Annotated in this window: 30 protein-coding genes and 1 pseudogene; 22 read left to right on the top strand and 9 right to left on the bottom strand. The window is 72.5% G+C overall.

From position 1 onward, the window contains the following. Positions 1 to 258 precede the first annotated feature (258 nt). Together Q4C85_RS05270 and Q4C85_RS05265 are read left to right on the top strand one after the other, a co-directional pair. A complete protein-coding gene (locus tag Q4C85_RS05270) occupies positions 259 to 1,953 on the top strand; it encodes an alpha,alpha-phosphotrehalase (protein ID WP_303140362.1) in 1,695 nt (564 codons plus the stop codon). A 15-nt stretch (positions 1,954 to 1,968) separates the two neighbouring features. After that, on the top strand, positions 1,969 to 4,029 hold the full coding sequence (locus Q4C85_RS05265; RefSeq protein WP_303140359.1) for a glucose PTS transporter subunit IIA: 2,061 nt from the start codon (positions 1,969 to 1,971) through the stop codon (positions 4,027 to 4,029). Positions 4,030 to 4,098: 69 nt separating this feature from the next. On the opposite strand, the gene Q4C85_RS05260 is transcribed toward Q4C85_RS05265, so the two are convergent. Beyond that, complete coding sequence (locus Q4C85_RS05260) at positions 4,099 to 4,830, bottom strand: UTRA domain-containing protein (RefSeq protein ID WP_303140358.1); 732 nt, start codon at positions 4,828 to 4,830, stop codon at positions 4,099 to 4,101. 475 nt (positions 4,831 to 5,305) lie between these two features. Here Q4C85_RS05260 and ileS point away from each other — a divergent pair, with 475 nt between their 5' ends. The 4 genes from ileS to ndk all read left to right on the top strand — a co-directional run bounded on the left by ileS (position 5,306) and on the right by ndk (position 13,801). Next, complete coding sequence (gene ileS, locus Q4C85_RS05255; protein WP_303140357.1) at positions 5,306 to 8,650, top strand: isoleucine--tRNA ligase; 3,345 nt, start codon at positions 5,306 to 5,308, stop codon at positions 8,648 to 8,650. A gap of 1,882 nt (positions 8,651 to 10,532) precedes the next feature. Next, positions 10,533 to 12,398, top strand: a complete 1,866-nt coding sequence (locus tag Q4C85_RS05250; protein WP_303140356.1) for a folylpolyglutamate synthase/dihydrofolate synthase family protein — start codon at positions 10,533 to 10,535, stop codon at positions 12,396 to 12,398. Between the two features lie 178 nt (positions 12,399 to 12,576). Beyond that, a complete protein-coding gene (dhaL, locus tag Q4C85_RS05245; protein WP_303140355.1) occupies positions 12,577 to 13,233 on the top strand; it encodes a dihydroxyacetone kinase subunit DhaL in 657 nt (218 codons plus the stop codon). 130 nt (positions 13,234 to 13,363) lie between these two features. Beyond that, on the top strand, positions 13,364 to 13,801 hold the full coding sequence (ndk, locus tag Q4C85_RS05240; protein ID WP_303140353.1) for a nucleoside-diphosphate kinase: 438 nt from the start codon (positions 13,364 to 13,366) through the stop codon (positions 13,799 to 13,801). A gap of 61 nt (positions 13,802 to 13,862) precedes the next feature. Here ndk and Q4C85_RS05235 read toward each other — a convergent pair whose 3' ends face one another. Together Q4C85_RS05235 and Q4C85_RS05230 are read right to left on the bottom strand one after the other, a co-directional pair. Beyond that, positions 13,863 to 15,128, bottom strand: coding sequence for an ABC transporter permease (locus tag Q4C85_RS05235; RefSeq protein WP_303140352.1), 1,266 nt, complete (start codon positions 15,126 to 15,128; stop codon positions 13,863 to 13,865). Further along, positions 15,125 to 16,057 carry an ABC transporter ATP-binding protein gene (locus Q4C85_RS05230; protein ID WP_303140350.1) on the bottom strand — a complete coding sequence of 311 codons (933 nt, stop codon included), beginning with the start codon at positions 16,055 to 16,057 and terminating at the stop codon, positions 15,125 to 15,127. Before Q4C85_RS05230 ends, Q4C85_RS05235 begins: the two co-directional genes overlap by 4 nt. Positions 16,058 to 16,286: 229 nt before the next feature. Between Q4C85_RS05230 and Q4C85_RS05225 the strand changes: the two genes are divergently transcribed. The 13 genes from Q4C85_RS05225 to Q4C85_RS05165 all read left to right on the top strand — a co-directional run bounded on the left by Q4C85_RS05225 (position 16,287) and on the right by Q4C85_RS05165 (position 33,791). Then, positions 16,287 to 17,561: an alpha/beta hydrolase gene (locus tag Q4C85_RS05225; RefSeq protein WP_303140349.1), complete on the top strand. Its 1,275-nt coding sequence runs from the start codon at positions 16,287 to 16,289 to the stop codon at positions 17,559 to 17,561. 108 nt (positions 17,562 to 17,669) lie between these two features. Further along, positions 17,670 to 21,392 (top strand): chromosome segregation protein SMC, encoded by a 3,723-nt coding sequence (gene smc / locus Q4C85_RS05220; RefSeq protein ID WP_303140348.1) that lies wholly within the window; start codon positions 17,670 to 17,672, stop codon positions 21,390 to 21,392. Positions 21,393 to 21,539: 147 nt separating this feature from the next. Beyond that, entirely contained in the window at positions 21,540 to 21,953 is a 414-nt protein-coding gene (locus Q4C85_RS05215) for a hypothetical protein (RefSeq protein WP_303140347.1), read from the top strand. Between the two features lie 136 nt (positions 21,954 to 22,089). Next, the gene (gene ftsY / locus Q4C85_RS05210; RefSeq protein WP_303140346.1) at positions 22,090 to 23,265 is read left to right on the top strand and encodes a signal recognition particle-docking protein FtsY; all 1,176 of its coding nucleotides are present in this window, start codon (positions 22,090 to 22,092) and stop codon (positions 23,263 to 23,265) included. A 173-nt stretch (positions 23,266 to 23,438) separates the two neighbouring features. Further along, positions 23,439 to 24,761, top strand: a complete 1,323-nt coding sequence (locus Q4C85_RS05205; protein ID WP_303140345.1) for an ammonium transporter — start codon at positions 23,439 to 23,441, stop codon at positions 24,759 to 24,761. 3 nt (positions 24,762 to 24,764) lie between these two features. Continuing rightward, positions 24,765 to 25,103 carry a P-II family nitrogen regulator gene (locus tag Q4C85_RS05200; RefSeq protein WP_303140344.1) on the top strand — a complete coding sequence of 113 codons (339 nt, stop codon included), beginning with the start codon at positions 24,765 to 24,767 and terminating at the stop codon, positions 25,101 to 25,103. Beyond that, on the top strand, positions 25,100 to 26,149 hold the full coding sequence (locus Q4C85_RS05195; RefSeq protein WP_303140343.1) for a hypothetical protein: 1,050 nt from the start codon (positions 25,100 to 25,102) through the stop codon (positions 26,147 to 26,149). Before Q4C85_RS05200 ends, Q4C85_RS05195 begins: the two co-directional genes overlap by 4 nt. After that, positions 26,112 to 27,053, top strand: a complete 942-nt coding sequence (locus Q4C85_RS05190) for an HD domain-containing protein (protein WP_303140342.1) — start codon at positions 26,112 to 26,114, stop codon at positions 27,051 to 27,053. The genes Q4C85_RS05195 and Q4C85_RS05190 overlap by 38 nt, the downstream gene beginning before the upstream one ends. A gap of 212 nt (positions 27,054 to 27,265) precedes the next feature. After that, a complete protein-coding gene (gene ffh, locus Q4C85_RS05185) occupies positions 27,266 to 28,921 on the top strand; it encodes a signal recognition particle protein (RefSeq protein ID WP_303140341.1) in 1,656 nt (551 codons plus the stop codon). 315 nt (positions 28,922 to 29,236) lie between these two features. Continuing rightward, positions 29,237 to 30,457: a sensor histidine kinase gene (locus Q4C85_RS05180; protein WP_303140434.1), complete on the top strand. Its 1,221-nt coding sequence runs from the start codon at positions 29,237 to 29,239 to the stop codon at positions 30,455 to 30,457. Further along, entirely contained in the window at positions 30,454 to 31,302 is an 849-nt protein-coding gene (locus tag Q4C85_RS05175; RefSeq protein ID WP_303140340.1) for a response regulator transcription factor, read from the top strand. Before Q4C85_RS05180 ends, Q4C85_RS05175 begins: the two co-directional genes overlap by 4 nt. A 96-nt stretch (positions 31,303 to 31,398) precedes the next feature. Next, complete coding sequence (locus Q4C85_RS05170) at positions 31,399 to 32,142, top strand: ABC transporter ATP-binding protein (RefSeq protein WP_303140339.1); 744 nt, start codon at positions 31,399 to 31,401, stop codon at positions 32,140 to 32,142. Then, a complete protein-coding gene (locus Q4C85_RS05165; RefSeq protein ID WP_303140338.1) occupies positions 32,139 to 33,791 on the top strand; it encodes a hypothetical protein in 1,653 nt (550 codons plus the stop codon). The genes Q4C85_RS05170 and Q4C85_RS05165 overlap by 4 nt, the downstream gene beginning before the upstream one ends. Before the next feature lie 154 nt (positions 33,792 to 33,945). On the opposite strand, the gene Q4C85_RS05160 is transcribed toward Q4C85_RS05165, so the two are convergent. The 4 genes from Q4C85_RS05160 to Q4C85_RS05145 all read right to left on the bottom strand — a co-directional run bounded on the left by Q4C85_RS05160 (position 33,946) and on the right by Q4C85_RS05145 (position 37,747). Beyond that, the gene (locus Q4C85_RS05160) at positions 33,946 to 34,644 is read right to left on the bottom strand and encodes a response regulator transcription factor (protein WP_303140337.1); all 699 of its coding nucleotides are present in this window, start codon (positions 34,642 to 34,644) and stop codon (positions 33,946 to 33,948) included. Then, positions 34,641 to 35,696 carry a sensor histidine kinase gene (locus tag Q4C85_RS05155; protein ID WP_303140336.1) on the bottom strand — a complete coding sequence of 352 codons (1,056 nt, stop codon included), beginning with the start codon at positions 35,694 to 35,696 and terminating at the stop codon, positions 34,641 to 34,643. Before Q4C85_RS05155 ends, Q4C85_RS05160 begins: the two co-directional genes overlap by 4 nt. Positions 35,697 to 35,857: 161 nt before the next feature. Next, entirely contained in the window at positions 35,858 to 36,703 is an 846-nt protein-coding gene (locus Q4C85_RS05150) for an ABC transporter (protein WP_303140334.1), read from the bottom strand. Between the two features lie 72 nt (positions 36,704 to 36,775). Beyond that, positions 36,776 to 37,747 (bottom strand): ABC transporter ATP-binding protein, encoded by a 972-nt coding sequence (locus Q4C85_RS05145; RefSeq protein WP_303140331.1) that lies wholly within the window; start codon positions 37,745 to 37,747, stop codon positions 36,776 to 36,778. Between the two features lie 180 nt (positions 37,748 to 37,927). Here Q4C85_RS05145 and Q4C85_RS05140 point away from each other — a divergent pair, with 180 nt between their 5' ends. Next, positions 37,928 to 39,400: an alanine/glycine:cation symporter family protein gene (locus tag Q4C85_RS05140; protein WP_303140327.1), complete on the top strand. Its 1,473-nt coding sequence runs from the start codon at positions 37,928 to 37,930 to the stop codon at positions 39,398 to 39,400. A gap of 98 nt (positions 39,401 to 39,498) precedes the next feature. Here the strand turns inward: Q4C85_RS05140 and Q4C85_RS05135 are convergent, their stop codons facing one another. Continuing rightward, the gene (locus Q4C85_RS05135; RefSeq protein WP_303140433.1) at positions 39,499 to 39,690 is read right to left on the bottom strand and encodes an ATP-binding cassette domain-containing protein; all 192 of its coding nucleotides are present in this window, start codon (positions 39,688 to 39,690) and stop codon (positions 39,499 to 39,501) included. Positions 39,691 to 39,911: 221 nt separating this feature from the next. Further along, positions 39,912 to 40,115 (bottom strand): annotated as a pseudogene (locus tag Q4C85_RS05130) (GntR family transcriptional regulator); the annotation flags it as partial. Between the two features lie 233 nt (positions 40,116 to 40,348). Between Q4C85_RS05130 and rpsP the strand changes: the two are divergent. Together rpsP and Q4C85_RS05120 are read left to right on the top strand one after the other, a co-directional pair. After that, the gene (gene rpsP / locus Q4C85_RS05125; RefSeq protein ID WP_303140325.1) at positions 40,349 to 40,813 is read left to right on the top strand and encodes a 30S ribosomal protein S16; all 465 of its coding nucleotides are present in this window, start codon (positions 40,349 to 40,351) and stop codon (positions 40,811 to 40,813) included. Positions 40,814 to 40,815: 2 nt separating this feature from the next. Then, positions 40,816 to 41,052, top strand: coding sequence for an RNA-binding protein (locus Q4C85_RS05120; protein ID WP_126381956.1), 237 nt, complete (start codon positions 40,816 to 40,818; stop codon positions 41,050 to 41,052). The last annotated feature ends 144 nt before the right edge of the window (positions 41,053 to 41,196 follow it).

The following is a 41,196-nucleotide window of genomic DNA, read 5'->3' as shown; positions in this document are numbered from 1 at the left end:
GGCGCCCGAGCCCCCCCCCCCCCCGCGCGCGGGGGGCCCCGCCCACCCGGGGCGGGCCCACCGGCTCGCTTCTTGCCTGTGACGACCGATCCGGTCGGAGTCTGGGGCGCCCCGGCGACGGTGCGCCTCGACGGCGCGCGCCCCGGCGTCCGGGGTGTTTGACGGGACGCCGACCCCGTGCTCTACTTGTGTAGACAAGTCGCCCGCCGGAGGAGCCGCGGGCACGCCCCTTGAGTCCCTTCACCCCGGAGCCGCGCCATGAGCTTCCACGACGCCGTCGTCTACCAGATCTACCCCAAGTCGTTCCGGGACTCGACAGGCTCGGGCACCGGCGACCTGCGAGGCATCATCGACAAGGTGCCCTATATCGCGTCCCTGGGCGTCGACTATGTGTGGCTCAACCCCTTCTTCCCCTCGCCGGGCAGGGACAACGGCTATGACATCTCCGACTACTGCGCCGTCGACCCGGCCATGGGCACGATGGAGGACGTCGACGAGCTGATCGCCGCCCTGGCCGAGCACGGGATCGGCCTCATGCTCGACATGGTGCTCAACCACGTGTCCACCGAGCACGAGTGGTTCACCCGCGCCCTGGCCGGTGAGCAGCGCTACCGCGACTACTTCTACCTGCGGCCAGCCCGGGCGGACGGCTCCCTGCCCACCAACTGGGCCTCGAAGTTCGGAGGCCCCGCCTGGGCGCCCTTCGGGCCGGTCGACGCCGAGGGGCGCCCCGTGGGCGGGGAGTACTACATGCACCTGTATGACCCCGGTCAGGCCGACCTCGACTGGCACAACCCCGAGGTGCGGGCCCGGGCCGCCGAGGTCGTCAACTTCTGGCGCGACCGTGGCGTGCGCGCCTTCCGCTTCGATGTCATCAACGTCATCGGCAAGACCGAGCCCCTGGCCGACGCCCCGCCCGGCGGCGACGACCGGGCTGTCTACACCGACGGGCCGCTGGTCCACACCTACCTGCGCGAGCTGGCCCAGGCCAGCTACGGCGCGGACCCCGAGTCGGTGACGGTGGGGGAGATGTCCTCGACAAGCATCGCCGCCTGCGTCGAGTACACCCGGCCCGACAACCGCGAGCTGTCGATGGTCTTCAACTTCCACCACCTCAAGGTCGACTATGCCCAGGGGCGCAAGTGGACGCTCATGGAGCCCGACATCACCGCCCTCAAGCACCTCCTTAATGACTGGACCCTGGGCCTGCAGGACGGCGGCGGATGGAACGCCCTGTTCTGGAACAACCACGACCAGCCCCGGGCCCTCGACCGCTTCGCAGACCCCCGCCACCACCGCGACAAGAGCGCCACCATGCTCGCCACGGCGATCCACCTGCTGCGCGGCACGCCCTACATCTACATGGGTGAGGAGATCGGCATGTCCGACCCCGCCTACACCAGCATCGAGGACTATGTCGACGTCGAGGCGCGCAACGCCTACGCCGAGCTGCTGGCCGCGGGCACCGCCCCGCAGGAGGCCTTCGCCGTCGTCCACGCCAAGGCCAGGGACAACGCCCGCACCCCCATGCAGTGGGACGCCGGCCCGGCCGCCGGCTTCACCACCGGAACCCCCTGGCTGCGACCCACCAACCACGACGAGGTCTCCGTGGCGGCCCAGGAGGCCGACGGCGTCATCCTCGACTACTACCGGCGCCTCGTGGCCCTGCGCAAGGCAGAGCCCGTCATCGCCCACGGCCTCTACGCCCCCTGGGCGCTGGAGGACCCCGACGTGCTGGCCTACACCCGCACCCTTGAGGAGCCGCAGGCCACGACGCGCCTGCTCGTCCTGACCAGCTTCCGTGGCCACCCCACCACCATGGAGATCCCCGAGGAGTTCGTCGCGGGCGACGTGCTCATCGGGAACTATCCCGAGCGCCCGATGACACCGACCGTCGCCCTCGGCCCCTACGAGGCGCTCGCGGTCATCCTCCGCACCCCGACCCTGCTCTGAGAGGAGCGCCCCACCATGTCCTCATCCCCCCAACCGCCCGAGGCGGTCCTCCTGGCCCCGGTCGCCGGCGAGGTCATCGCCCTGGACGCCGTCCCCGACCCGGTCTTCTCCTCGGGGGCGCTCGGCCAGGGCTACGGAGTCAACCCCACCGACGGGCGTGTCGTCGCCCCCGTGGCCGGCACGATCACCCTCGTGGCCGCCACCGGCCACGCCCTGGGATTCCAGACCGACGACGGCCTGGAGGTCCTCCTCCACCTGGGCATCGACACCGTCGAGCTCGCGGGGGCTCCCTTCTCCCTGGGCGTCGAGGTCGGTCAGCGGGTCAGCGCAGGTCAGGACCTGGGCTCGATGGACCTCGAGGCCATCGTCGCGGCGGGCAAGGGCACCACGGCCATCGTGGCGGTGACCAACACGGCGACGGCGCTGTCCGGCCTGAGCCTGGCCGCGCCCGCCGGCCAGACCGTGCCCGCCGGGGACCCGGCCGCGACCGCCACTCTCGCCGACCCCTCGTCCGAGCCCGCCTTGGAGCCGGCGTCCGGGGCGGTGTCCGGGCCCGCCTCCGCCCAGGCCGCCGGGCTGACCGGCTTCGACGCCACCGCCCACGACATCATCGCCAACATCGGCGGCGCCGAGAACGTGCGCAGCGTCATCCACTGCATCACCCGCGTGCGCTTCTACCTCAAGGACGACAAGATCCCCGACGACGCCGCGGTCGCCGACATCGAGGGCGTCATCGACGTGGCCCGTGCCGGCGGCCAGTACCAGGTGGTCATCGGGGCGACGGTTGAGGACGTCTACGACGCCGTCCTCAAGCAGCTGCCGCACCTGGGCGAGGACTCCCAGGCCGATGACGTCCCCGCGGCGCCGCGCCCCACCACCGTGCGCGGTTGGATCGGATACGGCTTCTCCTCCCTCATCGGGGTCATCACCGGTTCGATGATCCCGGTCATCGGCGTCCTGGCCGCCTCCGGCATCCTCCAGGGCCTGCTCGCCCTGCTCACACAGTTCGAGGTCGTCAGCTCGGGCACGCCGACCTACACCTTCATCTCGGCCATGGCCGGCTCGATGTTCTACTTCCTGCCGATCATCATCGGCTTCACCTCGGCGCGCCGCCTGGGCGCCGACCCGATCATCGTGGCGATCATCGGCGGCGTCCTGGTCCACCCCGGGGTCGTGGAGATGGCCAACCCTGAGGCCGACGGCTACCACGCCTTCGCCACGATCGGCCGCACCGTGTTCAACACGGAGTTCTTCGGCATCCCGGTCTCTCTGCCCGAGGGCAACGCCTACGCCTACTCGATCTTCCCGATCATCGTGGCCGCCTGGCTCGCCTCGAAGATCGAGCCCTGGCTCAAGAGCTGGATCCCGCCGGTGGTCCGCTCGATCTTCGTGCCGCTGCTGGAGATCTTCATCGTCTCGGTGCTCGTCCTGGTCGTCTTCGGGCCGATCGTCATGACGATCTCGGGCGCCATCGCCTCGGTCATCACCTGGATCCTGGGCCTGTCCTACCCGCTGGCCGGTCTGGTCATCGGAGGCTTCTACCAGTGCCTGGTCATCTTCGGCCTGCACTGGGCGGTCATCCCGATCATCTCCCAGCAGATCGCCGACCCCGGCTCCTCCCCGCTCAACGCCATCGTCTCGGCCACGATGATCGCCCAGGGCGGTGGCGCCCTGGCCGTGTGGGTCAAGACCAGGAACGCGCGCATCAAGCGCATGGCCGGCCCGGCGACCATCTCGGCCCTGTGCGGCGTGACCGAGCCGGCCATGTACGGCCTCAACCTCAAGTACGGCCGTGTCTTCATCACTGCCTCCCTGGGCGGTGCCGTGGGCGGGCTGCTGACCGGTCTGTTCGACGTCAACATGTGGGGGTTCACCGGGGCCATCGTCGGTTTCCCGTCATTCGTCAACCCCGAGGGCATGGACTCCTCCTTCACGGGCTACTGGATCGCCTCGGTGGCCGCGCTCGTCGTGTCCTTCACCTGCACCTACTTCTTCGGCTTCAAGGAGAGCGACCTGGAGGCCGAGCGCACGGTGGAGAAGGTGCGCCTGGGCAACCGCGAGCCCGCGGGCACCTGACCGGCTCGACCTGCGTGACCCCGGTGACCCGGGCGCTGCGCCACCGGTACCGTCCCGGTGGCGCAGCGCTCAGCGCCGGGCCGGGAGCCGCTGCGCCGTCGAGGTGAACCCGAAGGTGGCCGGGACGTGGTGGGAGCGGGTGTACTCGAAGGGCACTCCGGCGGCGTCGAAGCCCAGGGACTCGACCACCCCCACGCAGTTGAGGCCGCCCAGGTCGAGGTGCTCGCGGTCCATCGCGGTGGCCGCCTCGATGGTCACCATGCGCGAGGAGGTCGCGATATGCACCCCGAGCTCGTGCTCGAGGTAGGCGTAGATCGAGGACTCCGCCGCCCGGACCGGGATCTCGGGGACAACCGAGCGCAGGAAGCGGTTGTGGTCGATGATGGCCGGCCGCCCGTCCAGCAGGCGCAGGCGCACGAGGTGGACCACCTGCTCGCCGGCGTCCAGGCCGCTGGAGGCCGCCAGCGCCGGGTCGACGACCTCGGTGAATGAGGACAGCAGGACAGTGCGCACGGTCGTGTCGATGCGCCCGGCGGCCTCCTCGAGGGACTCGATCCCCGACAGCAGGAACCGGGACATGTCCCGTGGACGGTGGATGACCTGGATCCCCTTGCCCTGGATCGACTGGACGTAGCCGTGGGAGCCGAGGTACTGCAGTGCCCTGCGGACCGTGGGTCGGGTCGTGCCGAACTCGGCGCTCAACCGGTTCTCGCTGGGCAGGAAGGAGCGGAACGGGAAGGTGCCGTCCTCGATCCGCTCACGCAGGTGCTCGTAGATCTCCTCGTATTTCGGTACGGGCACGGTGGATGTCCTTGAGGCTCGGCGGCTGTGCCCGCCCACTCTATCTCGTCGGCCCGCGGCGCCCTCCGGTCCGGGATCCCCGCCGTCCCGGCAGGCCCCGGGCCGGTGTGTCAAGGATGACGTCGCCGCCGCGCCCTGGGAACTGGCCCGGTGGAGGGCCGGCCTCATAGACTCCGGGCATCCAGGCGATGACCCGGCCGGGGCGGACACACCGCACCGGGGATCACCGGTGAGCCTCCCGGAAGAACAGGTGCTGCGGCGCCCTACTAGAACCGGGCGGGAGGGGCCCGTACAGCCCCGCACGAGCGGTCGCGCACCGCAGGCCGTGCCGGCACACCGCCGTCACGTCCGGGGCGCGGCAAGCGAGGTGGTACCGCGGTGCGGCGCCGACCCCGCCGGGCACAGTCCCGGGTCCCGGGGGAGGAGGCGTGTCGTCCTCGTCGGACACGCAGGCACGAGACACGAGGCGGACCCCATGGCCGACCAGACCACCACCGGGCGCACCGGTGCCTCCTTCTACCCCCTCCACCGCCAGGGACGGGGCGTGGACCCCTCACCGTCCTTCCCGGCCATCGAGGAGGAGGTCCTCGACTACTGGAGGTCCGACGGGACCTTCCGGGCCTCGATCGACGCCCGGCCCGCCGTCGACGCCGAGGGCCAGCCCAATGAGTTCGTCTTCTACGACGGGCCCCCCTTCGCCAATGGCCTGCCCCACTACGGCCACCTCCTGACCGGCTACGTCAAGGACGCCGTGGGCCGCTACCAGACGCAGAAGGGCCGCCGGGTCGAGCGCCGCTTCGGCTGGGACACCCACGGCCTGCCCGCCGAGCTCGAGGCGCAGCGCCTCCTGGGCATTGACGACGTCTCAGAGATCACGGGCCCCGGCGGCATCGGTATCGAGGCCTTCAACGCCGAGTGCCGCTCCTCGGTGCTGCGCTACACCAAGGAGTGGGAGGACTACGTCACCCGCCAGGCGCGCTGGGTCGACTTCGAGGGCGACTACAAGACCCTCGACCCCGACTACATGGAGTCGGTCATCTGGGCCTTTAAGACCCTCTACGACAAGGGCCTGGCCTACGAGGGCCACCGGGTGCTGCCCTACTGCTGGAACGACCGCACCCCCCTGAGCAACCACGAGCTCAAGATGGACGACGACGTCTACCAGGACCGCCAGGACAACACCGTCGTGGTCGGCCTGCGCCTGACCGAGCCGGTCCTGGCCGGCGCCCCCCGCCCCGAGCTGGCCCTCATCTGGACGACGACGCCCTGGACCCTGCCGTCGAACTCCGCGGTCGCGGTGGGACCCGGCATCGAGTACGCGGTCGTGCGCGTCGCCGAGGACCTCGACTCCCCGGTGGCGGGGCAGGACGTCGTCGTGGCCGCCGAGCTCGTGGGCACCTTGAGCCGTGAGCTGGGCGAGGACCCCCACATCCTCGGGCGCCTGCCCGGCTCGGAGCTGGTCGGGCGCCGCTACCACCCGATCTTCGACTACTTCGCCGACGAGGCCCACCGGGCCCAGGGCGCCGCCCCCGGGCCGCAGGCCTTCCAGATCATCGCCGCGGACTATGTGACGACCACCGACGGCACGGGCCTGGTCCACCAGGCGCCGGCCTTCGGTGAGGACGACATGCTCACCTGCCAGGAGTACGGCATCGGTACGGTCATCCCGGTCGACGACGGCGGGCGCTTCACCACCGAGGTACCCGACTACGAGGGCCTGCAGGTCTTCGAGGCCAACAAGCCGGTCGTCACCGACCTGCGCGACTCCTCCGGCCCCCTGGCCCGGGTGGCTCCCGAGCACCGGGCGGTGCTCGTGTCCCAGAAGAGCTACGTGCACAGCTACCCGCACTGCTGGCGCTGCCGCAAGCCGCTCATCTACAAGGCCGTGTCCTCCTGGTTCATCAAGGTCACCGCCATCCGGGACCGCATGGTCGAGCTCAACCAGGAGATCACCTGGGTGCCCGCCCACATCAAGGACGGGATCTTCGGCAACTGGCTGGCCGGGGCGCGGGACTGGTCGATCTCCCGCAACCGGTTCTGGGGCGCGCCCATCCCCGTGTGGGTCAGCGACGACCCGGCCTACCCCCGCACCGATGTCTACGGCTCCTTCGCCGAGCTGGAGGCCGACTTCGGCGTCGAGGTCACCGACCTGCACCGCCCCTTCATCGACAGCCTGACCCGCCCCAACCCCGATGACCCGACCGGCCGGTCGACGATGCGGCGCATCCCCGACATCTTCGACGTCTGGTTCGACTCCGGCTCGATGCCCTTCGCCCAGGTGCACTACCCCTTCGAGAACGTCGAGTGGTTCGAGTCCCACAACCCGGCCGACTTCATCGTCGAGTACATCGGGCAGACCCGCGGCTGGTTCTACACCCTCCACGTGCTGGCCACCGCCCTGTTCGACCGGCCCGCCTTCACCACCTGCGTGTCCCACGGCATCCTCCTGGGCGACGACGGCGCCAAGATGAGCAAGTCGCTGCGCAACTACCCCGACGTCACGACGGTGTTCAACCGCGACGGGGCCGACGCCATGCGCTGGACCCTCCTGGCCAGCCCGGTCGTGCGCGGCGGCAACCTCGTCGTCACCGAGCAGGCGGTGCGCGACACCGTCCGTCAGGTCCTCCTGCCGCTGTGGAACACCTGGTACTTCTTCGCCCTCTACGCCGGGCGGGCCGGGCAGGGGCGGGGCTACGTCACCGAGGGCGTCGACCTGTCCGACCGCTCCCTGTTCGGCCCCAAGGGGTCCCTGCACGTCATGGACCGCTACATCCTGGCCAGGACCAAGGACTTGGCGGCCACCGTCGGGGCGCAGATGGACGCCTACGACATCACCGGTGCCACCGCCACGATCCGCGAGTTCCTCGACGTGCTGACCAACTGGTACCTGCGCACCTCCCGCTCGCGCTTCACCGACGGCGACCGGGCCGCCTTCGACACCCTGGCCACCGTCCTGACCGTCCTCACCGAGGTGATGGCGCCCCTGGCCCCGCTCGTCTCCGAGGAGATCCACCGGGGTCTGACGGGGCGGCGCTCGGTCCACCTGACCGACTGGCCCGGCCTGCCGGCCTATGTCGCCGACGGGGCGCTCGTGGCCTCCATGGACGCCGCCCGCGGCGCGGTCTCGGCGGCGCTGGGCCTGCGCAAGGCCGACAAGCTGCGGGTGCGCCAGCCCCTGCGCTCCCTGACTGTCGCCACGACCGACCCCGCCGGCCTGGCCCCCTTCCGCGCCCTCATCGCCGAGGAGGTCAACGTCAAGCAGGTGCGGCTGGTCGACGCCGCCGACGCCGGCTACGAGGTGACCGAGCAGCTGTCCCTCAACCCGCGGGCCTTCAGCCCCTCGGTGCGCAAGCTGACCTCGAAGCTCTTCGCGGCCGTCAAGGCCGGGCAGTGGACGCTCACCGAGGACGGCGACGTCCGCTTCGATGACGTGCTGCTCGACGGGGTCCCGGTGGTGCTCGAGGCCGAGGACTCCGCCTTCGAGCTGACCAGCCGGATCGAGGTCGACGACGAGGCGCTGTCGGCCACGATGATCGGCGCGGGGGCCTTCGTCGTCCTCGACACCGCCCTGGACGAGGAGCTCGAGGCTGAGGGCTGGGCGCGCGACCTCGTGCGCCTCATTCAGGACGAGCGCAAGGCGGCCGCCCTGGAGGTCGGGGAGCCGATGAGGCTGACCCTGAGGGTCCCGGCGGACAAGGACGCCTGGACCGGTGCCCACCTCGACCTCATCAAGTCCGAGACCGCCTGCGCGGAGGCGACGATCATTGCCGACCCGGGCGCGGCCACGCCGATGGCCGAGGTCGTCGGGCTGGGGGCCTGAGCTCCTCGGCCCCGTCGGAGCGCCCGCCGCGGGCGCTCCGCCGGGGCTCTCGGGCGGGCCCGCGCCCGGGGCCCGCAGGCCGAGGCCCGCGGCCTCGTGTAGACCGGCCTGCCGCTGTCGGTCGACTCGCTCGCCTTGACCTCACCGGAGACCTTCTGCCCGGTCACCGTCAGCGTGCCGTCCTTGTAGCTGTAGCTGCCGGCGGGCAGGGGGATCGTGTACTCCCCGGTGCTGGGGTCGGCCAGGATCGTCAGGCCCGAGATCGTCACCGACCCACCGCCGGCCGAGGCCAGGTCGGTGACGGTGCGGACGAAGACGGTCTTGCCCTTGTAGGCGTAGGAGCCCTCGTGGCTGAGGTTGATCGAGGCCTCCCCCTGCGTGCGCAGGTAGGCCGTCGTCGTGTCCGCCTCGGCCTGGTCGATGAGGGCGATCTCGTCCTTGACGCTCTCGTTGTGCTCGGTGATGAGCGTCGTCAGCCGCTCGCGCAGCACGGCATCCTCCTGGTCCTCGACGGCAGTCACCGACTCGAGGAGGGTCTCGACCAGCGTCTTACCGGAGGCGTAGAAGGAGTCCTTCCAGCCGGGGAGGGTCTCATCGAGCAGCAGGCCCGAGACGAAGCCCAGCGAGTAGGACTCCCCGTCCACGCTCGTGTCGTACTGGTACTCCAGGCCGGCGGTCTGGGCCGAGACGAGCTCGTCACCGCTCTGCGCCGGGTCGACGTAGTCGCCTGCCCTCTCCAGGTAGCGGGCCACGCCCTCGCGGATGTCATAGGTGCGGATCGCCTCGGCATCCTGGGCGTAGGCGGTCACCCACTTGTCCTGCCAGAACTTCGCCCGCCCCAGGTGGTCCTGCCGGTTGGCGGCGTCGGCGAAGGCGCGGTTGAGCCGGTAGTGGAGCATGTTGCGCACGATCCGCGGCTCGACATCGACCGGGTAGGGGGTGTCCCGGTTGCCCTCGGCGGACTGGAGGGCCTCGTCCTGGTAGTAGAAGTGCACCAGTTCGTGTGTCGTCAGCTGGTACATGAAGCCGGCCCCGGCGTGGGGGTCCGGCGCCACCTCCGGATGTGCGAAGGAGTCCTCGGCGCTGGGCGGGGTCGCCAACGGGTTGTTGAGGTCGAGGACCACGGAGATCGAGGGGCGTCCCTCGAACTCGGTGGACAGGAAGTACGGCGGGACGGGCACCGAGGCATACTCCTCGGCCGTCAGCTCGCGGTGCTCGGTGGTGTTGATGAGCCATGCCCGGGTGGCCTCGCCCTGGTCATCGACCGCGAACATGATGACGTCGTGCGTCGTGTAGTCCACACCGGGCCACAGGGTGGACATGTGCGGCCAGTGGGCCGCCACCCGCTCGGCGATGACCGCGATCGCCTCGTCCTGGGCCATGCCGAAGGTGGTCGAGGCGCTCGCGGTGCTGGTGGCCGTGGCGCTGGGGGAGTCCTCCACCGAGGTCGAGCAGGCCGCCAGTGGCGCCAGGAGCACCGCGGAGAACACGCCGAGCGCGGCCCGGCGGCCGAGCCCGCCCGGCCCTCCGTTTGCCCCGGCGGCGGGGGTCATGTGTCCTGCGTTCCAGTGCGTCGTCGTCATGCGGACTGCCTCGGTTCTTGAAAATGAGTAGTGGTGAACGAAATGGTCGGTGCCTGAGCAACATGGGTCTATGCCTCGGCACGAGGTCATTGTGTCGACGTACGCGGCGGGCGTCCTCGCCCTGCCTGAGGATGTGGCCGAACCGCCACATCCTCACCGTGGCGGGGAGGGTTCGGCCGGGAGACCGGCCCGGTGCCGGCCCCACCGCCCTGTGCGGGGCGCCCGCCGCGGCGCGACTCTCCGTCCCCGGAAGGTCGTTAGGCTGACCCCCGGTTCACGACTCGACCAGGGAGCAGCACATGAGCAGCGAGCACGGCCACGCCCCGGCCAACAAGCAGCCCGGCCGCGACCGGGGTGCGGCCTTCGGCATCCCACAGGGCGCCACCGGGGAGGAGGTCGTCGACGCGGTCTTCGACGCCGGGGGTGTGCAGGACGCCACCGGGGGGATCGACCCCGAGCTCGCCGCCTACCTGGAGGCCGCCGACGCTCCCGCGGGCACCTCCCTGGCCGAGGCCCACGAGGCCGAGCTGGCCGCCGCCCGGGACCAGGAGGCCCGTGAGGCCGAGGACCGGCAGGCGCTGCGCGAGCTCCTCGCCCAGGGGCTGCTGCCCGGCGGGGACCCGGACCAGCTCGACGCCCTCCTGGCCGGGGCCGAGCAGGACGACGATGAGGACTGGGAGGGCTGGGAGCCGGTCCTGCCCGACCGCCCCGGCCCGGCCGGGAGCGACCGCGCCGAGCCGGGCGACGACGCGGCGAGGCACCGGGCCGACCTCGAGGCGGCGGCCCGGGGCGTCGAGGTCGCCACGCGCATGCGCGCCGTCGAGGCCGAGATCCTCGCCCGAGCCCCGGAGCACCGGGTCCAGCCCTCCCTGGAACGGGTCGAGGCCGCCCTCGACATCCTGGGCAACCCGGAGAGGACCTACCGGGTCGTCCACGTCACGGGCACCAACGGCAAGACCTCGACGGCGCGGATGATCGAGCGCCTCCTGGCGGCCACGGGCATGCGAACCGGCCGGTTCACCTCCCCGCACCTGGCCTCGATCCGCGAGCGCATCAGCCTCGACGGCGAGCCGGTGTCGCCTGAGCAGTTCATCGCCGCCTGGGACGACGTCGCCCCCTACGTCGAGATGGTCGATGCCCAGTCCCTCAAGCGCGGGGGTCCGAGGATGAGCTTCTTCGAGGTGCTCACCGTCATGGCCCTGGCCGCCTTCGCCGACCACCCGGTGGATGTGGCCGTCATCGAGGTCGGCCTGGGGGGCACGTGGGACTCCACGAACGTCGTCGACTCCGAGGTCGAGGTCATCACCCCCATCGGGCGGGACCACGGGAAGTGGCTGGGGGAGGGCTTGGAGGAGATCGCCGCCAACAAGGCGGGCATCATCAAGGACGGTGCCACCCTCGTCACCGCCGTCCAGCAGCCCGTGGTCCAGGAGGTCATCGCCGAGGCCGCCGCCGAGCACGGGGTCGTGTGGCGCCGCGAGCTCGACCCGCAGGAGGACCCCGGGGCACCCGGGGCCGGAGTGCTGCGGGTGGTCGACCGCACCCAGGCAGTCGGTGGGCAGATGGTCACTCTGGCCACCGCCGCCGCCGTCTACGAGGACGTCTTCGTGCCCCTGCACGGGCACTTCCAAGCGCACAACGCCCTGCTGGCCCTCGCCGCCGCCGAGGCGGTCTTCGGGGGCAGGGCCCTGCCCCCGCTGGTGGTGGAGAACGGGTTCGCATCGGTGACCAGCCCGGGGAGGCTGGAGGTGCTGCGCTCCTCGCCCACCGTGCTGCTCGACGCCGCCCACAACCCCCACGGCATGGAGGCCCTCGTGCCGGCGGTCGAGGAGACCTTCGGCCTGCGTCACCTCGTGGCGGTCGTCGGCGTCATGGCGGACAAGGACGTCGAGGGGATCCTGTCCGTGCTCGAGCCCGCCTGCGAGGCGGTCGTGTGCGTGCCCATCGACTCCCCACGCGCGATGGATCCGGAGGACCTGGCCGCCCAGGCGCGGGAGGTCTTCGGCGAGGACCGCGTCGTCCTCGCCCAGAGCCTGGTCGAGGGGGTGGACCGGGCGGTGTCCCTGGTCGAGGGCTTCGACGCGCCGATGCCGGCCTCGGGGGTGCTCATCGTCGGCTCGGTCCTCCTGGCCGCCGAGGCCCGCGTCCTGTTCATGCGTTCCTGAGCGCGGGGCCTCCCGTGGATCACGCCGGTGAGGACCTGCGCCACGACCCGGCAGACCCGCCCTTCCCTGCGCACGGGGACATGGCGTGAGACAATGGGGCCGGATGGCCCGTCGGGCCGCACCCCTCCTCGGGCAGGCGTAAGACGCCCGCCGTCCCAACTCGCTGTGAAGGACTGCCGTGACCGCTGACAAGCTCCTGGACACTGCCTGGGTCGTGGACTGGACGCGTCGCTCTGCCGCAGCCGTGACCGACAACCGCGAGGAGCTCAATGCGCTGGACGCCGCGATCGGGGACGGTGACCACGGCACGAACCTGTGCCGGGGGCTCGAGGCGGCCCTGGCCAAGCTCGACGCCGCCGCGCAGGCGGGCGCCGCGCCGCAGACCCCGGGGAGCGCGCTCAAGGCGGTGGCGACCTCCCTGTTGGCCACAGTCGGGGGTGCCTCGGGCCCGCTGCTCGGCACTGCCTACCTGAGGGCCTCGCGCAGTGGTGCGCTCGAGGAGCTCGACGCCGCCGCGGTCGCCGGGCTGATTGAGGCGGCCTGCGCGGGTGTCGAGGTGCGCGGACGGGCCGAGCCGGGGGACAAGACGATGCTCGACGCCTGGCGGCCGGCCGCGCTGGCGGCCCGGGCCGCTGCGGACGCCGGTGCCGGCCCCGCCGAGGTGCTGGCCGAGGCCGCCCGGGCGGCGGCGCAGGGGGCGCGGAGCACCGAGCCGATGGCGGCCCGCAAGGGCCGCGCCTCTTACCACGGTGCGCGTTCCCGGGGCCACCGTGACCCGGGGGCTCAGTCGACGGCCCTTCTCCTGGAGGCCGCCAGCCGCGCGGCCGGGGCCTAGCCGGCCGGCGCGCTTGCGCCCGGCGGCGGCGTCCGCCACTGTTCATCCCGGAGCCCGCCGTGAGCGCGGCGGCGACAACCGCGCGGTCCCCGACAGTCCCGCGCCAGCCCGAGTGAAAGGACCCCATCCCATGCCCTCAGCGCCCCGCGACCGCATCCTGGTCCTGGTCAAGCCCGACGCCGTGGAGCGTCGCCTCACCGGTGAGATCCTGCGCCGCATCGAGGCCAAGGGCTACGACCTCGTGGCCCTCAAGGTCGTTGCCCCCACGCCCGAGCTGCTCGAGGCGCACTACGCCGAGCACGTCTCCAAGCCCTTCTATCCCTCGGTCGTCGACTACATGACGCGCGGCCCCCTGGTCGCCGCCGTCGTCGAGGGCCACCGCGTGGTCGAGGGGGTCCGCTCCCTCATGGGCTCCACCGAGCCGACTCTCTCCGCCCCGGGGACGATCCGAGGCGACCTGGGTCGTGACTGGGGTGCCGAGGCCATGGAGAACCTCGTCCACGGCTCGGACTCACCCGAGTCGGCCGAGCGCGAGATCGCCATCTGGTTCCCCGAGCTCGGGGCCTGAGCCCACCCTCCTGGCCTGAGCCCACCCTCCTGCCCGACCGGCCCCGTCTCCGGTCGGGGCGCTAGGCCGCGGGGCGGCGCAGCACCTCCTTGAGGGGGACGCGCGCGCCCATGCGCGTGACGGCCCGGGTGTAGATGCCCGCGGCCACGCGCACGAGCAGCGGCAGGAAGGCCAGGGCGATGGCCAGGGCCTGCTCGATCCAGCCGGAGACCCCGAAGATGAGGCGGGCGGGCATGAGGAAGGCCGACAGCGGTGGCACGAAGGCCAGCACCTGCCACACCATGGCGCTGGGGTCGCCCAGGATCATGACCATGGCGAGTATGAAGGGCACGACGCACAGCATGATGAGCGGCATCGTCGCGCTGCCGACGTCCTCCTGACGGCTGACCAGTGCTCCTGCGGCTCCGAAGGCGATCGCGAAGATAGAGAAGCCGACGACCATCCACACGAGCATCGCCACGAAGACCGCGTCGAGGTTGATGACCGCCTCGGGCAGGATACCGACGATCTTCGCCGTGACCACGCCCGCCAGCGCCAAGACGGCGGTCGAGACGATGGAGGCCACGCCGATGCCCAGGACCTTGCCGGCCAGCAGGGAGGTGGGTCGCACGCAGGCCAGCAGGATCTCGACGATGCGGCTGGACTTCTCCTCGACCACGCCCTGGGCGATCAGCTGTCCGCCCCCGAGCATGACGAAGTACATGATCATGTTGACGATCATGAACACGGTGTAGCGGGGTCCGAAGTCCTCCTGATCCTGCCGGGGCGGATCGAGGACGACGACCTCCGGTGCCGCCGTGGCCAGTGTCGAGGCCACCGACGCCGGGTCCCCTCCCAGGGCCGTGATCTGGTCTGACAACGCGGCCTGCTGCATGATGCCGGTGACTCCCGCCGCCACCGCCTCATCGGCCTCCTCCTGGACGAGGAGCCGCGGCTCGCCCGAGAGGTCGAGGACCATGTCGACGGGGTTGTCGTCCTCGGACAGGGCTGCCTGCCCGTCGGTGCCGGTGAGGTCGACGACCTCGACCGCCTCGCCGTTGGACCCGGTGATCGCCGTCAGGGAGGGGATGAGGGCTGCCGCCTGCTGCTTGGTGCCGGCCACACCCAGCCGGTAGGGCTGGGGCTCGCCACCGCTCAGCCGGCCGGCGACGATGATGCCGACGACGATGAGGAGGACCATGATGGCCGTCGACACCAGGGTCGCCTTCTTGAACAGCTGGGTGCGCAGCTCGCGCCCGGCGACCAGCGCGATCTCCTGGCGCCTGGACATGGCGTGGCTCCCCGAGCCGGTCGTCCCGGTGCTCGCTGTGGTCTCGGCGCTGCTCATGGCCGGGCCTCCTCGTGCTCGTCGGAGGCCGGCGCGGCCAGCGTCTCCCTGAAGATCTCGGTCAATGGACGGTGGACGGGGCCGATCTCGCGCAGCATCCCCAGAGCCTGGGCCGCCCGCAGCAGGGGCTGCTCGTCAGTCCCTTCGCAGCCAATGCTCAGGCGGCCGGACTCCGCACGCCCCCAGGCCGCCGCGGGCAGGTCCTCGACCGCGGCGCCGACCTCTTCGTCGGTGGCCCCGGTCTCGACCACGGCCCGCCAGCGGGCCGTGGCACCGGCACGCAGCTCGGTGACCGTGCCGTCGGCCACGAGTCGGCCCGCGCGGATGATGACAACACGGTCGCACAGGCGCTCGACGACGTCGAGCTGGTGGGAGGAGAAGAGGGTGGGCACCCCCGCCTCGGCGCGCTCGCGCAGCACCTGGCTCATCACCTCCACGGCCACGGGGTCCAGGCCCGAGAAGGGCTCATCAAGGATGAGCAGCTCGGGACCGGACACGAGCGCGGCCGCCAGCTGGACGCGCTGCTGGTTGCCCAGGGAGAGCTTCTGCACCTCGTCGGCGCGCCGCTCGGCCAGGCCCAGGCGCTCGGTCCACTCCTCGGTCGCCCGTCGGGCCGCCGAGGCCTCCACGCCGTGGAGCCGGGCCAGGTAGGTCAGCTGCTCGGCGACCCTCATCTTGGGGTAGAGGCCGCGCTCCTCGGGCATGTAACCGATCCGGCGGCGCAGCGCGGCGTCCACCGGCGAGCCGTTCCAGCTGACGGCACCCTCGTCGGTGTCGAGCACACCCATGATGATGCGCATCGTCGTGGACTTGCCGGCACCGTTGGCGCCGACGAACCCGACGAGCTCGCCGTCGCCCAGGTGGGTGGAGAAGTCGTCGAGAGCCTGGAGCCTCCCGAATCGTTTGGACAGGTGGCTGATCTCAAGCATGGGCACTCCCGGGGTGTCCCCGGCGGCCAGTTCCGCCGGGGGGGACGCCGGCCCTCGTGGTGCCGGGTCGACCGGCCTCAGGAGGCAAGGTGGCGTGCGTCCCAGGGAAATGCTACGTCGGTGACGGCGGTGATCCTCCTGCCTGGGGAGGAGGACCGCATCGTCCCGGTCCTCCCCGGGGACCATGCCCCATGGGCGCCCCCGGTGCCAGCGCTTGTATCGTGACGCCGTGCCGACCCGCCTGCTCAGACGAGAATCCCTCGACGACAACCCGCCGCGCACGAGGCGGCGCCGCTCGTCCTGGTTCTCCGCGCTGCTGTTCGGCGGGGCGCTGCTGTGCGCCGCCTGCGCCCTGGCGATGTTCGTGCCCGTGCCGGGCCTGTCCTACTCCCTCATGCTCGGCACGTGGGGTCTCGACGCCCTGGCGCTGCTGGCGGTGGCGACGGTCCTGGCCGCCGTGGCCCTGCGCCGCCGGCCCGGCCGGGCGCGCGCCGCCGCCGTCGTCCTCCTGGCCCTGAGCCTGCTCGCCGTGGGCGGTGTGGGGGCGGTCCAGATCCACTTCGCCTCGGCCCGCGGCGTCAGTCTGGACGCCCTGGCCCTGACGGGGATCGGCCAGGTGGGCTCGGCCCCCGACGTCGTCGAGACCTTCTTAGACGACAGCGCCACCGACCAGAGCCTCGAGGCCGGCATCTGGCTGCCGCGGGACCCCGGCACCGGCGAGCCGCGCGCGACCTCCGCGGGAGCCCCGGTCGTCGTCCTCCTGCACGGAGGAGGCTGGATGACCGGCGACCACCTCAACCCGATGACGCGCGGTCAGGCCGACTGGTTCGCCGAGCAGGGCTACCTGGCCATCGCACTGGACTACCCCCTGTCGACCCCGTCCCTCCAGACCTGGGAGCTGGCCGAGACCAGGGTGGGCTGCGGCCTGGCCTGGGTGGGTGCCCATGCCGTGCAGTACGGCGGTGACGTCAATCGCCTGGCCCTCGTGGGGGACTCCGCCGGCGGGCACCTGGCCCTGGAGACCGCCGCGCGCCAGGTGCTGGGGACGGTGCGCTCGAGCTGCGGGGGCGAGGTCCCACCGGTCGACGCCGTCTCGCTGACCTACCCGATCGCTGACCCCGTCGTCTTCCACGACAACCCCGACCTCGTCATCGCCCCCTACGTGCGGCTGCGCGCCCAGCGCTACACCGGCGGCACCCCGGCCGAGCTCCCCGAGCGCTACGCCGAGATCAACCCGGTGGCCAAGATCGAGCAGATCGGCCGCATGGGCCTGGGGCGGCGGATGCCGCCGGTGCTCGTCGTGCACGGCGAGCAGGACCACGTCGTCCCGGTGGTCGGCTCCCGCGAGCTCGACGCCGCCCTGGAGGCCGCCGGGGTCGAGCACGAGACGGTCGTCGTGCCCTTCGCCGACCACGTCCTGGACCTCAACGCCGGATCGGTGTCCTCCCAGCTGTGGCGCCGCCTCACCCTCGAGATCTTCGCTCGCACCGGCCTGGAGGCCTGAGCGCACCGGCCCGGGCCGGGCCCGGGCCGGTGCGCTGGGCACGGTGGCGCGCCGAGCCCGGAACGGGACCTCCCCGGGTGTCCCGGCGTGCACCGGTATCGTGCAGGCGTGCACCTCAAGACGTTGACGATCAAGGGATTCAAGTCCTTCGCCTCGTCGACGACCCTCCGCCTCGAGCCGGGGATCACCGCGGTGGTGGGCCCCAACGGCTCGGGGAAGTCCAACGTGGTCGATGCCCTGACCTGGGTCATGGGGGAGCAGGGAGCCAAGAACCTGCGCGGCGGCTCGATGGCCGACGTCATCTTCGCCGGGGCCGGATCCCGCCCCGCCCTGGGAAGGGCGGAGGTCTCGCTGACCATCGACAACGCCGACGGCGCCCTGCCCATCGACTACACGGAGGTGACGATCAGCCGCACCCTGTTCCGCGGCGGCGGCTCCGAGTACCGGATCAACGGCTCGCCCTGCCGGCTGCTCGACGTCCAGGAGCTCCTCAGCGACACCGGGCTGGGCCGCCAGATGCACGTCGTCGTGGGGCAGGGCCGTCTCGACGAGGTCCTGACCGCCACCCCCGAGGAGCGTCGGGGCTTCATCGAAGAGGCCGCCGGGGTCCTCAAGCACCGGCGCCGCAAGGAGCGGGCCCTGCGCAAGCTCGACTCCATGGCCGCCGACCTGGCCCGCCTGACCGATCTGACCACCGAGCTGCGCCGCCAGCTCGGACCCCTGGCCCGCCAGGCGGCCGTGGCGCGGCGCGCCCGCACCATCCAGATCGAGGTGCGCGACGCCACCGCCCGTATCCTGGCCGACGACGTCGTCCAGACCCTGTCGCTGCTCGAGGCCGGCGACGAGGACAAGGCCGCCCTGGCCAGGCGGCGCGCCGAGCTCGAGGAGGCCGAGCGCCTCGCCCGGGCGCGCCTGGCCGAGCTCGCCACCGCGCAGACGACCAGCGCCCAGCGCCTGGCCACCGCCACTGGCACCTGGGAGGAGCTGACCGCGGCGGCACAGTCACTGGCGGCGCTGGCCGAGGTCGCCGCCGAGCGGGTCCGGGGCCTGACCTCAGCCCCGGCTGCGAGCCAGGGCACTGACCCTGAGGAGCTGGAGCGGCGCGCCGCGGCCGCCGCGGCCCAGGAGGCCGAGCTGGCCGAGGCCATTGAGCAGGCCCGCAGCGCCCTGGGGGACGCCGGGCGCCGCCGCGCCCGGGCCGAGGAGACCGAGGCGGCCGCCGAGGCCGCCGTCGCCGCCCTGCTTCGGCGCCAGGCCGAGCACCGCGAGACCCTCGCCCGCGTCGGTGGGCGCCTGGCCTCGGCCCGATCGCGCCACGAGGCGGCACAGGCGGCCATCGACCAGGCGCGCGCCAACCTCGCCGCGGCCCAGGAGCGCGCCGACCGGGCCCGCAGCGCCCTGGAGGAGGACGGCCCGCCCGCTGAGGACCCCGAACGCACCGAGCATCCCAGCAGTCACGACAGCCCCGACCGCTCCGGCGGGCCGGAGCTTGCCGCGGCCGCGCACGAGGCGGCCACGGTCGCACTGGCCCGCGCCCGCCAGGAGGTCTCGGCCGCCACCGATGCCCGGCGCGAGGCCGCCTCCGACCGCGCCACCTGGGCGGCCCGCCGGGACACCCTCGCCCTGTCCCTGGCCGCCCAGGATGCCACCGCCGAGCTGCTCGGCGCGGGCCTGCCCGGGGTGCGTCGCCCCGTGGCCGAGTCGGTCACCATCGAACGGGGCTGGGAGAACGCCGTGGCCGCGCTCCTGGGCGAGCTGGCCGCCGCGGTGGTCGTCGAGGACGCCGCCGCGGCGGCGGCAGCCCTCGAGCACGTGCGCGCTCAAGACGCGGGCGCCCTGCGCATGGTGGTCGCCGATGCACGGCACCTGCCCGGGGCAGGGGCGGAGCCCGAGGAGCCTCCCGCCGCCGCACAGGCCGCCGCCTGCCTCGTCTCGGCCGAGGACCCGGGACTTGGTGCGGTGCTGGCCTCCTTGCTCGCCGGCTCCTGGGTCGTTCCCGACCTGGAGACGGCCCGGGCGGTCCGCCAGGAGTACCCCAGTGCCGTGGTCGCCACCCGGCAGGGCGATGTCCTGGCCCCCGCCTGGGCCGCGGGGGCAGGTCGGACAGGCTCCTCGGTGCTCGAACTGGCGGCCGCCCATGAGGAGGCCGCCGTCCAGGCCGAGGCCGCCGCTCGCGCCGAGACGGCCGCCGACCAGGCCCTGGAGCGGGCGCGCGCGGAGGAGGACGAGGCCCGCCAGGCCTTGTCGCAGGCACTGGCGGCTCTGCGCGCCGCCGACGCCGAGGCCGCCAAGGTCGCCGAGGCCAGGGCGCGCCTGACCTCGGCGGCCCACGCGGCCCAGGAGGAGCTGGGCCGGGCCCGCCATGTCCTGGAGCGGGCCGCCTCCGAGCTGTCCCAGCGCACCGCCGAGCTGGCCGCCGCCTCGACCGCCCTTGCCGAGGTCGAGCAGGCCGAGGAGGGCGGGCCCGGTCTGGAGGAGGGGCTGGAGACCGCCAGAGGCGAGCGGGAGGCCGCTGTCGAGGCCGCCCGCCAGGAGCGTGCCGCCGAGACCGAGGCGCGCCTGACCCTGCGCACCGCCGAGGAGCGGGAGCGCTCGGCCAGGGGGCGGTCGAGCTCCCTGTACGCCGCCGCGCGCCGTGAGCGCGAGCAGCGGGCCGAGGCCGAGCGGGCCCAGCGCCGCCGCCAGGCCCAGCTCGAGGCGGCCGTCCACGTGCGCGACCAGGCCCGGCAGGCGGCACAGACCGCCAGGTCGTGGGTCGACCAGGCCCAGGCCGAGCGGGCCCGGATCGAGGCCGAGCGGGCCGAGGCGATGACCGAGACCCAGCGGTCCAGGGACGCCCTCGACGAGGTCGTGGCCGACCTGGCCCAGCTGACCGACGCCGCCCACCGCGAGGAGATCGCCCGCGCCGAGCAGCGCATGCGCCTGGCGGCCCTGGCCGACCGCGCGATGAGCGAGCTCGGCCTGGAGATCGAGCCCCTCGTCGAGGAGTTCGGGCCGCATATGCCGGTGCCGGAGGTGGGCGCTGTGGAGGAGGACGACGCCGAGGACGACGGCGACCCCGACGCCCCCGGGGAGGCGCCCGCTCCGGGGCGGGCAGGCGCGGGGCGCCCCTTCGTGCGCGCCGAGCAGGACAAGCGCCTGGCGCGGGCCACCCGCGATCTGGCCCGCCTGGGCAAGGTCAACCCCCTAGCCCTCGAGGAGCACGCCGCCCTCGAGCAGCGTCACCAGTTCCTGGCCGAGCAGCTCAACGACCTCAAGGCCTCCCGGGCCGACCTCATGCGGATCGTCGCTGAGATCGACCAGCGGGTCCAGGAGGTGTTCACCAGCGCCTTCGCCGACACCGCCGCACAGTTCGAACAGGTCTTCGACCGGCTCTTCCCCGGCGGGGAGGGCAGGCTCGTGCTGACCGACCCGTCCTCGATGCTCACCACGGGCATCGAGATCGAGGCCCGGCCCGCGGGCAAGAGGGTCAAGCGCCTGTCCCTGCTGTCAGGGGGCGAGCGGTCCCTGGCCGCCGTCGCCCTGCTCGTGGCGATCTTCAAGGCCCGGCCCTCTCCCTTCTACGTCATGGACGAGGTCGAGGCGGCCCTGGACGACACGAACCTGGGACGTCTCCTGGAGATCTTCACCGAGCTGCGCGGCTCGAGCCAGATCATCATCATCACCCACCAGAAGCGCACGATGGAGGTGGCCGACGCCCTCTACGGGATCACCATGCGCGACGGCGTCACCCAGGCGGTGAGCCAGCGCCTGGCCCGCGGACGTGACTCAGTCCACTCCGGGTCACCGCCGGACCCCGGTACTCACGACGGTGACCCCGGGGCCCCGTGATTCGGCGGCTCCGGGCCCCGGACCGATTGAGCGAAGGTGAACGGTACGTGACGTTTTTGCAAAAATATGCTCACATATGTGCAACACGACGTTCCGAGGCCTCGTTTACAAGCCACATGAGGGGCACAATCTCATGCCATGGGTGCCATGCTTCTGCCTCTTGCCGTTGTGGTCCTCCTTGCCCTCGCCCTGCTGGCTGTGCTTGTCGCAAGGCGCTATCCGGTGTCCACGTGGCGCTCGGGCCTGCGCGGCTTGTCGGAGGCCGCCCGCGACAGTGCGGCCGACCAGCCCGTCGAGGTCGTGTCCCAGGACGCGAGCCTTGAGGAGCTGATGACCCGGGACGGGTCTGAGGTGTACACCGGCACCGACTCCTTCTCCGGCCTGGTCGATGTCGTGGAGAAGGCCATGGACAAGGCCGTCGACACCGCCGGGACGACGGCCGCAGCCGTGCGCCGCAGCCGCGCGGCCAAGGCGCAGGCCGTCGCCGGCCCGGTGGCGCCGGCGAACAGGCCCGCAGGTGGCGAGCCGGCACCGAGCGCGCCGGGCGCCGCCTACTCCTGACCGGCGCCGGGGCCCGGCCGGCCCCGCGCCGCGTGCACCTGGCGCCCCCAGTGCGCCACCGCCATGGCTGCCGTGTGGGCAGCCCCTGCCCGCCGACCCGGGGGACTGTGCCGGGTGGATCGGGCATGATGGCGTCATGGAGCCCTTCCTCATTGTCCTTGCCGTCCTCGTCGTCCTGGCCGTCATCGGCGGGATCTGGTTCCTCGCCGGCCGGCGCCGGGGAGGCGAGCTGCCCTCCGACCTCACCGCCCACGAGCCGACAGAGCCCCAGGACGTGGTGCCCCCGGCCGAGGAGCCGCAGGAGGCTCCGCTGGACGCGGCTGCCGAGCCCACCGCCGTCGCCACCCTGGAACGGCCCGAGTCCATCCCCGGGCGCATGCAGCGCCTGCGCGCCCGCCTGGCGGGCTCGGGCGGCTTCGGCAAGGCCGTTCTGTCGGTCCTCTCTCGCGGCGACCTCTCCGAGGCCGACTGGGAGGAGATCGAGGACACCCTGCTCACCTCGGACCTGGGGCTGGAAATCACCACCGGTCTCATGGACGAGCTGCGCACGCAGGCCAAGGTCCTCGACACCTCCGACCCCGCCGCCGTGCGCGCCGTCCTGCGCTCCGAGCTGCTGACCCTGGTCGACCCCTCGATGGACCGCTCCCTCGTCCTGGAGCGGCCAGAGCCCTCCTCCGGCTGGGACGCCCAGGCCGACGGAGCCCCTGCCGCCGCCGTACTCATGGTCGGCGTCAACGGCACCGGCAAGACGACCACCTGCGGCAAGCTCGCCCGGGTCCTGGTCGCCCAGGACCGCACCGTCGTCATGGGCGCGGCCGACACCTTCCGAGCTGCCGCCGCCGAGCAGCTGACCACCTGGGGCGAGCGCGTGGGCGTGGAGGTCGTGCGCTCGGACAAGGAGGGGGCCGACCCCGCCTCCGTGGCCTACGACGCCGCCAAGGCGGCCGCCGCCGGGGGACAGGACGTCGTCCTGGTCGACACCGCCGGTCGCCTGCAGAACAAGGCCGGCCTCATGGACGAGCTGGGCAAGATCAAGCGGGTCATGGAGAAGATCGCCCCGGTCGGGGAGGTCCTCCTCGTCCTGGATGCCACCACCGGCCAGAACGGCATGCGTCAGGCCCAGGTCTTCTCCCAGGCCGTGGGCATCACCGGTGTCGTGCTGACCAAGATGGACGGCACGGCCAAGGGCGGGATCGTCGTGACCGTCCAGAAGGAACTGGGCGTGCCCGTCAAGCTCGTCGGCCTGGGCGAAGGGGCCGACGACCTGGCCCCCTTCGACCCCGAGGCATTCGTCGACGCCCTGCTCACCTGAGTCCGCCCCACCAGGTCGTGGGCCGGGGCATGGCTCGACCCATGGGAAACACGGCTGACACGTCAGGACCGGAGGCGTCACCTGCGCGTGACACGCCTGTCGTCGGGGGCCAACACGTGGGTCGTTGACTGAGCGCCGTCCGCGTCCCAGTCACCACAATGAAGGGAGACCCCATGGCCCTCGACACCGGCGCAACCGCCTGGATGCTCATCAGCGCATCGCTGGTGCTCCTCATGACAATCCCCGCGCTCGCCCTGTTCTACGGCGGGATGAGCCGCTCGAAGTCCGTGCTCAACATGATGATGATGTCCTTCGGCTCGACAGCCGCCGTCGGCGTCGTCTACGTCCTGTGGGGGTGGTCGATGTCCTACGGAGGCACCGACATCGCCGGCATCCTGGGCAACCCCTTGAGCCAGTTCGGCCTCCACGGGGCCTTCCAGGACTCCGCCGGAGGCTTCACCCTCGACGACTACGGCGTGCCCACCATTGTGGGGATCGCCTTCCAGATGACCTTCGCCATCATCACCGTCGCCCTCATCTCCGGGGCCATCGCCGACCGCACCCGCTTCGGGGCGTGGATGGCCTTCGTGCCGCTGTGGGCGACGCTGTCCTACTTCCCCATGGCCCACATGGTGTGGGGCGGCGGGGCGCTGTCGGCCGACGGGTGGTTCGGGTCGATCGCCGAGCCCATCGACTTCGCCGGCGGCACCGTGGTCCACATCAACGCGGGCGTCGCAGGGTTCTTTCTGGCGGTGGCCATCGGCCGGCGCGCCGGCTTCGGCACCGAGCCCATGCGCCCCCACAACCTGCCCCTGACCATGATCGGCGCCGGTCTGCTGTGGTTCGGCTGGTTCGGCTTCAACGCCGGCTCGGCCTTCACCGCCGACGGCAACGCCGGGCTGGCCTGGGTCAACACGACGGCGGCCACCTGCGCCGCGGTGCTCGGCTGGCTCGCGGTCGAGCGGGTGCGTGACGGCCACGCCACGAGCCTGGGGGCGGCCTCGGGCATCGTGGCGGGACTGGTCGGCATCACCCCGGCGGCCGGCAGCCTGACCCCCGTGGGCTCCCTCCTGCTCGGCGCGGTCTGCGGCGCCCTGTGCGCCATGGCCGTGGGGCTGAAGTACCGCTTCGGCTACGACGACTCCCTCGATGTCGTCGGCGTCCACCTCGTGGGCGGGCTGGCCGGCACCGTCCTGGTCGGCCTGCTGTCGCGGGACACCGGACTGCTCTACGGCCACGGCCCCGCCCAGCTCGTCGTCCAGGTGCTCGTGGCGCTGGTCGCCATCGCCTTCAGCCTGGCCATGACCGCCGTGTGCTGGGCGGTGGTCCGTGCGCTCCTGGGCTGGCGGCTGTCGGCCGAGGCCGAGCACATGGGCGCCGACAAGGCCGAGCACTCCGAGTCCGCCTACGAGTCCCTCACCAGCGGCCGACTGGCCACCGTCCTGCCTCGCCGGGACCACGCCCCGGCCCTCGCATCCACGACCAAGGAGGCCTGAGCCATGAAGCTGCTGACCGCCATTATCCAGCCCTACCAGCTCGATGAGGTGACCACCGCCCTGGACGCCGCCGGCCTGCACGGCGTGACCGTCTCGGAGGCCCAGGGCGCCGGCCGCCAAAAGGGGCACACCGAGGTCTACCGGGGCGCGGAGTACCGGGTCGACTACGTCCCCAAGCTGCGCGTCGAGGTGCTGACCACTGACGCCGACATCGAGGAGGCGGTGGCCGCGGTCGCCCGGGCTGCGCGCACCGGGCGCATCGGCGACGGGAAGATCTGGGTGACCGCTGTCGAGGAGGTCGTCCGCGTGCGCACCGGTGAACGGGGCGACGCCGCCCTATGAGCGCCCACGCGCCGTCCCCGCTCTCGCCCCGGGGTGCCGCCGACCGCCACCCCCGCCCCCGGCCCTGGACGCCCCAGTCCGGCCGGGGGTGGCGGCAGGCGCTGAGCGCCGACCTGGAGGCCTCCCTGCGCGGGCTGTGGGCCAGGGCGCTGTCCGAGGTCGGTCTGCTCGACGACGGCGCCCCCGGCCCCGCCGTCGTTCCCGGGCTGGCGCTGGCCGCCGTCGGCTCCCTGGCGCGCCGTGAGGCCGGGCCCGCCTCCGACCTCGACCTCGTCCTGCTCCACGACCGGGCCGACACCCCCGCCCGCCGCCTCGACCCGGCGACGGTGGCAGCCCTGGCCGAGAACCTGTGGTACCCCCTGTGGGACGCGGGCGTGGTCCTGGACCACTCGGTGCGCACCATCGAGGAGGTCCGCGGCGTCGCCGGGAGCGACCTGCCGGCCGCCGTCGGCGTGCTCGACCTGCGCCACATCGCCGGGGACGCCTCCCTGACCGGGCGGTGCGCCAGCGTCCTGCTGGCCGACTGGCGGCGGGCCACCCGCAAGCGCCTGCCCGAGCTCGCCCAGGACGCCGCCGACCGCGCCCTGCGGGCCGGGGACCTGGCCACCCTCCTCGAGCCCGACCTCAAGGAGGCCCACGGCGGCCTGCGCGACGCCGTCATCGTGCGCGCCCTGGCGGCCTCCGGCCTGGCCGACCGGCCCCACGGGGGCTTCGACCGCGCCGTCGACTCCGTGCTCGACGTGCGCGACGCCCTGGCACTGGCCACCGGCAGGCCGACCAACCGCCTCCTCGCCGCGGCCCAGGACGAGGTGGCCGTCCCCCTGGGGGTGGTCGACGACGGTGGGGGCGGGCCCGAGGAGCCGCGGGACGCCCTCCTGCGCGGGCTCTACGTGGCCGGACGCGAGATCGCCTCCGCCCTGGAGGGGACAATGCGCAGCGCGCTGCGCGCCGCCCGCCCCGCGCGGCGGCCCCTGACCCTCGTGCGTTTTCGGCCGCCGCGGTGCCCCGGTGCTGCCACGGCCCGACGCCGGTGTCGCCCTGCTTGACGGCGAGGTCGTCCTGTCCGACGACGCCGACCCCGGTGCCGACCCCACCCTGCCGCTGCGCGTCGCGCTCGTGGCGGCCGACCGGCACCTGCCTGTGGCGGCTGTCACCCGGGTGAGCCTGGCGCGCTGCCCCGCCCCCCAGGGGCCCTGGTCGGCCGTGCCCTCCCGACTCGCCCGTGCCCCCGGCCGCGCCGGCCCTGACGCGGGTGCAGCCGACCGGGCCAGCGCCCTGGACCTGCTCGTCGAGCTGCTGGGCACCGGCGAGGAGCTGGTGCGCCTGTGGGAGGACCTCGACCTGGCCGGACTGCCCGAGCGCTGGTGGCCCGGATGGCGGGAGGTGCGCAACCGCCCCCAGCACAACCCGCTCCACACCTACACGGTTGACCGGCACATGGTGCGCACCGCCGCCCTGGCGGCCGAGCTCCTCGGCTCCCAGGAGGCCGCGGCCGGGCTGGGCTCGCTGGGCCTGCCCGTTCCGGGGCCGCCGGAGCGCCGCGCCCTCCTGCTCGCCGCCCTCGTGCACGACCTGGGCAAGGTGCCCGGTGTCATGGGTGAGGACCATGCCCGGGTCGGGGCGCAGCGCGCCCGGGAGGTCCTTGCCGTTCTCGGCCCGGCTCCGGCCGAGGCCGAGGAGGTCGAGCTCCTCGTGCGCCACCACCTCCTCCTGCCCGAGCTCGCCGGGCACCGCCCCGGCGCCCCCGAGGCGCTGGCAGCGGCCACCCAGGCGCTGGGGGCCGGCGAGCCGGCGCGTCGGCGCCTGGCGGCGCTCTGGCTGCTCACTCAGGCCGACGCCCGCGCCGCCGGGCCGCGGGCCTGGACCGGTGTGCGTGCCGAGGTCCTGGCGCGCGCCACCGCCGGGCTCGCTCATGGTCTGGTCCTCGGCACGCCGAACGTCCGCCAGTAGGACCCGGGGCCGCAGGCCGCCGGGGGCTCCGGCGGGGGAGCGGGCCTGCGAGGCGCGGTCGGCGGGTGCCCCGGCGGGCGCGTGAGGGCCGGCACGCCCCGCGGGCCTGGGCGCGCAGCCCGGCACCGGTATCCTGAGCGGCAGCACTGCCCACGGCGGCTCGGGCCGCCGTCGACCACCAGGCGCCACTGGGCGCCCAGGAAGGACCACGCGTGTTCGGCAACCTCTCCGACCGGCTCACCGCCTCCTTCAGCTCGCTGCGCGGCAAGGGCCGCCTGACCGAGGCCGACATCGACACCACCGTCTCCGAGATCCGCCGTGCGCTGCTCGAGGCCGACGTCGCCCTGCCGGTCGTGCGCTCCTTCACCGCCGCCGTGCGTGACAAGGCCAAGGACGCCGCACGTTCCCAGGCCCTCAACCCCGCCCAGCAGGTCATCAAGATCGTCAACGACGAGCTCATCGAGGTCCTGGGCGGGCAGTCGCGCGAGATCAACTGGGCCGACCGCGGCCCGACGGTCATCATGCTCGCCGGCCTCCAGGGCGCGGGCAAGACGACGCTGGCGGGCAAGCTCGGCCGCTGGCTGCGCGACCAGGGCAAGCGGGTCCTCCTCGTGGCCTCCGACCTCCAGCGGCCCAACGCAGTCACCCAGCTGAGCGTCATGGCCGAGCGCGCCGGGGTGCACGTGTGGGCGCCCGAGCCGGGCAACGGGGTGGGCGACCCCGTGGCCGTGGCCCGCTCCGGCGTCGAGCAGGGGCGCAGCCACGGCTACGACGTCGTCGTGGTCGACACCGCGGGCCGCCTCGGTGTCGACGCCGAGATGATGGACCAGGCCATCCGCATCCGCGACGCGGTCGCCCCCCACGAGATCCTCTTCGTCCTGGATGCCATGGTCGGTCAGGACGCCGTCAACACCTCGGTGGCCTTCCGCGACGGGGTGGGCTTCACCGGCGTCGTCCTGTCCAAGCTCGACGGCGACGCCCGCGGCGGTGCGGCCCTGTCGGTGCGGGGGGTGACCGGGGCCCCGGTCCTGTTCTCCTCCACCGGTGAGGGCCTGACCGACTTCGAGCGCTTCCACGCCGACCGCATGGCCTCACGCATCCTCGACATGGGCGACCTGCTCACCCTCATCGAGCAGGCCCAGCGCGCCTTCGACGAGAAGGAGGCCGAGGACACCGCCGCCAAGCTCGCCTCCGGGGAGTTCACCCTCGCGGACTTCCTGTCCCAGCTGCGCCAGCTGCGCAAGATGGGCTCGATGAAGAAGATGCTCGGGATGCTGCCGGGCATGGGCCAGATGCGCGAGGCCCTCGAGGCCTTCGACGAGCGCGAGGTCGACCGCATCGAGGCCATCGTGTGCTCGATGACGCCAGCGGAGCGGCGCGACCTGTCCATCCTCAACGGCTCGCGCCGCTCGCGCATCGCCAAGGGCTCGGGCACCTCGGTCCAGGCGGTCAACGAGCTCGTCACCCGCTTCGAGGGGGCCAAGAAGATGATGGAGGCCATGGCCGCCGGTGGCCTCGACGGCGGGGGCATGCCGGGCATGGGCTCGCTGCCCTCGACCGGCAAGCGGGCCAAGGCCCGCCAGGCGCCCAAGGCCAAGCAGCGCAAGGGCGGCAAGAAGGGCCGCAGCGGCAACCCGGCCAAGGCCGCCCGCCAGGCCCGGGAGGCCCAGCGCCGGGCCGCCGAGCCCTCCGCACCGGCCCCGGAGCCCGGCGCCTCCTTCGGCCTGGGCTCCTCCCAGGGCTCCTCGGCCGCCTCCTACGGCATCATGCCCGAGCAGAGCGTCGCGCCGGCCCCGGCGGTCGACGAGGTCGCCGAGGCGATGGACGCCCTGCCCGAGGACCTGCGCCGCCGCCTCGGCCTGGGCTGACCCACCCCCTGAGAGCGGACCCGTGGCACGGTGCGACCGGAACGTACCGGGATCAGGGGCGGCAGGTCATCAACGGGAGCCGACCATGGGCGCACCCGGTTGGGAGGTCCGGGTGCCTGACCTAAGGTGATCGCCATGGGCCTTGACCACGCCGAGGAGCGGTCCCGCCGAGCCGGTCGCGACCGCTGGAGCCCGGAGCCGCCGGACACGACGCGACTCACGCCGCGGACTGCCCTGGACTGGCGCGGCCGTAGCCGTTGCGTCCGGCTCGGCCCCAGGCTGGCCCTCCCGTTGGGCGATGTCGTTCTCACGGTGATGGGACTGCTCTGCCTGGCCGTCGACATTCATGTCGTTCTTCGCTGGGGGACATACCCCGCCTACCTCGCCGAGACGGCACTCACGGCCGTCATCGTCATCGTCCAGCCGCTGCGGCACCTGCGGGTCCGCGTCTCCTTCCTCCTCACCTACGCCGCCCTGGCCGGCATGGCCGCGCTGATATGGCTCTCCCCGGTCAATCTGGGCCTCTCCCCGATTCTCGTGATGGCCCCCACCTCTTTGTATGCCGTCACGCGATGGGCGCCCGACCAGCGCTGGGGTGTGGGCGGGTTGCTCCTGGCCCTGTGTGGATCGGTGCTCAACCCCGTCCTGCTCAGGGCGCTGCGATCCCAGACCGACCTTGTCACCGGCGGAGGCCCGTTGCTGTTCTCCACCACCTGCGCCCTCGTGGTCACCTGGGCCCACCTTGCCGCCTCCTCGGCGCGACGCCGCGCCGAGGAGCAGGACCGTGCGGTCGAGGCGGCCGCGCAGCAGGCGGCGGCCAAGGCGGCAGCCACGGAACGTGTCACCATCGCCCGAGAGCTGCACGACCTGGTCGGCCACACCCTGACTGTCGTCAAGGTCCAGGCCAGCACCGGCCTGACACTGGGCGGCCATGAGCAGATGAGACAAGCCCTTGCGGCGATACGCGAGGCATCGAGCGCCTCCCTGGAGTCCGTGCGCGACTACGTCAGCCTCCTGCGCGACCCGAGCGCCGGTACCCAGGCGACCCCGCCCGCCGACCTGGGCGCCCTGTCCCAGATGGTGGACCGGGCGCGCACGGCGGGCCTGCGGATCGAGGCCCGGCTGCCGGCCGACGAGGAGCTGCGCGCCTGGAACGAGACCTGGACCGCCGTCGAGCGCCTGACTCTCAGCCGCGTCCTGGCGGAGGGCCTGACCAATGCGGTGCGCCATGGTGGCGGACAGGCCCGCCTGAGCGTGACCGCGACACCGGACCGCTGTGCCCTGGAGTTGAGCAACACCCTGGGCGACGGGGACACGCACATTCCGGTGCGCCACGGTGCGGGACTGGCGGGACTCACCGAGCGGCTCCGCCTGGCCTCCGGGATCTTGGAGGCGGGCACCGAGTGGGTCGACGGCGAGGAGAGGTTCGTCCTGCGGGCGGTCTTCCCGGTCCGCGGTACCGGAGCGCCTCCCATGACTGCCGCGACTGCCGCACCGGCGCAGACCCTTGGACCCGACGGCGGTCGGCGGCCATGACCGAGACCTCGCGTACCCTGCGGGTCGCCGTCGTTGACGACCAGCCGCTGCTGGTGTCGGCCTTCAGCGCCCTCATCGGCTCCCGGCCGGACATGGAGGTCGTCCTGACCGCCGCTGACGGCGCCCAGGCACTGGACGGGCTACGGGAGGCCTCCCTGCGCGGCCGCGGCGCCGACGTCGTACTCATGGACATCCGGATGCCTGTGCTCGACGGTGTCGCCGCCACCCGGGCGCTGTGCGCCTCGAACCTGGAGGGGCGCAACACGGGCAACCCGGTCGTGGGGACCAGCCCGGTTCCCCGGGTGCTCATCCTGACCACCTTTGAGGACGAGGACCTCGTGCTGGCCTCGCTGCGCGCGGGAGCTTGCGGCTTCCTCCTCAAGGACGCCGAGCCCGACACACTGTTCGCCGCGGTGCGCACCGTCGGCGGGGGCGGTGCCTGGCTCGACCCGGCCGTCACCCCGCATGTGCTGCGGGCGCTCGGGCCGGAGCAAGACGACCTTGTGGGGGCGCGCGGCGGGCCGCCCAAGGATCGCGTCGCGGTACCAGCCGATCCGCCCAGCAGGCTGGTGCCCCAGGATTTCCTCCTGACCGGTGAGAGGCTGACCCAGCGCGAGCACGCGGTCCTGCTCCTTGTATGCCAGGGGCAGACCAACGCGCAGATTGCCGCCCGCCTGCACGTCGCGGAGTCCACTGTCAAGAGCCACCTCAAGGCGGTGCTGGGACGAACCGGGTGCCGCAACCGCGTCGAGCTCATCATCCGTGCGTACTCCACAGGACTTGTGCGGCCCAGCGACGTCGAGGGGCTCGAGGGGCGCAGCGCACCGTGCTCGTCGCAGCAGTGAGGCACAAGCGGCCTGCCGACTCCTTCGCAAGGAGGAGACGCCGCCATGTCCCTTGTGGGGATCCGGCCTGCGCGGTTCCGGAGGCAGCATGCCGCCATGAGCACTTCACAGCAACCAGCACCGAGCTCGGTCGTACCGGGTCTGGCGCTGAACAACATCTCTATCCGCATGGGTGGCCGCCAGATCCTGTCCGAGCTGTCGCTGTCGGCCCGTCCCGGCCGTGTGTACGGGCTTTTGGGCCCCAACGGCGCAGGCAAGTCCACCACCTTCAACATCGCCTTGGGGCTGCTGCGACCCGACACCGGAGGTGTCGAGGTCCTCGGCTCCCCGCTGACCCGTGCCAGCCTGTCCCACGTCGGAGCCTCCGTCAACGGCCCCGCCCTGTACCCCCAGCTGAGCGCTGAGGCGAACCTGCGCATCCACTGCCACCTCACCGGCACCTCGAAGCAGGTCATCGAGCCTCTTCTCGAGCACGTCGGCCTGTCCGACGTCGGCGGCAAGCGTGTCCGCGCCTTCTCCACCGGCATGCGGATGCGCCTGGCACTGGCACAGGCCCTGCTGGGGGACCCGGAGATACTCATCCTTGATGAGCCCGGCAACGGCCTGGACCCTCAGGGAGTCATCGAGCTGCGCGGAATGCTGCGTGGGCTGGCCGCCCAGGGACGTACCGTTGTCGTCTCCAGCCACATCCTCGGTGAGATGGCACGGACATGTGATGACATCGGGGTGCTCGTCGGTGGGCGCATGGCCTTCGAGGGGCCCCTGGAGGAGCTCGCCGACAGTGAGGACCTTGAGGCCGCCTTCCTGGAGATCGTGACCGGGCAGGGGGCCCGGTCATGAGCGCGGCACGCACAACCGGAGCACGCCGCCGGCGCCAGGACCGGCCCGGGGGCCCGGGAGGAGTCGGCGGGCTGTTGCGTGCCGAGATGCTGCGGACCCGCCGTACCGCCACCTGGGGAGTGCCGCTGGCCGTGGCGCTGTTCGCTGTGCAGGCCCTGCTCGTCGCACACACTGCCCGCACGGCAACCGGATGGAATGACGGGGTCATGGCGTGGATGGGCACCTACCCGACCTCCTTCGCCCTGCCCATGGGCGGCCTGGTCGGGGCGATGGCGGCGTGGCGCGAGCAGCGCCTGCGCGCCGGCGGCACGGCCTGGCGGGCCGTGCGACCTCGAGACACGGTTCTGGTGAGGATGGCGGTCCTCACGGTGTCCGCGGCTCTGAGCCAGGTGCTGCTGATGGGGCCGGTCGTGATCGATGCGCTCGTGCGGGGCGAGGGATTTGGCCCGTGGGCCCGCTACCTGGCATTCATGGCGGTCATGACCGTGGCGGTCAGTGCCGCATCCTTCTGGGGGCTGGCGCTCGGGCAGCTGATCGGTGGCGTGGCGGTGGGCCTGGTTCCTGCGGCCGCCCTGTGCTGGTCGGTCGCCGGTGCCGTGCGAGCAGAGTCGGCGAGCTGGTGGGCGGAGCCATGGACGTGGTCGATCCGGCCCGTGCTGCCCCTGCTGGGCGTGCACGGCAACAACCTCGCCCTGGAGCCCGGATCGGTCGTGTGGAGCTTCCCGGTCATGCCCGGTGTCCTGCTCACGGCGGGGCTCGGCGCCCTAGGAGCGCTGGCCGCGCTGGCGGGCTCCAGCCACCGTGCGGGCGGGCCTGAGGGGCGGCTGCCGAACCTCAGTCGTCTGGCGCCCAGGAGGTCCGACGCCGCGCACGAGCTGTCCAGCGGCGCGCCATCACCGTCCGCGGCTCCCCAGCCCCACACCCGGACCGCTTCGGCACCGCATGTCCCGGTGGCGGACCGAGGGCGGCGGTCAGTGGCGCTGGCGGTGGCCCTGAGCCTGCCTTGGCGGGTCTGGGGTGGGCTGGCGCTGACGCTCGCGGCGCTCATCGGCATCGTCAATGTCGTGTATCCGGTCACCTATTCACTGACCCTGCTCACCCTGGCCGGGGCGCCGACGGCGGCGTGGGTGGCGGGGATGACCTCGTGGGGTGCCCAGGCTCCCTCATGGCGCGTCCTGGTGCTGCGGGCACGGCCTGCGGCCCTGACCATCGCCTCCCTGGCCTGGGTGATGGCCCTCCTACTGGCTGCCCTCGTGCCGAGCTGGGTGGCGGCGGTCTGGGGGGAGCCCCTGTTGCGCACCGACCCGGGGCTGGGGGCGCTGTCCGGGGCCGTGTACGTCCTGCTGGTCATGCCGTGCGTGTGCCTCATGCTCGCGGCGACCGCCCACGCACTGACCCAGGTCGCCGGTACCGTCACTGCGATCGTCGTGGCCGTCGGTGCGTTCCTGACCGGTGTGGTCATCGCGGGCAACGAGGCACTCGTGGGCACCTGGCTGTGGTACCTGGCGCCGTGGGGCTGGATGGAGGCGACCGCGACGTACCCGCAGCGGTGGGTCCTGGTCGGCGTGCTCGCACTGTCCCTCAGCGTCCTGGCCGTGCTCGTCTCGACCCTGTCGGGCAGGCGCGTGGCCGCCCGCTCCGGGTCCTGAGAGGCCGCCGGACCACCGTGGGTCCGGGTACATATGGCAGACCGGTGGCACCGTACCTTGGGCCCGCCACACCTGGCACCGCATTGCGCGAGTCAGGCGCGGCGGGCCCGCCGCGCCTGACTCGCCTGTGGCCGCCAGGGCCAACGTGGTCGGGTCAGAGCCAGCCGTTGGTCTCGGCGGTACGGGCGGCCTCGACGCGGTTGCGCGCGTGGGTCTTGGCGATGGCGCTCGACAGGTAGTTGCGCACGGTCCCCTCGCCCAGGTGCAGCTCGCCGGCGATCCGCGGGGCATCCATCCCCCGACCAGCCAGGCGCAGCACCTCGCACTCCCGGGAAGTCAGCGGGTTGGGGCCCAGCAGTACCGACTCCTGGGCCAGCGCCGGGTCGATGACCCGCAGCCCGGCGTGCACCTTGCGGATCGCCTCGGCGAGCTCGGCGGGGGGAGTGTCCTTGACGAGGAAGCCGCTGGCCCCGGTCTCGATGGCCCGCGACAGGTAGCCCGGACGCCCGAAGGTCGTCACGATGAGGCTGCGGCAGCCGGTGCGCCCCGCTGCCCGCATAGCCGCGATCCGGCCAGCAGCCCACAGCCCGTCGCCCTGGGGCATCTCGATGTCGAGCAGGGCGACGTCGACGCCGCCGCCCTCCACCGCTTCGACCGCCTCCTGCCCGGTGCCCACCTGAGCCACGACGGTCAGGTCGGCCTCGAGGGACAGCAGTGTGGCCAGGGCGCCGCGCACGAGCGCCTGGTCATCGGCCAGCAGCAAGCGGATGCCACCGGGCTGCCCGGCCTGACCGGGCTGACCGGCGGGCCCGACCCCGGGCCGCGCACCGGCCACCATTGATTCCGTACTCACAACTCCACCTCGAGCTCGGTGCCCGGACGGTCCCACCCACCCGCCCACACGGTAGATCCTGGGCGCGCAGGCAGTGGGCTCGTCATGTGCAAGGATCCGCCGACCGCCTCGACTCGCTGGCGCAGCCCGCTCAAGCCGTTGCCGGCCATCGACTCACTCAGTCCCACGCCATCGTCGCGCACGCGCAGCCTGCCGGGCACCAGTTCGACCTCGACCCGTGAGGCGCCGGCGTGCCGCAGGATGTTCGTCGTCGCCTCGCGCAGGGCCCAGGACAGGACCTCCCGCTGGGGCAGCGGCACCCCTGCGACGCTCCCGCGCAGGTCCGCGTCCAGACCGGCTGCGGCGAAGGCGGTGCGTGAGGCCTCCACCTGTCCGGCCAGGTCGGGCGTGCGCAACCTGGTCACGGTGTCGCGCACGTCGGACAGCGCCGAGCGGGACAGGCTGAGGATCTCGGTGAGCTCGGCCTCAGCCCGGTCCGGGTCGAGGCGTACGAGCCGCTGGGCGACCTCAGCCTTGAGCGTGAGAACCGTCAGGGAGTGGCCCAGGATGTCGTGGACGTCCCGGCTGATCTCCTCCCGCTCGGCGGCGGCGGCGAGCTCGCGGTCGGTGCTGTTGCGGCGCTCATCGATCTCGGCGCTGATCCTGCCCAGCATGATGGTGACACCGGAGAAGGAGCATCCCAGTACCGCCCACAGGTCGTCGCCTGCCTGGAGGCCGACTGCCGCCAGGCAGGCCGCCACGCAGGCCGTGATGACGATCGGCCCTCCAGTGACCAGGGGTGTGGCAAACAAGACGATCGCCATGACGTAGGGCAGGAAGTACGAGGCCAACCATCCCAGGGCCGGGATGGTGAGCAGGGCCAGGACAATGAGTCCGGCGAGCTGGCGAGCCACCGGGGCCAGCTGGCTGTGCACCGGGGCCCCGGGCGGCAGGTCGGTCCAGCCGGGCATGGTCGACACGGTGCGCACGTACACGACCATGAAGGCAAGGATCCCGGCACATGTACCCACGCGTGCCGGCAAGGACAGCCCGGAGCGTGCTATGACGACCATGGGGATGATGAGGAGCACCACCCAGACTGACGCCTGCCAGTCGACTCTGCGGTACCACGGCCTGGTCGGCCCGACCTCCAGGGACGGACCGACCAAGCTGTGGGTGCTCGGCCACCGGCTGGCACCCCGGGAACCAGGCGCGCCCCGGGTGCGCCGGACGGTCACTGCCGCACCGTCGAGCGTCGCCGTGCCGCCACGCACATGAGGGTGAAGACCAGTGTCCATGCCACCAGGTTAGCCAGTCCGTACCACACCGGCTCCTCAACGAGGCCGGTCGTCGTGGCCACGGTGTCTCCCTGAAGGGGGCGCACCGCCAGCGAACCGGGCCCGTACAGGGGGGTGTAGTGGGCAATCGTGAACAGGAGTCCGCTCAGTGGCATGAACAGGTTGCCCAGGAAGGCGAAGACGCTGATCGAGGCGCCCGCCACCCCCGTTGCCGTGTTGGAAGGGAACCACAGCCCGGCCGCCAGGCCGAAGATCGCGAAGGGAACAGTCGTGCCGAGGCAGATGAGGAAGCACGCGGCCCACCGCTGGGGAGAATCGATGACCGCGCCGGTCAGTGCGCCGGCTGCGAAGATGAGTACCAGGGGGAACAAGGACACCAGGAGAGCGCTGATGAGCCGCGCTGTGGCATAGGTGCGCATGCCCCCGGCGGTCAGGGCGATCTGGCGGCCCCAGCCTCCGGCCTGCTCGACGGCCGCGGAGGCGGCGGCGGTGGTGGCGGCGATGGCTGCCGAGTAGGTCGACATGTTGACCATGATCGAGGCGGTGATGTTGCCGTTGCCTACCGACATGGTCTCAAACTCGGACATCTTGCCGAACAGGAGGTACATGCCCAGGGGCATGATGATCGTGAAGAACAGGGTGTCGGCCCGGCGCAAGGTGGCCAGGGTCTCGACACGCACGTAGGTCCACGGGGACGGGCGTCGGGTTGGCCGGCGAGGTGCTGTGGCGGACCGGGGACCGGTCACGGGGGAGGGGGTCGATGGGGCGGCGGTCGTCGTCATGTCGGTTTCCTCAACGGTTGCGGGTGGGGGGAGGGGCGGGCCGGGACCTTGCCTGGCGGGTTCCTGAGGTGCTCAGGAGGCGATCGGTGTGTCCGAGCCGACGAGATCGGAGAAGATGTCGTCAAGGTCGGGGGCCTCGATGCCCAGGTGGATGGCCGGGGTGGAGGTCAACAGCCAGCGTGCAAGGTCGTCGGCGGCGGTCGTGCGCAGGTCGATGTGCTCGCCGTGGACCTGGAGGGATACGAGGCTGTCGGCGCAGGGGCCCAGCGCCTTGCGCAGCTCCTCAGGCCCGCTCAGGCCGGGCCAGGTGGCGGTGACGGTGGTGGCTCGCTGGTTGGCGCGCAGCTCGTTGAGGGAGCCGGATGCCACGAGACGCCCGCGGTTGATGATGACGATCCGGTCGGCGAAGTCGGCAGCCTCCTGCAGGTAGTGGGTGGCGAAGATGATCGTGCGACGGGCCGTGGCCGTCTGGGCGCGCATGGTCTCCCAGAAGGCCGCCCGGGCGGTCACATCCAGCCCCGTGGTGGGCTCATCGAGGATGAGCAGCTCGGGGTCGGGCAGGAGCGCCAGGGCCAGGCGCAGCCGCTGGCGCTCGCCGCCCGACAGCCGAGAGACCCGCCGCCCCAGGAGCCCGGCGAGGTCGGTCTGGGCGATGACGCCCTCGACGTCGGGCTCATGGGCATGGAGGGATGCCACGACCTCAAGGGTCTGGCGCACCGTGTAGGCCTCGATGAGGCCGCCGGTCTGGAGGACGGCGCCCACACGGTCGTCGGCAACCGCCTGGGCCGGGCTCGACCCCAGGACTGTGACGGTGCCCGAGGTCGGTGTGGTGAAGCCCAGGACGATGTCGAGCGTCGTCGACTTCCCAGCCCCGTTGGGGCCAAGGAAGGCGAGAACCTCGCCGCGGGGGACGGTCAGGTCGAAGCCGTCGACGGCGCGCACGGTGCCGAAGTGCTTGTGCAGGCCGCGGACCTCGACAGCGGGATCCGGGCTCGTGGGGCCGGTAGGGGCAGGACGGGGGGATGCCGGTGTTGCGGTGGTCATGGCCCCAGGCTGCGCCCGGGGGGAGCGGCCCGGTACTGGATCCCGTCACCGCCTGGCCATGACAGGTGTCATGCCCCGGTCGCAGGACGGACGTCCGGTGGCCTCCGGTCACCCGACCGGTAGCCTCGGTGCCTGCGCAGCCGCGCCGACCCTTGGCACCCACATGGACGGAACACCCCTATGGCCGCATCGCTCACGCAGGCCCTCGCCGCCTTCGAAGGCTTCGTCTCCGGCAAGATCCTCGTCTACCTCCTGCTGGGCACCGGCATCTACCTCACGGTGCGCAGCCGCGGTGTCCAGCTGCGCCTCTTCCCGCGCGCCGTGCGGCTCGTGGCCACCTCCCGGCACCAGCGGGGCTCCCTGTCGTCCTTCCAGGCCTTCGTCATCGGCCTGGGCGGGCGTGTGGGGACCGGCAACGTGGCGGGGGTCGCGCTCGCGGTCACCCTGGGCGGCCCGGGAGCCCTGTTCTGGATGTGGGTGGTCGGCCTGCTGGGCATGGCCACCTCCTTCGCCGAGTCGACCCTGGCCCAGGTCTTCAAGGTCCGCAACGCCGACGGCATCTTCCGCGGCGGACCGGCCTACTACATGCAGCGGGGCCTGGGTCGTCGCGGTATGGGGATCGTCTTCGCCGCGATGCTCGTGTTCTCCTACGGCCTGGTCTTCCCCATGGTGCAGTCCAACACCATCGCGGCGACCCTGTCGGACTCCCACGCGGTGAGCACCTCGGTCAGCGCGGTCGTGCTCATGGTCGTCACCGCGCCGATCCTGCTGGCCGGCATGCGGGTCGTGGCCCGTGTGTGCGAGTGGCTCGTGCCGATCATGGCCGCGGCCTACCTCCTCGTCGTCCTTATCGTCCTCATCTCCTCGGCCTCCCGGATCCCCGGGGTGTTGTCCGACATCTTCGCCGGGGCCTTCAACCTGCGCTCGGGCCTGGCGGGCACCGGCGGCGGGCTGTTCGCGACCTTCCTCAACGGCACCAAGCGCGGTCTGTTCTCCAATGAGGCCGGCCAGGGCTCCTCGCCCAACGGTGCGGCGACCGCCGACGTCGCCCACCCCGTCTCCCAGGGGCTCATCCAGGCCCTCGGCGTGTTCATCGACACCCTCGTCATCTGCACCGCGACCGGCCTGACGATCCTGCTGGCCTCCCCGAAGGTCTACAGCCCGGGGGTCGAGTCGGCCTGGGCCGAGACGACCCTTGTCCAGCGGGCCCTGGCCGACGCCCTGCCGGGAGGCTGGGTCGTGTGGTTCATGACCTTCGTCGTCACCACCTTCGCCTACTCCTCGGTGCTGGGCTACTCCACCTTCGCCGAGGTCAACATCTCCTACCTCGGCGGAGGGAGGCGGGCCGGGCTCGTCCTGCGCCTGGCGATGACGGCGGCCACCGGGCTGGGCGCGATCGTGGCCCTTGAGCTGGCCTGGGTCATGGCCGACATCGCCCTGGCCCTCATGACGATCCTCAACCTCGTGGCGGTGCTGTGGCTGAGCCGCTGGGTCTTGGCGGTGCTGGCCGACTACGACCGGCAGCGGCGCCAGGGGCGGGCCGAGCCCGCCTTCGTCGCCGAGGGCAATGAGCTGCTGCCGGCGGCCCTGGACGGGGACATCTGGACCACCGGGCGGGCGGCCCAACGCCTGGCCAGCCTCAACGAGGGCTGAGCCTGCCCGCTGCCTGCCCGCTGGTCGCCCCCTCACCCCACCGGCTCGGCCCTCCACGCGCCCCCTCGGGCACCGGACACGGCCGGGCGCACGGGTCCTCAGCGCCTTCCGAGTAGGGCGATGTCCTCCACGGCTCCCTCGAAGACCGGAGAGCCCGATGCGGTGACCGATCCCGCGGTCGGGCGGCGCAGCCCGGCGGCCAGGGCGAGCATCGTGGACTTGCCTGCGCCATTGCGGCCGAGGAGTCCGGTGATGACGCCGGGACGAAAGGTGACGGTGACCTCTCTCAGCGCTCACCTCGTGCGTGGCGCGCGGGAGCCGAACGGGCCGTAGGCGTAGCCGACGCGGGTGAAGGTCAGGTCGGGGGCGCTCATGACTGCTCTTTGTTGTTCGGGCGGTTGTTCGGGCTGTTGGTCGGCCCAAGGGGCGGGCTGGTGCCTGGGGTCGGCTCCGGCCGGGCTGCGGGAGGTGCGGCCAGGTGTGCGTGGACGGCTGCGAGCAGCGCCTCGTGACTCAGACCGAGGACGAGGCCGGCGTCCAGGGCGGGGCCGAGCACCTGGGCGGCGTACTCGCCGCGCCGGGCCGCCTGCAGGCGCTCCAGGGCGCCGTCGGCCACGAACATGCCGATACCCCGTTGCTTGACCACCAGGCCCTCGTCCACCAGGAGGGACACGGCCTTGTTCGCCGTAGCGGGATTGATGCGGTACCTGGTGGCTGTCAAGGCCCGGCGGACCGGCCTGTGGGCGATCTCGCAGGGTCCCGGAGCCCTCCGGCATCCGGGGTGCTGGCAGGCCCGGCTTCTCCTCTGGCAGAATGTTCGGCTGTACTCGACCGCGCGCGGCCCCTCTCCCGGGCGCGGCCGCGTCTCGGCAGACGCCGGAAACCGTTGCTTGACCCCACCGGGGACCAGCGCGAGCCAAACCATCCAGAACCAGGAGTTCAACCACAGTGGCAGTCAAGATTCGCCTCAAGCGCATGGGCAAGAAGTTCGCCCCCTTCTACCGGGTCGTCGTCCTGGACTCCCGCAAGAAGCGCGACGGCCGTGTCATCGAGGAGATCGGTCTGTACGACCCGATGCAGGAGCCCTCGCTCATCCGCATCGACTCCGAGCGCGCCCAGTACTGGCTCGGTGTGGGCGCCCAGCCCACCGACACCGTGTTCAAGCTGCTCAAGATCACGGGCGACTACCAGAAGTTCAAGGGCCTGCCGGGCGCCGAGGGCACTCTCAAGGTCAAGGACGCCGACGCAGACGCCGTCGCCAAGGAGGCCGCCGTCAAGGCTGCGGCCGACGAGGCCGAGAAGCGCAAGGCCGCGGCCGCCGAGGCCAAGGCGAAGGCAGACAAGGAGGCCGCTGAGGCCTCCGAGACGGCCGGCTCCGAGGAGCCCGCCGAGGCGCCGGCCGAGGAGGCCTGATCATGTTGGCCGATGCGCTCGAGCACCTTGTGCGGGGCATCGTCGACCACCCCGACGACGTCACCGTCACCTCCCGTTCGCTGCGCCGCGGCGACCTGCTCGAGGTGAGGGTCAACCCCGAGGACCTCGGACGCGTCATCGGCCGCTCCGGCCGGACGGCCCGCGCCCTGCGCACGGTCGTCGGAGCCCTGGCGGACGAGCCGGTCCGGGTCGACGTCGTCGACACCGACCGCAGGTGAGGCCCGGGCCCGTCCGAGTGCCTCAAGCCGGCCCGCGCTGGGTCTGAGCCTGAGTCTGAGCCCGAGATCAGGCCGGCGCACGTCCAAGCCGCCCGGCGTGGTTGTTGGCCCGCCCCCCCCACCGGGGGGGGGCGCCCCCCCCCC

The organism is Actinomyces sp. (genome assembly GCF_030524025.1).
Taxonomy (GTDB): Bacteria; Actinomycetota; Actinomycetes; order Actinomycetales; family Actinomycetaceae; genus Actinomyces.
Note: the sequence above shows the minus strand (reverse complement) of the source record. Positions and strands in the feature narration are given on the sequence as shown.

What these genes read in the sequence shown, in the direction of transcription:
- Q4C85_RS05270 (WP_303140362.1), top strand. Translation starts at nt 259, where the DNA reads ATGAGCTTCCACGACGCCGTCGTCTACCAGATCTACCCCAAGTCGTTC.
- Q4C85_RS05265 (WP_303140359.1), top strand. Translation starts at nt 1,969, where the DNA reads ATGTCCTCATCCCCCCAACCGCCCGAGGCGGTCCTCCTGGCCCCGGTC.
- ileS (WP_303140357.1), top strand. Translation starts at nt 5,306, where the DNA reads ATGGCCGACCAGACCACCACCGGGCGCACCGGTGCCTCCTTCTACCCC.
- Q4C85_RS05250 (WP_303140356.1), top strand. Translation starts at nt 10,533, where the DNA reads ATGAGCAGCGAGCACGGCCACGCCCCGGCCAACAAGCAGCCCGGCCGC.
- ndk (WP_303140353.1), top strand. Translation starts at nt 13,364, where the DNA reads ATGCCCTCAGCGCCCCGCGACCGCATCCTGGTCCTGGTCAAGCCCGAC.
- Q4C85_RS05235 (WP_303140352.1), bottom strand. Translation starts at nt 15,128, where the DNA reads ATGAGCAGCGCCGAGACCACAGCGAGCACCGGGACGACCGGCTCGGGG.
- Q4C85_RS05230 (WP_303140350.1), bottom strand. Translation starts at nt 16,057, where the DNA reads ATGCTTGAGATCAGCCACCTGTCCAAACGATTCGGGAGGCTCCAGGCT.
- Q4C85_RS05215 (WP_303140347.1), top strand. Translation starts at nt 21,540, where the DNA reads ATGCTTCTGCCTCTTGCCGTTGTGGTCCTCCTTGCCCTCGCCCTGCTG.
- ftsY (WP_303140346.1), top strand. Translation starts at nt 22,090, where the DNA reads ATGGAGCCCTTCCTCATTGTCCTTGCCGTCCTCGTCGTCCTGGCCGTC.
- Q4C85_RS05205 (WP_303140345.1), top strand. Translation starts at nt 23,439, where the DNA reads ATGGCCCTCGACACCGGCGCAACCGCCTGGATGCTCATCAGCGCATCG.
- Q4C85_RS05200 (WP_303140344.1), top strand. Translation starts at nt 24,765, where the DNA reads ATGAAGCTGCTGACCGCCATTATCCAGCCCTACCAGCTCGATGAGGTG.
- Q4C85_RS05195 (WP_303140343.1), top strand. Translation starts at nt 25,100, where the DNA reads ATGAGCGCCCACGCGCCGTCCCCGCTCTCGCCCCGGGGTGCCGCCGAC.
- Q4C85_RS05180 (WP_303140434.1), top strand. Translation starts at nt 29,237, where the DNA reads ATGGGACTGCTCTGCCTGGCCGTCGACATTCATGTCGTTCTTCGCTGG.
- Q4C85_RS05175 (WP_303140340.1), top strand. Translation starts at nt 30,454, where the DNA reads ATGACCGAGACCTCGCGTACCCTGCGGGTCGCCGTCGTTGACGACCAG.
- Q4C85_RS05170 (WP_303140339.1), top strand. Translation starts at nt 31,399, where the DNA reads ATGAGCACTTCACAGCAACCAGCACCGAGCTCGGTCGTACCGGGTCTG.
- Q4C85_RS05165 (WP_303140338.1), top strand. Translation starts at nt 32,139, where the DNA reads ATGAGCGCGGCACGCACAACCGGAGCACGCCGCCGGCGCCAGGACCGG.
- Q4C85_RS05155 (WP_303140336.1), bottom strand. Translation starts at nt 35,696, where the DNA reads ATGGTCGTCATAGCACGCTCCGGGCTGTCCTTGCCGGCACGCGTGGGT.
- Q4C85_RS05150 (WP_303140334.1), bottom strand. Translation starts at nt 36,703, where the DNA reads ATGACGACGACCGCCGCCCCATCGACCCCCTCCCCCGTGACCGGTCCC.
- Q4C85_RS05145 (WP_303140331.1), bottom strand. Translation starts at nt 37,747, where the DNA reads ATGACCACCGCAACACCGGCATCCCCCCGTCCTGCCCCTACCGGCCCC.
- Q4C85_RS05140 (WP_303140327.1), top strand. Translation starts at nt 37,928, where the DNA reads ATGGCCGCATCGCTCACGCAGGCCCTCGCCGCCTTCGAAGGCTTCGTC.
- Q4C85_RS05120 (WP_126381956.1), top strand. Translation starts at nt 40,816, where the DNA reads ATGTTGGCCGATGCGCTCGAGCACCTTGTGCGGGGCATCGTCGACCAC.